Annotated in this window: 36 protein-coding genes, 1 tRNA gene and 1 pseudogene; 21 read left to right on the top strand and 17 right to left on the bottom strand. The window is 60.2% G+C overall.

The genetic code is table 11. The features are described from left to right. The first annotated feature begins 366 nt into the window (after positions 1–366). Together NMG70_RS28860 and NMG70_RS28865 are read left to right on the top strand one after the other, a co-directional pair. Complete coding sequence (locus NMG70_RS28860; protein ID WP_254027634.1) at positions 367–1518, top strand: nucleotidyltransferase family protein; 1152 nt, start codon at positions 367–369, stop codon at positions 1516–1518. Between the two features lie 143 nt (positions 1519–1661). Beyond that, a complete protein-coding gene (locus tag NMG70_RS28865; protein WP_254027635.1) occupies positions 1662–3308 on the top strand; it encodes an ABC transporter ATP-binding protein in 1647 nt (548 codons plus the stop codon). Between the two features lie 202 nt (positions 3309–3510). Here the strand turns inward: NMG70_RS28865 and NMG70_RS28870 are convergent, their stop codons facing one another. From NMG70_RS28870 to NMG70_RS28905, 9 genes are all read right to left on the bottom strand, one after another. Next, positions 3511–3789 carry a PqqD family protein gene (locus NMG70_RS28870; RefSeq protein WP_254027636.1) on the bottom strand — a complete coding sequence of 93 codons (279 nt, stop codon included), beginning with the start codon at positions 3787–3789 and terminating at the stop codon, positions 3511–3513. Continuing rightward, a complete protein-coding gene (locus NMG70_RS28875) occupies positions 3786–4649 on the bottom strand; it encodes a hypothetical protein (RefSeq protein WP_254027637.1) in 864 nt (287 codons plus the stop codon). The genes NMG70_RS28870 and NMG70_RS28875 overlap by 4 nt, the downstream gene beginning before the upstream one ends. Then, positions 4646–5776 (bottom strand): methyltransferase domain-containing protein, encoded by a 1131-nt coding sequence (locus tag NMG70_RS28880; protein WP_254027638.1) that lies wholly within the window; start codon positions 5774–5776, stop codon positions 4646–4648. Before NMG70_RS28880 ends, NMG70_RS28875 begins: the two co-directional genes overlap by 4 nt. 13 nt (positions 5777–5789) lie before the next feature. Next, on the bottom strand, positions 5790–6209 hold the full coding sequence (locus tag NMG70_RS28885) for a tail fiber domain-containing protein (protein ID WP_254027639.1): 420 nt from the start codon (positions 6207–6209) through the stop codon (positions 5790–5792). Positions 6210–6467: 258 nt separating this feature from the next. After that, the gene (asnB, locus tag NMG70_RS28890) at positions 6468–8348 is read right to left on the bottom strand and encodes an asparagine synthase (glutamine-hydrolyzing) (RefSeq protein ID WP_254027640.1); all 1881 of its coding nucleotides are present in this window, start codon (positions 8346–8348) and stop codon (positions 6468–6470) included. Between the two features lie 15 nt (positions 8349–8363). Next, on the bottom strand, positions 8364–8822 hold the full coding sequence (locus NMG70_RS28895; RefSeq protein WP_436798482.1) for a lasso peptide biosynthesis B2 protein: 459 nt from the start codon (positions 8820–8822) through the stop codon (positions 8364–8366). Between the two features lie 313 nt (positions 8823–9135). Next, a complete protein-coding gene (locus tag NMG70_RS28900) occupies positions 9136–10908 on the bottom strand; it encodes an SLC13 family permease (RefSeq protein ID WP_254027659.1) in 1773 nt (590 codons plus the stop codon). A gap of 165 nt (positions 10909–11073) precedes the next feature. After that, positions 11074–11244: a metallothionein gene (locus tag NMG70_RS33480; protein WP_495663992.1), complete on the bottom strand. Its 171-nt coding sequence runs from the start codon at positions 11242–11244 to the stop codon at positions 11074–11076. A gap of 179 nt (positions 11245–11423) precedes the next feature. Continuing rightward, a complete protein-coding gene (locus NMG70_RS28905) occupies positions 11424–12356 on the bottom strand; it encodes a complex I NDUFA9 subunit family protein (RefSeq protein WP_254027642.1) in 933 nt (310 codons plus the stop codon). 828 nt (positions 12357–13184) lie between these two features. Here NMG70_RS28905 and leuA point away from each other — a divergent pair. The 4 genes from leuA (at position 13185) to NMG70_RS28925 (ending at position 18681) form a co-directional block, all read left to right on the top strand. Beyond that, the gene (gene leuA, locus NMG70_RS28910; protein ID WP_254027643.1) at positions 13185–14921 is read left to right on the top strand and encodes a 2-isopropylmalate synthase; all 1737 of its coding nucleotides are present in this window, start codon (positions 13185–13187) and stop codon (positions 14919–14921) included. Between the two features lie 320 nt (positions 14922–15241). Beyond that, positions 15242–17020, top strand: coding sequence for a tetratricopeptide repeat protein (locus tag NMG70_RS28915; RefSeq protein WP_254027644.1), 1779 nt, complete (start codon positions 15242–15244; stop codon positions 17018–17020). 103 nt (positions 17021–17123) lie between these two features. Next, positions 17124–17927: an alpha/beta fold hydrolase gene (locus NMG70_RS28920; protein ID WP_254027645.1), complete on the top strand. Its 804-nt coding sequence runs from the start codon at positions 17124–17126 to the stop codon at positions 17925–17927. 130 nt (positions 17928–18057) lie between these two features. Then, positions 18058–18681, top strand: a complete 624-nt coding sequence (locus NMG70_RS28925; protein ID WP_254027646.1) for a hypothetical protein — start codon at positions 18058–18060, stop codon at positions 18679–18681. Here the strand turns inward: NMG70_RS28925 and NMG70_RS28930 are convergent. After that, entirely contained in the window at positions 18671–19585 is a 915-nt protein-coding gene (locus NMG70_RS28930) for a metallophosphoesterase family protein (RefSeq protein ID WP_254027660.1), read from the bottom strand. The genes NMG70_RS28925 and NMG70_RS28930 overlap by 11 nt on opposite strands. 53 nt (positions 19586–19638) lie before the next feature. Here NMG70_RS28930 and NMG70_RS28935 point away from each other — a divergent pair, with 53 nt between their 5' ends. Then, on the top strand, positions 19639–20139 hold the full coding sequence (locus tag NMG70_RS28935; RefSeq protein WP_254027647.1) for an NUDIX domain-containing protein: 501 nt from the start codon (positions 19639–19641) through the stop codon (positions 20137–20139). A 1-nt stretch (position 20140) separates the two neighbouring features. On the opposite strand, the gene NMG70_RS28940 is transcribed toward NMG70_RS28935, so the two are convergent. Then, a complete protein-coding gene (locus NMG70_RS28940; protein ID WP_254027648.1) occupies positions 20141–21130 on the bottom strand; it encodes a glutathione S-transferase family protein in 990 nt (329 codons plus the stop codon). A gap of 284 nt (positions 21131–21414) precedes the next feature. Between NMG70_RS28940 and NMG70_RS28945 the strand changes: the two genes are divergently transcribed. The 6 genes from NMG70_RS28945 (at position 21415) to NMG70_RS28970 (ending at position 26524) form a co-directional block, all read left to right on the top strand. Further along, positions 21415–21951, top strand: coding sequence for a GNAT family N-acetyltransferase (locus NMG70_RS28945; protein ID WP_254027649.1), 537 nt, complete (start codon positions 21415–21417; stop codon positions 21949–21951). 264 nt (positions 21952–22215) lie between these two features. Next, positions 22216–22977, top strand: coding sequence for a 3-hydroxyacyl-CoA dehydrogenase (locus NMG70_RS28950; RefSeq protein ID WP_254027650.1), 762 nt, complete (start codon positions 22216–22218; stop codon positions 22975–22977). A 6-nt stretch (positions 22978–22983) separates the two neighbouring features. After that, positions 22984–24174 (top strand): CaiB/BaiF CoA transferase family protein, encoded by a 1191-nt coding sequence (locus NMG70_RS28955; protein ID WP_254027651.1) that lies wholly within the window; start codon positions 22984–22986, stop codon positions 24172–24174. Between the two features lie 37 nt (positions 24175–24211). After that, positions 24212–24973, top strand: a complete 762-nt coding sequence (locus NMG70_RS28960; RefSeq protein ID WP_254027652.1) for a HugZ family pyridoxamine 5'-phosphate oxidase — start codon at positions 24212–24214, stop codon at positions 24971–24973. Positions 24974–25146: 173 nt separating this feature from the next. Further along, positions 25147–25485 (top strand): ArsR/SmtB family transcription factor, encoded by a 339-nt coding sequence (locus NMG70_RS28965; protein WP_254020034.1) that lies wholly within the window; start codon positions 25147–25149, stop codon positions 25483–25485. Between the two features lie 235 nt (positions 25486–25720). Beyond that, on the top strand, positions 25721–26524 hold the full coding sequence (locus tag NMG70_RS28970) for a TrmH family RNA methyltransferase (protein WP_254027653.1): 804 nt from the start codon (positions 25721–25723) through the stop codon (positions 26522–26524). A gap of 29 nt (positions 26525–26553) precedes the next feature. On the opposite strand, the gene NMG70_RS28975 is transcribed toward NMG70_RS28970, so the two are convergent. Both NMG70_RS28975 and NMG70_RS28980 read right to left on the bottom strand, forming a co-directional pair. Continuing rightward, the gene (locus NMG70_RS28975; RefSeq protein ID WP_254027654.1) at positions 26554–27720 is read right to left on the bottom strand and encodes a coiled-coil domain-containing protein; all 1167 of its coding nucleotides are present in this window, start codon (positions 27718–27720) and stop codon (positions 26554–26556) included. Positions 27721–27868: 148 nt separating this feature from the next. Continuing rightward, positions 27869–28450 (bottom strand): DUF1134 domain-containing protein, encoded by a 582-nt coding sequence (locus tag NMG70_RS28980; RefSeq protein ID WP_254027655.1) that lies wholly within the window; start codon positions 28448–28450, stop codon positions 27869–27871. Between the two features lie 354 nt (positions 28451–28804). Between NMG70_RS28980 and chpT the strand changes: the two genes are divergently transcribed. Beyond that, positions 28805–29434: a histidine phosphotransferase ChpT gene (chpT, locus tag NMG70_RS28985; protein WP_077380165.1), complete on the top strand. Its 630-nt coding sequence runs from the start codon at positions 28805–28807 to the stop codon at positions 29432–29434. A 241-nt stretch (positions 29435–29675) separates the two neighbouring features. Beyond that, a complete protein-coding gene (locus NMG70_RS28990) occupies positions 29676–30044 on the top strand; it encodes a response regulator (protein WP_254027656.1) in 369 nt (122 codons plus the stop codon). A 125-nt stretch (positions 30045–30169) separates the two neighbouring features. Here the strand turns inward: NMG70_RS28990 and ctrA are convergent, their stop codons facing one another. Then, a complete protein-coding gene (gene ctrA, locus NMG70_RS28995; protein ID WP_006203583.1) occupies positions 30170–30865 on the bottom strand; it encodes a response regulator transcription factor CtrA in 696 nt (231 codons plus the stop codon). A 450-nt stretch (positions 30866–31315) separates the two neighbouring features. On the opposite strand from ctrA, the gene NMG70_RS29000 reads away from it, so the two are divergent. Next, positions 31316–31693, top strand: a complete 378-nt coding sequence (locus tag NMG70_RS29000; RefSeq protein WP_029349790.1) for a flagellar export protein FliJ — start codon at positions 31316–31318, stop codon at positions 31691–31693. Positions 31694–32174: 481 nt separating this feature from the next. Here the strand turns inward: NMG70_RS29000 and sciP are convergent, their stop codons facing one another. Beyond that, positions 32175–32450: a CtrA inhibitor SciP gene (gene sciP / locus NMG70_RS29005; RefSeq protein ID WP_013529904.1), complete on the bottom strand. Its 276-nt coding sequence runs from the start codon at positions 32448–32450 to the stop codon at positions 32175–32177. Positions 32451–32548: 98 nt separating this feature from the next. Between sciP and NMG70_RS33400 the strand changes: the two genes are divergently transcribed. After that, positions 32549–32728 (top strand): hypothetical protein, encoded by a 180-nt coding sequence (locus NMG70_RS33400; RefSeq protein WP_436798483.1) that lies wholly within the window; start codon positions 32549–32551, stop codon positions 32726–32728. After that, positions 32725–33915 (top strand): tRNA 2-thiouridine(34) synthase MnmA, encoded by a 1191-nt coding sequence (mnmA, locus tag NMG70_RS29010; RefSeq protein ID WP_254020039.1) that lies wholly within the window; start codon positions 32725–32727, stop codon positions 33913–33915. The genes NMG70_RS33400 and mnmA overlap by 4 nt, the downstream gene beginning before the upstream one ends. 76 nt (positions 33916–33991) lie before the next feature. Here the strand turns inward: mnmA and NMG70_RS29015 are convergent, their stop codons facing one another. Beyond that, a complete protein-coding gene (locus NMG70_RS29015) occupies positions 33992–34957 on the bottom strand; it encodes a Gfo/Idh/MocA family protein (RefSeq protein WP_254027661.1) in 966 nt (321 codons plus the stop codon). Positions 34958–35280: 323 nt separating this feature from the next. Here NMG70_RS29015 and NMG70_RS29020 point away from each other — a divergent pair. The 3 genes from NMG70_RS29020 to NMG70_RS29030 all read left to right on the top strand — a co-directional run bounded on the left by NMG70_RS29020 (position 35281) and on the right by NMG70_RS29030 (position 38946). Then, positions 35281–35357, top strand: a tRNA-Met gene (locus NMG70_RS29020). A gap of 208 nt (positions 35358–35565) precedes the next feature. After that, positions 35566–36750, top strand: coding sequence for a tyrosine-type recombinase/integrase (locus tag NMG70_RS29025; protein ID WP_254027657.1), 1185 nt, complete (start codon positions 35566–35568; stop codon positions 36748–36750). A 156-nt stretch (positions 36751–36906) separates the two neighbouring features. Further along, the gene (locus NMG70_RS29030) at positions 36907–38946 is read left to right on the top strand and encodes an AAA family ATPase (RefSeq protein WP_254027658.1); all 2040 of its coding nucleotides are present in this window, start codon (positions 36907–36909) and stop codon (positions 38944–38946) included. Positions 38947–39638: 692 nt separating this feature from the next. On the opposite strand, the pseudogene NMG70_RS29035 reads toward NMG70_RS29030, so the two are convergent. Next, positions 39639–39833 (bottom strand): annotated as a pseudogene (locus tag NMG70_RS29035) (IS5/IS1182 family transposase); the annotation flags it as partial. Positions 39834–40786: the final 953 nt, after the last annotated feature.

Below are 40786 nucleotides of genomic sequence, written 5' to 3' on the forward strand. Positions count from 1 at the left end.
GCTCGTCCATAAGGTTGCACTCCTGCCAAGGCACCTTTGCTCTCCTCGCAAAGGCTGGAAGTGTAACCCATGTCTCCGGAATGAACTGTCACCCATCTCTCGGGAAGGGCACAGGTCCGTCCGGACACATGTGTAGCAGCCGTTTAGTAATGCGACAGTTGAGCACGTTAGTGATGCGACAGCGCTCTCGCGGCACGCTACGCCGCTGCCAACTTGACAGCCTCGTTCCCAATGCCCATCAGACGATGTCAAAGCTTGCGGTGAACGCAGCAGCGAACAGATGGCTAGGTCCGAACAAATGACAACAATCTGCCAGAGCGCCGGGTCCCAAGCGCGTGGTTGGATCTCTGCAACGGAATTCTAGTCATGCAGGGAATTGACGAACTGCTTTGCGCCACCTTACGTGGCGAAAATCCGCCATGGCCGGCATACGCCGACAATAATTTCGTCGCCCGCTTTATCGAGCGAAGTGCTTATCACGGGGTACAGGCGTTACTTCATCATTGTATTGCAGATCGCGAACGCGTTGACCTAGGTTTGCCGGAAGTTATCCTGGCTACTTGTCGTCAGCAGGCCACTGCTCAAGCATTGTGGGAGATGCGTCACCAGTACTTGCTGAATCAAGTACTGGAGCGGCTCGTGGCCATTGGCATCCATCCAGTTCTGTTCAAAGGCACGGCCTTAGCCTACGATGTCTATCCGGCGCCTTTCCTGCGTACAAGAGGTGACACGGACCTCCTTGTGCCGTCTGGCACGCGTGATCGGGTAGCCAAGGCGTTAGAGACCCTGGGGTTTCGTGAACTGGGAACAAGGGCGGATGTCATTAGAGGTCAGACGAGCTATAGCTGGACAGATCCCGCCTCCAATCAGGAACACACGCTCGATTTGCATTGGCGGATCGCCAATTCCACACTCCTGTCAAATCTGTTCTCGTATGAAGAATTGCATTCCGAGGCCCGGCCACTGCCGAACTTAAGCGCGAATGCCCTCGCAGCTGATCCAGTGCACGCGCTCGTGCTCGCCTGCATGCATCGAGCGGTCCACAAGCACGCTTTGTATTACGTCGATGACGTGGCCCATTATGGCGGCGATCGACTGATCTGGTTCTACGACATTCAGCTTCTGTTCTCGATGCTATCGCCGTCGCAACGCAATGAATTTGTAGAGCTTGCCGAGCGTAAAGGATTGCGGGCGACCTGCCTGGACGGCATCGAGGCGACCCGAGCCCGTTTTCATACCACTATACCCGAAGCCGTATCTGGCGCGCTTTCTTGTCCTGGACCGACAGAAACCGCGTCGAGCTATCTCAGCGGATCCAGGTCGTACCGAGTATGGATGGACTTCCAAGCCGCGAGAGGCGTCCGAAACAGGTACGGTTTTCTGGCCGAACTCGTCTTCCCGCCGGCAAACCATATGCGGCAAAAGTATCGCCAGGCAAACCTATCGTGGCTACCTTGGCTCTACCTACGCCGGGCTCTAGCCGGGTCTTTGAAGTATTTACGCAGCCGGGATAGTTGAGTCTCTCTGCGGGCGCGTGATTGCGAAACGTAAGAATTCTACCGCGGTTGAGGATGCAGCCTGCCCCTTGGTGCTCACTCCAGCAGATCACGTCGATCTCTTGTGGAACTATGAACAGATTGTCGAAAATTAGTGAGACAAACATGCTGCTGACATTAGCGGCACCTTATCGCCTGGCGTTGGCCGTCGGCCTTATATTGATGCTGGGCGAAAGCGCTGCTTTGTTGGTCATGCCTTGGCTTGGTGGCAGGCTTGCTGAAACGTTTCTCCAGGAACGAGCAGGCAGCAGCACGGTCAACATCCAGGTACTTTTTCTAGGTGCATTGGCGCTGTTCGCGGTTCAGGCTGTTTTAAAATTCAGCAATATATACCTGCTTGGCGGGACGACCACACGAATACTGGCGGACTTGAAAATCCGAGTTTACGACCATCTTCAGGCCTTACCGCTTGCTTTCTCCCACCGGCGGCGCCACGGCGATACGCTCGCGTTACTTACTCATGATGTGTATGTCGTGAGCGATTACATCAGCGGCACCGCACTTGCTGCCTTGCCGCTCCTCTTCACCGTCAGCGGGGCATTGGCTTTGATGTTCCGAATCGATTCTCTTCTCGCCATGTCCGCTGCGATCATTATTCCATTGCTCTATTTACTGCTTAAAGTTTTCGGACGACGCATGCGGCCATTGGCCCGCCAACTTCAGGAGGAGCACGCCATTGCCATCGCCATTGCTGAAGAAAACCTCAGCATGCTTCCCGCCATCAAGACCTTCACGCGCGAACAGCAAGAATCGCAGCGTTATCGGAACCAGATCGAGCGCGTCGTCAGCCTGAGCGCCAAGGAGCGCGCCATCCATGCCGCATTGGGGCCGGGGGTTCAGCTTGTGGCGGCGACCGGGGTCGTTCTTATGCTTTGGTTGGCCCAAGGGCAAATTGGGGATGGGGCTCTCACCGTGCCTCAATTGGTGAGTTTTCTCCTCTACGCCCAGGTAATGGCTCGACCTATGGCCGGGCTCGCAGACGTCTATGGACAGACCCAGCACGCGCGCGGAGCGCTGAGCCGGCTCGCAACAGCCTTGGCCGAGGAGCCTGAGCCGAGTTGGCATGCGGGCAAGCAGATGGGGAAAATAAACGGCAACATCGAATTCCGCGGTGTCATGTTCAGTTACCCGGGGCGTGAGCCTGCATTGAAATGCCTCGATTTATCCGTCGCCGCGGGCGAGACAATAGCAATCATAGGTCCCAACGGCGCAGGAAAGAGCACGGTGGCGCATCTGCTTATGCGATTGCATGAGCCTTCCAAGGGAAGCATCTTCATCGACGGCGTAAATATTTCCACGGTTTCCTTGCATAGCCTGCGCAGCCAGATAGGGGTTGTGCCTCAGCACGTGTTGCTGTTCAACGCCAGCGTCCGCGACAACATCGCATACGGGCGGCCTGAGCCCACCCAGGATGAGATCGAGGCAGCAGCGCGATCGGCCCGCGCGCATGATTTCATTATCCAATTGCCGCAGGGTTACCAGACGCCGATCGGCGATCGGGGCGTGCGGCTGTCCGGAGGGCAACAGCAGCGATTGGCGTTGGCCCGTGCGCTGTTGAAAGATCCGCCGATCTTAATACTAGATGAAGCTACCGCTATGTTCGATCCAGAGGGGGAGCGCGAGTTCTTGCAATCATGCGTGGATGTGCTGCGACAGAGGACGGTGCTTTTGATAACCCATCGACCGGCGAGCCTGGCGCTGGCTGATCGGGTGTTCAAACTGGACGAGGGCATTATGACGAGCGCCGAGTAAGTCCGGCCGCACCACCACCCAGGCTGGCTCAACTGCACTCGGTGACTTCGGATCAGACTATCGCGAGCGTCGCCTGGCCGAGGCGCCCCGATCTATGCGTCGCAGCGCGCGTGAACGGTAGCGATCATAGACGCGCGGGAATGAGCACGCTGGCTTAAATTCAATACGAGCGAAACAAAAGTTCAAACGTTGCTGGATGCACTCATGCCTCTTCAATTTTGACCAGCCCCTGGCGTTCGAGCGTTTGCAACAAGCTGAATACGTCTTTCTCCAAGGGCGCAGGCTCGACCTCGTACTCATCGAGCATGGTTCGGCAGATTTCGCCAACGGTTTTTCCTTCGGACAGCAGCGTCCAGATACGTGCCCCGACCGTGTCCAGCCCAAAATAAGTTCCGCTGGCGAGATCCAGGATGACCGTCTCCTTGCCCACCTGTCGCGCCATCACCTGCGCCGGAATCGCCACTCTGTCAGTCAAATTCATGCTGCTTCACCTAACGCGTGTTTCACAATGGCCTGCCTGACCCGCGACAGGTCTTCAAAGCGTCGGGGATAATCCAGGCGGTAAAAAATTGGTTGCCCAGCCAGGCAGGACAGTTCATCGAAATGGGCGGCAAGCAGTTCGTGTGCCTCAATTTCGAGTAAGAAAGAATGCTTCATGAGTTCCATCAGAGCTTCGCGCCCAGTCATACCCTCGAACACCGCTTCCTGCTGGACACCCGCGCCAAGAAAATACACCCGGCGCAAGCGCCGGGGTTGCCCGCAGAAGACGATCTCATCGCCCGCAAGAAAACGCGCCTTCGACGTGAACTGCACCGGGGGCGCTTTCCGTACACCATCCTTGCCGACCAAGGCTTCCTCACTGTCTTCCCATAAGCGGATCGAAGGATGGCTTGGCATAATCTGAAACCCACCGTCGCAAGGCTCTACCAGCAGCCCGTCATCCGTCAGGAAGCGGAACCCGTCGGTTGCAAAGCTTGCCGCCAGCGTCGACTTGCCTCGGCCTGACTCGCCGATAAATGCGATGCCCTCGCCGCTGATTTCGACCGCGCTGCCGTGCAAAACCAGTTTCCCCTGTCTGCTGAGCGCCAGGGGCAAAACCTGATTCAGATAAAGATGCTGAATGGTGGCGCCGGAGACTCCCTGCACCGGCCATGCTTGGATCTGTCCGCCATCTTGACTCAGCTGGAAATCCGCCAGTTCGGGAAAACGCAGCAGGTAGGCTCCCCCGATGCGGTAGAAATCCGTCCACAAAGTTCCGTCTGGGAAAACCCACTGGTGAAACAAGGTGGCGTCAAGTGGCAGCTGCGGGCGGGCGTCCGCCACCTGAAAGTCCACCGTCATTCCGTGTCCTTGCCCAGCACCTGGGCGACAAATCGCGCTGTTTCTTCCACGGAAGGGAACAAGCCGGGGTGTTCGCGCAGCACGGCTTCTTCAACCTGCCTGACCGTCCTTTGACCATCGCAAAGTCCTAGCACGATCATTCTTGCCTGCCCCTGGCAATTGGGTCGGGGCACATGCGCGGGATTCCGTGTGATGATCTCGGCCGGCGTCCGCAACTCGCCCTGCCAGGTCGAATGGCTGAATTTCCGCCCTCCGGACGCGATTTCGACTTCCCACGCGATAACCGAATCCGTCGGGCGCGCCATCACCCTTGCCCTCACCACATCGCCGGATTTTACCTCGACGGCTTCGCCGATGGGCAGGAAAGCCTGAGAGCGTTTGATTGGACGATCGGCAAGCGGCGAGTTCGTCAACCACACCCCTTCGGCCAACTCACAATCGAACCAGCCGCCGAGTCCGTGCATGACGCCATCGCGCTCTATGCGCAACTCCGCATCCCAGGAGAAAAAGTCCGGATTGTCTTCACGAAGATCGATGCCGCCCAGTTCAGCGGGGGCGCCAAGCAATTCTTCCCGCTGAAGATTGACCGCATACTTGGTGTTGACGGCGTATTGGCCCACCCAATGGAATTCGCTGGGTACGCCCTCTCGCCGCCACCCGTCGGCCAAGCCGTAACTGGTTTCCGATTCCACTGCGGCGAGTTGAAGCCTGAGCCTGGCGGGGATCAATGCCCCCCCTGGCTTCAGGAAACGCCGCCTGGCGTCCGCCAGATATTCGATGATACCGGCATCAAAGCCGAAGTAGCCGACTTGATCGCAGATCACCACATCAACCCGTTCGGGCAGGTTGGCCCGCGGAGAGTAGTCCCCCATGAAAATCGCCTGGCCACCCCATCCCGCGCGAACGAAGGATTCCCGCGCGACCTCGATCATGGCGGTTGAGTCGATGGCGTACACACGGGACGCGCCCGCCTGCAAGCATAACAGCCCCAGAATCCCGGTTCCACAACCGAGATCCGTGATGTAATCCCCATGTTTGACGACTTGGGCGACAGCGGACTTGAACTGTTCAAGCCTTACCGAATCGCCGACATACCCCAAGTGTTCCTGCAGCACGGAACTCGACATGCCCCCGCAAGGCTCAGTGAATAGAGGGGTGCCGTATCCTCAGCATGCCATAGTCCACCCTCTTGTAACCGTCAGGATGAACGCTTACGGCTTCCGGCATGACCGTCTCGACCTCGTCGGCCATTACACCAAACTGCCTGCCAAGGCCCCACTGCTCGCGGTATTCAGGCTTGTAGTCGAACAGATAGAGGCCGATTCCAAGCGAATGGGTGCCAATACGGACGACGTTCTCTTTGGCGCGCGGGTCGGACACCATACTCATACCGGCCATGCCCCCATCTAGCCCGCTTCCGTTACCGCCTCTAGTTATCGCGCTTACGGAACCGTAGATTTGCAATGCGGGAGTCGAATAGCGCGCCTTGTTTGGCTCGGCAGCTGTGCTTTCAACGGAGAGGTGGGATGGCGTCGGCTGGTCGTTCAGATTGCTTTTCATTAACTCGGCCCTTTACGCTGGCTTGGTAATCTCTCAGGAAACCGTCAGATGAACTATCTGGATGTTCTCGGTGGCTTTTGAACAAGTTTTGCACCTTGGCACCAAGTGAGAACGGGCGCAACCCTGACGTCCAGCATTCATCGAACATTGAACCGACGTGACGATCAAGACACGTAACGGTACGTTACATGCCTTCAACGGTACATGGCATCCATTAACAGTACGTTATATGATCCATTAACAGTACCTTATATGGCATTAGCGATACGTTACATGACATCCATAAATACTCCACAAAATCCATTTCGGCATGCCGGCCTGCGGATTGTCTCGATAAGCCCGGAATAGCCGGGCCATCCCGTCCCGATCAACCCAGGTGCTACGCTCATCGGGAATGGTCTCGGTCAATATGGCTTGCATCCGGTCCAGATGCTCACGGAGCACGATTGAAAATTCTGCCTTGCTTTTCCGTTCGAGGATCGTCTCCGGCACGACATTCTTCAAAGCCTGGACATGGATATATTTGGTTCTATCCCCACGCAGCCGCAGCCTTTCCGGTAGCGAAAACGCATACTGGACGAGTCTGGGGTCGTGGAGCGGGTATCGCATTTCGATCCCGCAATGGGCGCTCATGCACTCAGCATCCTCCATCGCCTGGGCATCATAAGCATCGTATAGAGTCGCAAGTAGCGCCCTTTGGCCGACGCTGCGCACTCGCCGATAGTGTGATGGGGGAATAAGCTCGCGACGCATCCGGATCACTTCCCCCATCAGCGGCGAGAGCCAGTAGCAGGCTTTGCTGGTCCCGCTCCCGCGCACCCTGCGAACCAGGCGGCGGAGACCCACCTGGAGAGCGATTGGCAGAAGCGGGAAAAACCCCTGCCGTATGAGCCAGCTCACCGCCTGCCGCGTGCCGAATGCCATCGCGTCGGTTTTGAGGCAGTCATAGAGCGTACGCAAATGCAGTTGCGCCAGTGCCTCTGCGTAATACGCCCGGGAGCCTTCCAGCCATTGATCTCCTCCGTCACCGCCTAGCGTCACGCGGCTCCCGTGCGCAACGGTTTGCTGCCTTAGGCCAGCATGCATTGACAGGTTCGGAAACCCCGGAAACTGCCGGCCGGACCGGGCGCGTTCCGCAAACCATGAAAGAGGCATCCTGGAAGGGGGAGTCTCATGAATCCGGAGCCCTAAATACCCGCCCACGGCCCGTGCGTAGGGGAGTTCGCTGGCATCGCCTTCCTCCTCCGTGAAGCCAAGCGTGTAGCCATTTATGCCGTGTGTGAGCAGCCTGTTCGAGCGGCGCAGGTGTTCCGCCACGCAAAACACCGCCGAGGAGTCGAGTCCGCCGCTCACCTCAATGGCGACCGGCCGATGCGACCGGGATGAACGCCTGACGCATTCGAACAGTAATTCGCGATAATGCTCAATGTATTCTTCGTCCTTGCGAAACGGCAACGTCGCCCAAAGATTCGGTTCCCAGTATTGTTCGAGTCGCGGCCCCTGGTTCCCGGCTACCATTCGATGTCCTGCGATCAACCGCATGATACCGTTCCATAGCGTTTCGTCCCTGGAGTACCATTCCGCCGCCAGCATTTCGGCCAACATGCCTTCATTGGGTTCCTGCTTCACCCAAGGCAGCGCAAGGATCGCTGGCAGCTCTGAGGCGAAGGTCAGTGTTTTGCCGTCCCAATGGTAATTGAAAGGCCTGTTGCCCATGCGATCACGGGCGCAAAAGGCCTCTTGTCGCCGCGCATCCCAGATTACCAGTGCGAAATCGCCGTCGATATGCGGCAAACATTCCCGCCCCCAAATCTGGTAGGCTCTCAGCACCAGTTCAGCATCCGAGCGATCTCGAAGTACGGCGCCGCGCCCCAGCAGTTCCCCCCGCAGTTCCTCCCAGTTGTCCACCCGCCCGTCCATGACCAGGACAAGGCTTGCATCCTCATTCGTCAGCGGCTGGGTTTCTTCCAGCGACTCTGGCGTGGTGCGAAGCATGCATTGACCGAGCCCGATGGAGCCGTTCACCCAATGGTGGATGCCATCCGGGCCCCGGTGCGCCATGGCCGTGGTCATTTTTTCCACTAACCCGGGCTCCACCGGCTCACCGCCAAAATGAATTATTCCGGCGATGCCGCTCACATCATCCCCATGGCATCAACCAAAATTGCGCTCGAATGCGGCAAATCGTTCGCCAACATCGACCGTGTCGTTAAGAACCTTGCCCCGGTATTCGACCCAGGCATGGGCTTCAAATTTGCCCTCAGCCTTGCGCGTGCCGATGCGCAGTTCTCCTTCGATGCCTTGCCGGCGCAGCAAAAACCAAAGCGTCATGGAGCGCTTCAGGCAGTTGCCGGAATAGGAACCACGATACGCGGCAATGGATACCAAACGAGCGGTCTCTTGTGCCTGTCCATAGAAATCGGTCTCGCCCCCCAACGTGACTGACGGGTTTGCACCCCCCCTCACGCTTCGAAGATCGCAAATCCAGATCAGTATAATTCTTGCACGCCGGAAACCAAACACCTGCAATAGCATTGCAGTGAATGGCAACAGCAACATTGCGGCGATCACTGTCCTGCGTTGTGCGGCCGTCAGGGCCAGAAATTTTTTCAATCGATTGGTCACTAGCGCCTGCGTTCGGTTGATAACTGATCTGATCGCTAATTGTAACCGCTTGCGCGCGGGTGACTACCCTGTATCGAGATATGGTCATCACGCCATTTGATCGGTCAAGCACGCCTGTGGCAGTGTTGTGCTTCCGGTGTGATTAACAATCCGTCGCCGGCGATCGGGAATTTCAAAGCATGGCCGTCATATACGCGAGGTCCATGTTCGCTGTGTGATGCGCCAGCCTTCTCGTATCGGCAGCGAGGGGTTGTTTTTCGCTGGCCGGCGAAAGTTCGAGCCGGATTGATCTCCATCGATATCAGCTCATTGGCCATACGATCATAAGCATCGGCACGGCAACAATGACGACGAGGAACGATAGCGGCAGTCCCAGACGTGGATAGTCGCTGAAACGGTAGCCGCCCGGTCCCATGACGAGCGTGTTGCACTGGTGGCCTATCGGGGTGAGGAAATCGCAGCCGGCGCCAATGGCGACTGCCATCAGGAATGCTTCCGGCCTGTAGCCGAGATCGCCAGCGAACTCGGCGGCGATAGGCGCCATGACCAGAACAGTGGCGGCATTGTTGAGGAATGGCGTCACGGCCATCGCGGCGACAAGGATGAGCATCAGTGCGCCGGTCGCCGGAAGAATGGTCCCCAGTTTGGCAAGCTCGCCGGCAATGACCCCTGTCGCCCCTGTACTGCGTAGCGAATCGCTCACTGGAATGAGAACGGCGAGCATGACGAGGATTGGCCCATCCAGCGATTGGTAGACGTCTCGGACCGGGATGACCTTGAAAAGCACCATCCCGACCGCGGCCGTAAAGAAAGCGACGGAGACCGGGAGCAACCCGAACGCAGTCGCCAGCATGGCGAGAGCAAGGATCGTTACCGGCACAACACCTTTACGGACGCTACCAAGCAGGATAGCCCTTTCTGCCAGCGGCAGGCAGCCGAGTTCACGCAGTATCTCGGGTATCGTCGCTGCATTGCCCTGAAGCACAATGACATCGCCCAGCCTTAGTTGGATTTCGGCCAGCCTGCGGTCGGGGCGCTCGCCGTGACGGCTGACAGCCAGGAGGTTGACGTTGAAGCGGTGATAGAGGGCAAGGCGCTGGGCTGTCCAGCCGATCAACGGGGAGTTTTCACCGATGACGGCTTCGATAGCGACCAGCTCGCCGGTCGTGTCATCCCCGCTGGCCCTGTTGCCCGTAACGCTGAGCTTGCCCTGGGAGACAAGGCGATCCAGCGCCCCCGGGTCGCCCTCGAGCAGCAGAATGTCGTTCATCTTGAGGACAACGTCGGGCAGTGGCGTCATCCGCATGGTGCGGTTGCGCAGGATCGACGTCACGATAGCATCGCCGCCGGAAAGCTTCATGAGGTCTGCGACGGTTTTCCCGAGCACAGTGGAATCGCGGACAATCCGGGCCTCTGTCAGATAATTCTTGATATCGATGGCTTCATTCACCGACCCGCCCAGCTTTTCGCGCACCGGCAGCAGCCAATAGAAAAACACCAGGAAGATCGTTCCGGCGGCGGCCAGGGCGGCTCCAACAGGTGTGAAGTCGAACATTGTGAAGGCGGCGCCGGTCAGTTCCTCCCGCACACGGGACACAACGACATTGGGAGATGTCCCCACCTGCGTCATGAGTCCACCGAGCAGTGACCCGAACGCCATAGGCATCAGGAATATCGACGGTGAAACGCTCGACCGGCGCGCGAACTGGAAGGCTATCGGGATCATGATCGCGAGCGCGCCGATATTCTTTACAAAGGCAGACAGGATCGTGACCACGATCACCAGCAGCGCCAGTTGCGAGCGAACGCCCGACAGGTTCGGAGCGAAACGCCTGATGGTGACTTCCATGATGCCCGAGCGTGCTATGCCTGCGCTCACCAGCAGGGCACTGCCGACAATGATCACGATGTCGTCGCTGAATCCGCTGAAGGCTTCGTCAAACGGCACGATGCCGATCGCGAGTGCTAGCAACAGTGCCGCGGCTGCAACCAGATCATATCGATACCGACCCCACACGAGCGCCGCCATCATTATGAAGATAACGGCGAACGACAGAATTTGCGGCGTAGTCATGTCTTCGGATGCCCCGCCGCTTATGCGGCTGATCAGAACGGCCAAACCGCCCTTTTGTTGCTTTCGCTGGTCACGGCTTTGCCAGCACGGTTCCGCGCTTGCCAATAAGCCCGTGTCGAGCAATGTTCCTGGCTCATGGGGCGCCATGATCCTGATAGCGTTGCATCAGGGTGCGCGATCGGTCAGTGCGCTTGCACCTTCCTCTGCGGCGCAATGTGCGCAGCAGTAGATGATGTCATCTTGTTCGACACCATGTCCGATGATCCGGCACCCGCAATGCGGGCAGATCGGAGCAAGTTTCTGGATCGCGCATTCGAAGCTGTCGAACGTATAGATTTCCTCTCGAGCTTCACTTCGAAAGCCTTGTCGTAGTCATTCCCGCATTGATCGCACCTGGCCATAGTCCTTTTCCTTCTTCTTCATTGGCTCAAGCTCGACCAACCCGCTGCATGGCGATAGGTTCCCGTCAGCATCGTAGAGCCTTTTGCTAAGCAGGAGACGCGCCCGAGCCGGCGTCACGCGCGCCGTTCGATCAAACGGATCACCTCCTCGACGCCCCGCGGCTCGATGTCGAGTTCCTTCAGGCCCGGCGCGCCGATTGCTGCCACATTGTCGTGCCGCATAAGATCGACCTGGTTGCGCGTTATGGGCGCTCCCGGAAGGAATTCCGCGACGCCGGCCAAGGCGTCCCACGCCGCAAACGGCATCGGCATCAGCCTGATGTTGGTATCGAGCTGTCGGGCGATCTCCCGCAGCAATTCCTTATAGGTGTAGATGCGCGGGCCGCCGAATTCGAATATCGATGAGCCCTTGTGGTTTCGCCCGCCGATCAGCCGGCTGACTGCGTCTGCGACGTCTTCCACATGGACCGGCTGAAGCCGTGTGCCGCCATCGCCGAACAGCGGATAAACCGGCAGGAGACGTAGCAGCCTGACAATCGTCGTGAGGAAAACGTCGTCAGGTCCCGTCATGACGGCGGGACGCACAATGATGGTGCCGGGAAATGCGCTCGCCACCGCCTCTTCTCCGCGCCCACGTGCCCTAATGTAGTTCGAATCCGATTGAGGATCGGAACCGATCCCCGAAATGTGGACGAACCGGTCGACCTCGCAAGCGCGCGACGCGGCGGCAAGTTCAGCTGCGGCTTCCACATGCACCCGTTCAAACGTCTGGGCGCCCTGCTCGACGTAGAGACTGACGGCATTCACGATCGCCTGTGATCCGGCAATGGCCGAGCCGAATGAGGACGCGTCCAATATGTCCGCCTCGACGGCTTCGGGCAGCCTTGCCGTCGAGGAAAAAAACTGGCCCACCCGAGTCGGGTGGCGGGATGCGGCGCGGACCGTGAAACCCCTTTCCAGGAGCCGCTTCACGATCCGGCGCCCGAGAAAACCTGTCCCGCCGAACACAGTGACGATCCGTTCTGTGTTGAGATCGTCAGGATCCATTTGCCTCGCCATCCCTTGGCTTTGCGTGCCCGCCGAGCGCCTGCCGCAAGGATTGCCTCTGGCCGGCGTATAAACCAGCCCCTTCGAACATCGGGACGGTTGGAGAACAACGCAGGAACGCTTTTTGTTCCAGCCGGCGCCGGGTTCGATCGAGAGACGGCCGATGTCGCTGTGGACGGCGAGTGTTCGACGCTGGGTTGCTTTTATCCGTGCTGCCAAAAAACCGGTCGAGGCCCGGCTAGGTCGAAATTGACAGATCACTACTTGCAAATCGGTCGCGGCTGTCTTTTGCTCGCGCGCTCCGACATGCCCAGCAACTCGCCTGCCTCCATCATCGAAAGATCGCCGCCTTCCCAGCGGCGCAAGACGCCTTACAAACTTCTGCATTCTCCGGTCCTGTAGCCATGCTGTCCGTTTCATCCCCAGCCTCAATGCGCTGGCAATAAACCGGACAACTCACGTGCTACCTAATCCGGACAACTCATCTGCTTGCGACACTGTCGTTCGGCCCCACTTGCCTCGCTTTGGCTGCTCCTGTATGAAAACCGCCATGACCAACCGCGCCACCTCCGTCGTTTCCCGTCAGACCGGCTTTGCCGGCGAGACCGTGCGCGCGCTTGCTTCCGCTCTGCTGCTTCTCGGCCTTATCGGCGATCGCCGGGTTCGCTGAAGGAGCGCCCGGCGGTCGAACCGCCGCTCACGCGCATGCTCCTTGGCCAGTCTCAAATTGGCAAGTCACATCAAGCGAAAATGAACATCTGGTAAAGGCGCCGCTCGGCACCAAATCTGCCTGAAGGCGGATCCCGCGAGCCGCCGGGAGAGACGACAATGAACGCACGAGATGAGATCCGCGCAGACAGCGGGGAGATGGGCAAGGCAGCCCGGGGCATGCCGGAGGCAGCCCGCAAATACCAACCGTACCCGACGGTCGGTCTCACCGACCGCGTGTGGCCTTCGAAAGTCATCGACAAGGCTCCGATCTGGTGCTCGGTCGACCTGCGCGACGGCAACCAGGCGCTGATCGATCCGATGGGCCACGAGCGCAAGGCGCGCATGTTCGCCCTGCTCCTCGACATGGGCTTCAAGGAGATCGAGATCGGCTTCCCGTCGGCCTCGCAGACCGATTTCGATTTCGCTCGCTGGTGCATCGAAGAGGGTAATGTCTCAGACGATGTTTCGCTGCAGGTGCTGGTGCAGTGCCGGCCGGAACTGATCACCCGCACTTTCGAGGCGCTGCAGGGCGCCACCAACCCGATCGTGCATTTCTACAATTCGACCAGCGAATTGCAGCGCCGCATCGTCTTCGAGAAGGACGTCGCCGGCATCAGGCGGATCGCCACCGACGCGGCCAAGATGATCACCGACATGGCAGCGAAGGCCGGCGGCTTCTACCGTTTCGAATATTCGCCGGAGAGCTTTACCGGCACCGAGCTCGAAGTGGCGCTGGAAATCTGCAACGCCGTCAACGAAATCGTCAAGCCGACGCCGGAAAACAAGCTGATCATCAACCTGCCGTCCACGGTCGAGATGTCGACACCCAACATCTATGCCGATCGCATCGAATGGATGTGCCGTAATCTCGACAACCGCGAGAACCTGCTCATCTCGCTGCATCCGCACAACGACCGCGGCACCGGGATCGCCACCACCGAACTCGGCCTGATGGCGGGCGCGGACCGCGTCGAAGGCACGCTGTTCGGCAATGGCGAGCGCACCGGCAATGTCGACATCGTCACGCTGGCGCTCAACATGTACACGCAAGGCGTCGATCCCGAGCTCGATTGCTCCGACATCAACCGGATGAAGGACGTCTACGAATATTCGAACCAGTTGAAGATCCCCGAGCGCCATCCCTATGTCGGCGAGCTCGTCTACACGGCCTTTTCCGGCTCGCACCAGGATGCCATCAACAAGGGCATGAAGGCGTTGCGCAAGGCCAACACGCCGTACTGGGAAGTGCCCTATCTGCCGATCGACCCGGCCGATGTCGGGCGCAACTACGAGGCGATCATCCGCATCAACTCGCAGTCCGGCAAGGGCGGCATCGCCTATGTGCTGCATGCGGACTACGGCCTCAATCTGCCGCGCAACCTACAGATCGAGTTCAGTCAAGCGATCCAGGCGATCACCGACGCCGAAGGCAAGGAGGTGCCGGCCAAGCGCATCTACGAGCGCTTTCTCGAAACCTACGTCGATCAGCCCGGCGCGCGGCTGAAGTTCCTCGACCACCACACTTATCCCGACATCGAGATCAAGGGGCGGCGCGTGGTGGAGGCGATCATCCTCGACAGGGGCAAGGAGGTGACGATATCAGGCTCCGGAACCGGCCCGATCGACGGCTTTGTCGACGCGCTGTCGCGCCATGTCGGCGTGCCGATGTCGGTGCTCGACTATTCGGAGCACTCCATGCAGCGCGGCTCGAATGCCTCGGCCATCTCCTATGTCGAGATGGAGCATCCCGGCGGCAAGCTGTTCGGCGCCGGCATCAACACCAACATCGTCGCCGCTTCGCTGGAAGCCGTGGTTTCCGCCGCCAACCGCATCGTCGGCCGAAAGGTCGACTAATGCATTTCGCGCAAAAGCATGCCCTCGGGCCTGACCCGAGGGTGCGTAGCGGTTTTCCGTCCGGAATTGCGTAAAACAAATCCTAGAGCGGTTCGGCGGTTCTATCAAAAAGCTGAACCGCTCTAGACAAGCTGTCGAAAGCTGAGGGCTGGAGCAAGATGAGACCGGATGATGTCATCTTGCTCTGGTCTTTCGCATCATTAACCACCGGAAAATTATCCGGTGGGGTACGCGATCGCATAACGGATGCATGCTTGTATGGCAGTGCAGGCGCTATATGATTGCGTCTTAACCTGTGCCGACTTCGAGAGGATCGACACTTGCAGCATGCCACGCCTGCCGCCCCCGCAGTGCGCGAGACGCTGGAGCGATTGCTAGCCAGCGAAACGTTCGGGAGATCCGAACGAGCGCGTAAGCTGCTTCGCTATCTGGTCGAGCGCGAGCAGGCAGGCGAAGCCGACAAGCTCAAGGGCTTTTCCATCGCGATGGATGTTTTCGGCAAGGACGGCGATTTCGATCCGTCGACCGACGCCGTGGTGCGGGTGCAGGCGGGCAGGCTGCGCGAGCTTCTGCAGCATTACTTCGCCAATGAGGGCGTTGCCGAGCCGATCCGCATTGCCATTCCGCGTGGCGGCTATGTACCATCCTATGAACTCAACGCGATCCGCCTGCCGGTCGAGCCGGCGTCGGAGGAACACACTGAGGCGGCGGCCACCTTGCCGGGATCGCTCGAGAAAGCCGGCATGGCGGCAGGCGCCGCATCGGTGATATCCCCTGTCGTTCGCGAGCCGGCACCCTCGCTGCTGCGCCATCTCCAGTTCTTCTGGCTGGCGATCGCTCTGGTCATCGCCATGCTGGGCGTGCTGATCCTTCGTCAGGGAAGCAGCGCATTGCTGGCGGGCAGCGATACCGTGCCGACGATCGAAAACGCGGTGGCAACCGGCAGCATTGCGCCATGGGCTCCGATTGAAAGCCTTCCGCTGGTCTACATTGCGGTGAAAACCAACAGTGCCGAGGCTGCCCGCGTCGCGGCATCGCTGCGCGCCGGCCTCAGCGGGTTCGATACGATCACCTTCATCGGTCGCGATGCCGACGGCCCGCCCGATCCGGTCACCGATGCGATCAGCTTCGTATTCGATGTCTTGCCGGGACCAACGGCAGGCGATGTCACTCTGGAGCTTCAAAGCGTGGCGACCGGACGGGTCCTGCTGTCGCGCAACTTGACTGCCGCCGACAGCACCCCCTCCACCGTCGAGGACAGTGTCGCCGGCATTTTGAGTTCGGCCGTTCCCGCCTCGGGCGCGATCTACAACTATATCGAACAGAGCGGCCTTCAGACCGGCCTGACGGAATGCCTGCTGCTCAACAACAAATACTATCTCGACCAGGGCGCCAAAACGCATGAGGCTGCCTATCGCTGCCTCGAAATCCTTGTCGAACGGGATGCGAAATCGTCGCTCGTCTATTCGGAGCTGGCGACCCTGCATCTCGAGGCGGCCACAGATCACTACGCTTATCCAGCCGGCGCAACGATCGAACAGGCGATGTCGCTGGCCCGTCGCGCCGTGCAGGTGGGGCCGACCAGCCCCTATGCCCACCGTGCCTATGGCTATCTCAATTTCCGCCTCGGCAATTCGGAGGAATCGATCCGCTGGATGCGCAAGGCCTGCGAACTCAACCCTTACGACCTCAGCATGGCGGCAGCTTACGCCTACGGGCTGATTTTCGCCGGCAGGTACAGGGAGGGAACGCCGATCCTTGCTCACGCCGCCGAAACCTCCAGCGCCCATCCGACCTGGTGGGATTACGGGCTTTTCGTCGGGCAGTTCATGGCTGGCGATATGAACAAGGCCGCGCTTGCCAGCGATGCGTTGCAAGCGACGCCGGCGAAATCGCACTATCTGGCTGCGCGGCTGATCACTGCCAAGGCTGCCGGCCGCGATCAACTGGCGCACGAACTTTTGGACGAGTTGGCTGTCAAATTCCCGAAATTCGCTGCCGATCCGCGCGCCACCTTTGTCAAGCGCAGATACCCCGCCGATCTGACCGACCGGCTGGTCGAGGCTTTGCGGGCCGCCGGGCTCGGCAATGCCAGCTAGTCCTTCCGACCAGCACGGCCGATCGCGAAAACTTACTGGCCATCGAACTTGGTACAAGACGCAATCCAGCCACATCCGAATTCGCATAAAACAATAGTGTTTCATGATTTCATCCCTTTACGCTGCCGAACGGGGCGCCGGCCCGAAGACGGTTGTCTTCCTGCATGGCTTCGGCGGCTGCCACGAAGACTGGCACGAGGTGATCTCGACACTGGCACCTGGTTCAAGGACGCTGGCCTATGATCTTCCGGGCCATGGGCTATCCCTCGATTTCCCGGATGGCGGCCCGGCCAAGGCGGCCGCTCGGGCCGTTCTTGCCGACCTCGCCGCACGCGGAATTCGGAGGGTGCATCTCGTCGGCCATTCGATGGGCGGGGCGGCGGCAGTGCTGATGGCATTGGCCGAGCCCGAAACGATAGCCTCGCTGACGCTTCTGGCGCCGGGCGGGTTTGGCACTGAGATCAATGGCCCGCTGTTGCGCCGTTACGCCGCCGCAGCCGACAAAAGTGAAATTCGCGCCTGCCTCGCCGCCATGTCCGGACCGCAAAGCCCGCCCTCGGAACGCATCGTGGACGTGCTTGGCGAAATGCGTGCGCGTCCCGGCCAGCTGCACAAACTTGTCGAGATCGCGGCCGCCATGACCAGGGGTGATCGGCAGGGCGTCATCCCGCGCGAACGGCTCGAAACGCTTGATATGCAGGTGATGGTGGTTTGGGGGACAGATGACGCGGTGCTGCCCTTCAGTCAGGCCGATGGTCTGCCGGTGCATTTCCACCTGCACAATGTGTTGCAGGCCGGCCATATGCTGGTCGAGGAAGCGCCCGGCCTGATCGCCGAGATCGTCGGCCGCAACATGAAACGCCGCAGCAGGGCGCTTCGTCCTAACTCCGCTCCCGCGGCGGACTGATCCGTCCCTATCAAACCGCGGCTTCGGGCCGGATTTTGCAAGCCGCCTATCGATCTCGCAAGTGCATTTTGCTGCATTTTGCCAACGACTGTGTTAATTCGGTGTTAACCAAACCCGCGAGGCAACGCCGATGAAGGATGCAGCCGAGAACATAAGCCAGGCCGATCAGTCGCGAAAATTGTCCGACGCCATCCGCGACGTGAAAAACGCCTTCGCCGACCGCGACGACGTCGTGGTCGACATGCGCGAGGCGCATCGCATGCGGCTCGATTTGCTTGCCGCCGAACTCGCGCCCATCTTCGCCGATGTGCCCGCCGACATGGACAATTTCGACTTCGCCGTCTCGTCCGGGCTGCAGCCGCGCCTCTGGATTGACGCCGTCAGTCATGTCGCCATGGGGCGCGACCGCCGCACCTATCGCTTCCTCAAGGACACGCGCATCGGCCGGGTAGTACTCGCCGAATCGACCGAGATGAAACCGGTTGCCGATCAGGTGATGCGCTACGTCGCGGAGCGCGTCGTCGAACGCCAGAGAATGCTGGAAGGCGGGGTCGAGCAGGCTGTCGCCGGCCTGAAACGTGCCTTGGTCCCGGAAGCCGAGCCGCCGCTGCGATCCGTCACGCGCCGCAAGCGTTGGTCAACCTTTCTCTCCGGTCTCGGCCTGATCGCCGCCGGCGCCCTGGTCGGGCTGGCTGTATCGATCGTGTTGTTCTGGGACCGCCTCGTTGCGATGGGACTGAGTTTCAGGCCATAGCGTTCGCGCCAAGCTCGACAACTTCCAGATCGGCAGGCGGGATGGCCGGCCCGGTCAGGCCACGTCGCGTCAGCCTGATCCGCCAGTTGCCTAATGCACCATCGATCTCCAGCAGATTATATTGCGCCGCTGGACGCCTGCCGCCTGGCGCCTGCCCTGCGGCAGCGACGCCGACCACTGGAATTTTGGCGCCGCGCCCATTGATCGAGAACAGCGTCGGCTCGTGCGAGTGGCCGTGCAGCACAAGCTCGGCCCCGTGCCGCTGAACGACCTTTTGGAAGCGGGCAATGCCGAACAGCCGCTTGGGCTGCGAAACGGCGCCGCGCACTGGCGGATGGTGGATCATGATCACCCGGAACAGCCCGCGTTTGGCCGTAGCATCGAGCACGTCGCGCAGCCTTTCCGCCTGGTCTTCCAGAAAAAAGCCGTTGGCCATGAACGGAGCCGTAGCCCGCGCCGTCGTGACACCGATCAGCGCGACGTTGCCACGCACGCGCAGATAGGGAAAGGCTTCGCGGTCGACCGGCGTATTGACGCCGTCGCCGGTCATCCACGCCGTCCACGACCGGCAGGACTTGTCGAAAGCGCCAGGCACATAGGCGTCGTGGTTTCCCGGAACGACCGACACATCATCGGGAGAGCCCAGCGTCTCCAGCCAGTGCTTGCCCATCTCGATCTCGCCATCGAGCGCCAGATTGACCAGATCGCCGGTGACGGCAAGGTGATCGGGTGCGCTCGCCTTGATATCGGCGACGATCGTGTCGATGACGGCGTCGCGCATGTGGCGGCGGCGATTGCGCTGCCAGTTGACGTAACCGACCACCCGCTTGGAGGCGAGATCGCGATAGGTTACACCGGGAAGCGGTCCTAGATGGATATCGGAAATATGCGCGAGCCTGAACATCCCCTCTTCATAAGCGACGCGCGCGCTGCTTTCCACCCACGGTTTCGTGGGTGATGATGCGGCCCGATCCGGAGCAAGCCTTCCGCCAGACCGGCTGGCCGGGTCTCAGGGCAAGGCTGTTTCATCTGTATTTCGTGCTGCGGCGGCCGATGACGCTCGGGGTGCGCGGCTTGATCCACGACCGCACGTCCAATTCCGTCTTCCTCATTCGCCACACCTATGTCCCGGGCTGGCAGCTTCCCGGCGGTGGCGTCGAGCTGGGCGAGACGATGATCGAGGCGCTGGTGCGCGAGCTCTCCGAGGAGGGCAATATTGCATTGACCGCGCCGCCGGTGCTGAAATCGATGCATTTCAACCGTCGGGCCAGCCGCCGCGACCATGTCGGCCTCTATTTGGTCGAGCAGTTCAACCAGACGGCGCCGAAGCTCCCGGACCGCGAGATCGCCGCAGCCGATTTCTTTCCGCTCGACCGCCTGCCGGCAGGAACGACGCCGGCCACCTTGCGGCGGATTGCCGAGATTTTTAGCGGCGCGGCGGCATCGCCCTACTGGTAGATCACGCTGCCTTCCTGAACCGCGCCCGATCATGCGGCGCCGCGTAGTCCAGTTCCGGCCCGACCGGCACGATGCGCGTCGGGTTGATCGTTTCGTGGCTGCCGTAGTAGTGCGCCTTGATGTGGTGCAGGCTCACCGTGCCGGCGACGCCCGGAACCTGATAGAGGTCGCGCAGATAGTTCGACAGGTTTGGATAGTCGGCGATGCGGCACAGGTTGCACTTGAAATGGCCGACATAGACCGGGTCGAAGCGGACCAGAGTGGTGAACAGCCGCCAATCGGCCTCTGTGATGCGCTCGCCGACGAGATAGCGCTGGCGAGATAGGCGATCCTCGATCTGGTCGAGCGCCGAGAACAGTTCGCCGAACGCTTTCTCATAGGCCGCTTGCGTGGTGGCGAAGCCGGCGCGATAGACGCCGTTGTTGACTGATGGATAGACCAGAGCATTGACCGCGTCGATTTCGCCGCGCAGTGCTTTCGGATAGAAATCGAGGCCGGCATCGCCCCATTTGTCGAACGCTGAATTGAGCATCCGAATGATCTCGGAGGACTCATTACAGACGATTGTCTGTTCTCGCCGGTCCCACAGAACCGGCACCGTCACGCGGCCGGAATAGGCGGGATCGGCCTTGGTGTAGATCTGATGCAGGAAATCGAGGCCGTAGAGCGTATCGCCGGTGGCGCCGTCCTCGGCCAGGAAGGTCCAGCCGTTGGCGCCCATGAAATGATGGACGACCGAGACGGAAATCACGTCCTCGAGCTTTTTTAGTGCCCGAAAGATCAGCGTCCGGTGCGCCCAGGGACAGGCAAGCGAGACATAGAGATGGTAGCGCCCCCGCTCGGCCTTGAAGCCGCGCGTGCGGCCTTCGCCCGGCGTACCGTCAACCGTGACCCAGTCGCGCCATTGCGACTGCGCCCGCACGAATTCGCCGTCGCTCGCCTTGGTGTCGTACCCGCTGTCCTGCCATTTGCCATCGACCAGCAATCCCATGTGATGTCCTTTCCTCTTCGTAGGGATGTAGGCACAAACCGACGATGCGGAAATCGCCAGGCGTTGAACAGTTCGTCAATCGCCAGGGCAGCAAACGAACGGCGCCAGGCGAAACGGCCGATTGCAGTGGCTGAAGATTGGTGCTAGCGGAAAATTCGCATGTTCGACTTTGCTTTGATCCGGTTCGACCGACGACGAAAGGGCGCCCGCGCTTGATGAAGCGCTGACTGGCGAACGCTGCCGTTTGCAGCAAACCTTTCCCCGTCTACCGGAACGCAAAGACCATGAGCCTTGCCGACGTGAAATACCTGCCGGAAAATCCGGCGCATGACCCCGAAATCGAAGCCATCAACGACGAAGCCTTCGGGCCTGGCCGTTTCGTGCTGGGCGCCTACAAGATCCGTGAGGGCGGCCCGCATGAACGCGCTTTGTCCTTCGTGGCCGTCGATGGCGAAATTGTTGTCGCCTCGGTGCGCATGACGCGCATCGCGGCCGGCGCGGGTCGCGCGCTGATGCTCGGGCCGCTTGCCGTGCGGCCGGCCTACAAGAATCTCGGCATCGGCCGCCGGCTGGTGACGATCGCGCTGGAAGCCGCCGCCAAGGCCGGCATGCCGGCCGTAATGCTTGTCGGCGACGAGCCCTATTACGGCCCGCTAGGCTTCAAGAGAATCCCGCGTGGGCAAATCTCCATGCCGCGCCCGGTCGATCCTGACAGGCTGTTGTCGCATGAGATCGTGCCGGGCGCGATGGCACGGCTGGTGGGGGAGGTTTGCCACGCCGATCAGGCAAGGATTGCCGCGCAAATCGCTGCGATGGCGTGACCATCCGGGTGCTGTTGCGCCATCCTGTCAGTCTTCGTAGCATGTGGCCCAGCGCATGGCCCCGAAAATCGGAATCGATTTTCGGAAAGGATCATGCGCAAAATCAAAGTGCTACAGCGTCCTTTGCGCGTCCGAAGGGACGCGCGGCGCTGTAGTACATGTCACCCAAAAGTGCGCAGTGGTTTTGGGATAACGACATGCATAAAAACACAGATTCAAAGCGCGTCGATTGAATCCGACGCCCTTTAGATGGAGGACGCCGACATGAACCCGAACGGCCAGATTGCGATCGTCACCGGCGGCGGTTCCGGCCTCGGCGAGGCGACGGCACGTGCACTGGCCGCGAAGGGCGCCGGCGTTGCGATCCTCGACCTCGGCATCGAGCGCGCGGCGAAGATTGCGGCCGATATCGGCGGCCTCGCCATCCAATGCGACGTAAGCAGCGCCGACGGCGGTGCTGCTTCAGTGGCAGAAGTCGTAAAAAAGTTCGGCGAACCCCGTATCCTGGTCAATTGCGCCGGCATCGCCATCGGCATGAAGACGATCGGCAAGGACGGTCCGCACCCGCTCGACCAATACCGCAAGGTGATCGAGGTCAATTTGATCGGCACCTTCAACATGATCCGCCTCGTCGCCGACCGGGCCGCGAAGCTTGAGCCGCTGGCGGGCGGCGAGCGCGGCGTCATCGTCAACACGGCATCGGTCGCCGCCTATGACGGTCAAATCGGCCAGGCGGCCTACTCGGCCTCCAAAGGCGGCGTCGTCGGCATGACGCTGCCGGTGGCGCGCGATCTTGCCCGGTCGGGCATTCGCGTCTGCACCATCGCCCCCGGCATCTTCAAGACGCCGATGATGGCCGGTATGCCGCAAGAGGTGCAGGATTCGCTGGGCGCCGCGGTCCCCTTCCCGTCCCGTCTCGGCGAGCCTTCCGAATATGCGGCCCTTGTGCTGCACATTATCGAAAACCAGATGCTCAACGGCGAGACCATCCGCCTCGACGGCGCCATCCGCATGGCGCCGAAGTAGCCGACCATGAGTGCCGAAGTGGCCCTTCAGGCGAAGACCGGCCCGCTCGCCGGCCTGACGGTGATTGAGATCGCCGGGCTTGGACCGGTGCCGCTGGCCGGCCTGATTTTGTCGGAAATGGGAGCCGAGGTGCTGCGCATCGAGCGGGCTGGGTCGAGCAAACCGTTTCTGGCGCTACCGGACGAATACGACATCGACTGTCACGGCCGCTCCGTCCTGCGGATTGACCTGAAGCGCCGGGAAGGCGCCGAACTGGTGCTGCGCCTTGCCGAAAAGGCCGACATGCTGGTCGAAGGGTTTCGTCCTGATGTCATGGAGCGGCTTGGTCTCGGGCCGGATGCGGTACTGGCGCGCAATCCGGCCCTGATCTACGGCCGCATGACGGGGTTCGGCCAGGACGGTCCGCTATCGGGGCGTGCCGGCCACGACATCACCTACCTCGCCTATTCGGGTGTGCTGCATGCCATCGGCCAGCAAGGAGGCCGGCCAGTCCCACCGCTCAACCTTGTTGCCGACTACGGCGGCGGCGCCATGGTGCTGGTCGCCGGCGCACTGGCCGCCCTGTTTGAGCGCTCGCGCTCCGGCAAGGGTCAGGTGATCGACGCCGCGATGACCGAGGGCGCTTCAATGCTGGCGACACCTGTGCACGCCCTGATGGCGGCGGGCCTGTGGAGTGACACGCGCGGCGCGAACCTGCTCGATTCCGGCGCGCCCTTTTACGACACCTATGAGACCGCGGACGCACGGCACGTCGCCGTCGGCTGCCTTGAGCCCCGCTTCTTCGCCGAATTCGCAAGACTGCTGCCGCTCGACCAAATTTTTGTACGCGGCCAATACGACAGGAATTTGTGGCCGCAGATGCGGGCCGCCATTGTCGATCGGGTCGGGCAGAAGTCACGAGACGACTGGGACCGTCTCTTTGCTGCGACCGATGCTTGCGTCGCCCCGGTCTTGTCGCTGCGGGAAGCCAGGGATCATCCGCACAATCGCGCTCGCAACGCCTTCTTGAAGTCGGGTGCGCTTGAGCGCCCCGCCCCAGCGCCGCGCTTTTCGCGCTCCCGGCCGACGCTTGCCGCCATGCCGGCCGATCACGATTGTCAGGCGGTGACGGTGCTGGCACGCTTTGGCCTTTCGGAAAGCGAGACTGAGGCCCTTGTCAAATCCGGGGCCCTTGTCAAATCCGGTGTGATAGGTTGATAACTGGAGGCAAAAATCAGCTTAATACGGTGTGGATTTGAACGATCGAAAGAAGGACGTGATCCGCGAGACCGACGCCGAAGCGATCAGGCTGGCGAAGACGCTGATCCGCAGTGCCCGTTTCGGCGCGCTGGCGGTGATCGAGCCCGGGACCGGTTCGCCGCTGGCCAGCAGGGTTGGTGTTGCCACCGATATCGACGGCACGCCGCTGATCCTTGTGTCGATGCTGTCCGCCCATACCGGCGCGATCCTTGCCGACCCGCGCTGTTCGCTGCTTGTCGGCGAGCCCGGCAAGGGCGACCCGCTGGCGCACCCGCGGTTGACGCTCGTCTGTCGGGCGGCACGGCTTGAGCGTGGATCCGACGAGCACGCCCGCGCCGAACGGCGCTATCTCAACCGCAATCCCAAGGCGATGCTCTATGCCGGTCTTGGCGACTTCTCGATCTTCCGGCTCGAGCTGGAGCGCGCCAGTCTCAACGGCGGCTTTGGCAAGGCCTACCTGCTCGAACGCGCCGATCTGGTCACGACCGCGCCGATCGTCGAAGAGCTTGCCGCTGGCGAACAATCAGCCCTCGACCATATGAATGCCGACCATAGCGACGCAATTGCCGTCTACGCGCACCACTTCGCCAAGGCAGCGGGCGACGGCTGGGTCGTCACCGGCTTTGACGCCGACGGCATGGACCTGGCATTGGGCGACGATGTCTGCCGGGTGTTCTTTCCCGAGCCATTGAGGACGGCGCGCGAGCTCAGGCATGTTCTGGTCGACATGGCAAAAACCGGCCGAGTGGCGGATTAAACACAGTCCGACAGTTAATCGCGTTGGGTCGAAAGCAAGTCTTGAGGTTTGAGCGAGATGTTCTACCCTTTCCCGGTCGCGTTGAATCGGCAGCGCACATTCGCGAGTGAGCCTATGGAATCAGACGCTATTGCCCCCATAGCGCCGGATGAACAGGAAGGTATGGGGGATCGATGGTCTCGAAAAAGCTAATCGCCAATACCGAATCAGCGGCTTCGTTTCTGACGCTGATGGGCAACGAGAAACGACTGTTGATCATGATCTACCTGGCCGACGGTGAAATGTCGGTCGGCGCTATCGCCGAAAAGGTTCTGCTCAGCCAATCCGCCCTGTCACAGCATCTAGCCAAACTGCGGGCGCTCGATCTCGTCGAGACAAGGCGCGACCGGCAGATGATCTACTATTCCTGCAAATCCGATGCCGTGCGCGAACTTCTCAACACGCTGGACGGGATTTTCGGCGAGGGTGAGCTATCGCAGATGGCATACCGCCCGCGTCGCTCCGGGACTTGACCGGCCAATGTATGTCGCCCAAAGCCTGCCCTTGGGCTTGACCCGAGCGTGCGAAGCGGTTTTGGGATAACGACATGCATAAAAGCAAGAACTGGCCCAAGCACCCCCTACCTCGATGACGGTTCTTAGAGCGACTTGCGTCCACTTGGATGCAGAAAGTACTTTGGATCCACGCACCGAACTGTCCGAAAGCGCACTACGATTTTCGGAGCGATGCGTGTCCGCCGAGGCAAGCATGCGCCCGATTCGTATCGAAGACCCGCAAGACCCGCGCGTCGCCGCCTATCTCGACATTCGCGAGCGCGATCTTGCCGGCCGGCAGGGCCGTTTCATTGCCGAAGGCAAGGGGGTGCTCGAAGCGCTGCTCGCGGCCAAACGCTTTACCGCCGAATCGGTGCTGGTACTCGAAAACCGGCTGGCAGGCCTCGACGCAACCCTGCGCAAGGCGCCCGCGGACCTTCCGGTCTACGTGGCGGCCAGCGAGGTCATGGACAGGATTGCCGGCTTTCACATGCATCGCGGCATACTGGCGATCGGCCGCAAGGGCGAGGCGCAGCCTGCTGAGGCCTTGCTGGATACCCTGCCCGCCCGCGCGTTGATCGTCGTGCTGGTCGGCATCGCCAACCATGACAATATGGGCTCGATCTTTCGCAACGCCGCCGCCTTCGGCGCCGATGCGGTGTTTCAGGACGCGACCTGCTGCGATCCTCTGTACCGCAAGGCAATCCGCGTTTCGGTCGGCGCCGCGCTGAAAATTCCTTTTGCCTGCTTCACTGAGACCGTCGGCTTCACGGCGGCGCTCGACCGGCTGGGCTTCGGCCAATTCGCGTTGTCGCCGCGCGGGCAAACCGACATCCGCGACGCGAAAAGGACCGAACGGCTGGCACTCTATCTCGGCACTGAAGGCGAAGGCCTGCCCGAGATACTGCTCGCCCGGCTCCGGACGGTGCGGATCGATATGGCAGAAGGCTTCGACAGCCTGAACGTCGCCGCCGCGTCAGCCATCGCATTACATCATTTCTCGGCACGCAGGACCTGAGCCGCACAAGTCAGCATCGCTGCCTGGGCTCAATGCACCGATTCGGCCTTCTGCAGCGCCCGCACGCGATCGGCAAGGCTGCGTTCACCGCTTCCCGGTGGGTTGGGTGCGGCAAGCGCCTTTGCGATCGGCGATTCCGGGCCGTCGAGCTTCGCCGTCAGGGCGACGACCTGCGCCGCCAGGTCGCTCATCTGCTCGCGCAATGCAGCGCTGGCGCGGCGCGCATCGTCGCCGCCTTCGGATTTGGATGCCTCGAAGGCGGCAAGATCCGTTTTCAGTTTCTTGTTCTCGCGGGCCAGTTCCGTCAGCCTCGCCTCCAACCGCTCGCGGTCGCTGTAGAGCTTGGCGATGGCTTTTTGGGTGTCGTCGTCCTTGACGGCCGGATCGGCCCGACTGACTTGCGCTCCGACGAGACGCACCGCCGACGGGTTTTCCACGCTTTCGCTTTTCAGCTTTTCGCGAAGCCGCACGATTTCCTTTTCGCGGCGTTCAAGCTTGTCCTCGCGATCGGCAAGCGTGGCGAGTAGGCGCTCGATCTTCCTGTCCAGTTCGCCGGTCCTTTTCTTCTCGGCCTTCAACGCGTCCCGCGCGGCCTTGCTCTCGGCCGCGATCTCCTGTTGGCGTCTGTCCGCCTCCTTGCGCTGGCCGCGCAGCACGGAAATGTCATCGGCCAGTTTTTGCAGTTGGGATTCGCGCGCCACAAGTTCGATCTGACGGCTGCTGGAGGAAAAGCTGGCGTCGTCATACATGTGCTCCAGTTTTTTCAGCTCGAGCACACGCTTTTCCAGGGCATGCTCGGTTTGAGCAAGCCGATCCGACAAAAGTTGCAACTGGTCTTTGCGCTGCCGAAGGTCTTCGCCCTTGACCTCGAGTTCCGAAAGCGCCTGTTGCTTGTCCTTCCTCTCGAGCGCCAGCTCCTTCAGCGCCTCGCGGCCACGGCCGATCTCGACAAGCTGTTCGGCCGATTTCTCGCGCAACGACTTGACGCTCATCTCAAGCCGACGCGTCGACATGGCGAACTCGGCGCGGATGCGGTCCTTTTCCGCCTGGATCTCGGCCAGCGTCAGCGGCATCGAGCCCTCGACGCGTTTACGCGTCAGCATCACGGCCCGCCGCCAGATGGCCGGGGCAATCATCAGCGCCAGAAAGCCGGCGCAGAGAAAGCCGAGGACAAAGAACAGGACCGACTGAATCAAGGTGACTATCCGTTATGAACGGCAAACAACTGTAAAGGAATGTGCCACGTTCGCATGACGGAATTCCAGTGCCGCGGCAAGGGTCTGCCGCAGCAATGTTCAGACCGTCGATCCTGGAACCAATCGCGGTGACGGGGCAACCGCTTGCTCAGAATGGATTCCAGGTGGCGCGCTGGGTAAGCTTGAGATAGCCGAGATTGACGCCAAGCCGGGCGCCGACGCCGGTACGGATCGGCACCAGCAGCACATTGTTGTTCTTCATCACGTTGAAGCCGACGCCAGCCACGAGGTAGGCGGAGCCGGCAAGGCCGCCGAAACGATTGTAGAGGCTGTTCACATCGTCGAGATTATAGACCAGCATCATCACCCGCGAGCCCTCGCCGCCAAAATCCCAGCCGAGCGACGGGCCCTGCCAGAACACTTTGTGATCGCCGGCATTCTTGGTGTAGAGTGTGCCTTCGCCATAGGTCAGGCCACCGATCAGGGCGCCCGAGCCCTCCTCGCCAAGCAAATAGCCATTGGGCAGGCCGTAGGAGGCGAAAATCTTCTCCACGACGGTGGCGAGCCCGCCCGACGTCGCACCGAAGAATTTATGACCGGAATCGACGACCTCCTGAGCGGTGTATTCCTGGGCCCGCGAAGGCGAGGTTGAAAAGACGACAAGGCCCATGAGAGCGATCGCCATTGAGATGACACGGAAAACACTCCGGTCGTAGTATCGGGAAAACATGCTTCCAATCTCCGTCAGGGAGCACTTTCGCCGACGCCTCGCATCCGTGCGGCTCTTTGGCGGCCGTTAAGAATGACTGTTACGGACAAACTATGCCGTAATCCTTTTTCAACCATTAAGCTTTCAAACGAAAATGGCGGTTAGAAGGCTGGTTTCGAGCTGGTTTCGCGTCGGCCCGCAATATCCGCACCCTGCTTGAACACACCATTTTCGCTAACGACAATTCCGGATCTGTTGCTGCACGCTCAGGCGCTGTGTATTCAGTAGGCCTTGGGAGAGAGTGTGATTCGTGTGGACAGGGTGATCATTGATCACCCGGCCATTTCCAGTGAAATTTTGCAGGGACTTTCGCCGATGGCCGAGCTTTTCACCCTTTCCGCACCCGATCTCGCCGCGCTTTTGTGCAGTCGGGTCTGCCACGACATCATTTCGCCGGTCGGCGCCATAAACAACGGGCTTGAGCTGCTCGACGAAGGCGGCGCCGACGAAGACGCCATGAAATTGATTCGCCAGAGCGCCAGAAACGCTTCGGCCCGCCTGCAATTCGCCCGCATCGCCTTCGGCGCAGCCGGTTCTGCCGGCATGATGATCGACACTGGGGATGCCGAGGCCGTTGCGATCGCCTTCTTGAAGAACGAGAAGCCGGAACTGATCTGGAATGGAACCCGTGCGCTGCTGCCGAAGAACAAGGTAAAGCTGCTGCTCAATCTCATTCTCGTCGCCAACGCTGCCATTCCGCGTGGCGGTAAGCTTACGGTCACGCTTGAAAACCTCGACACAGAACCACGCTTTGCGCTCGCGGCGAGCGGTCCGATGCTGCGCGTGCCGCCCAAATTCCTAGAGCTCCATTCCGGCAACAAGCCTGAAGAACCGATCGACGCGCATTCGGTGCAGCCCTACTACACGCTGCTTTTGGCGCGCGAGGCGAACATGACGATATCAATCCACGCGACCGCAGAAGAAATCGTCCTCTCGGCTGCTTGAATTGCCAAGCTGATTGAAAAGAACAGACAAGCGTTGTTCAGACAATATTTACGCGCCATTACGGCCGAATGAAATGGACCTCCCAGGCTAGTCGGCCGAAGCATCGGTAAAGAAGTTTCCGTAAAAGCTGTTCTGGCAAGAATTTTATCTATTGGCTTTTCAGCTTCTTTACCGGATTGACCCTACGGTGCCTCCCAGACCGCGACGCTGCCGGGTTGCCGCATGGCAAAGAGGGCCGGAAATGAAACGCTGCATGCTCATCGACGATTCGAGCGTCATCAGGAGGGTTGCAAAGCGCATCCTGGGTGGTTCCGACATGCTGGTCATCGAAGCAGCTACCGGGCTTGATGCGGTTGAGATGTGCACTGCCGACATGCCGGATATCATCATTGTCGACGGCGCCTTGCCGGACATGCAGGCCGAGGACGTCATCCGCCGCGTACGCGCCATGGAAAGTCCGATACAACCCCAGATCCTGATTTCGCTGGTTGAGGTCGACGTCGCATCGATCATGCGCGCAAAGCGCGCCGGCGCCCAAGGCTATCTGCTGAAGCCGTTCACTCGGCCACAACTTCTCGAACGCTTCCGCACCTTGAGATTTGCAGCCTGATTCGCCGCCGCTGGCGCATGGCCGCGGCAATCGGCGCTCCAATATCCGCGACAATAACATAAAACGCAAAATCCGGCCGAAGCCGGATTTTTGTCGGAAAAATCGATCGAATCGGCGTCGTCAGTTCAGGCGCTGACGCGGATGTCTTCCGGCTCGCGCAGCACGTAGCCGCGACCCCAAACCGTCTCGATGTAGTTCTGGCCGCCGGAAGCAGCGTCGAGCTTCTTGCGCAGCTTGCAGATGAAGACGTCGATGATCTTCAGTTCCGGTTCGTCCATGCCGCCGTAAAGGTGGTTGAGGAACATTTCCTTCGTGAGCGTAGTGCCCTTGCGCAGCGAGAGCAGCTCCAGCATCTGGTATTCCTTGCCGGTCAGATGCACGCGCTGGCCACCGACCTCAACGGTCTTGGCATCAAGGTTGACCACCAGGTCGCCGGTGGTGATGACCGACTGGGCATGGCCCTTAGAACGGCGCACGATGGCGTGGATGCGGGCGACCAGTTCGTCCTTGTGGAACGGCTTGGTCATATAGTCGTCAGCGCCGAAGCCGAGGCCACGTACCTTGTCCTCGATGCCGGCCATGCCGGAGAGGATCAGGATCGGCGTCTTCACTTTGGAAAGGCGAAGTGTTCTCAACACCTCATATCCCGACATGTCGGGGAGATTGAGATCGAGCAGGATGATGTCGTAGTCGTAGAGCTTACCTAGATCGACACCTTCTTCGCCAAGATCCGTCGTATAGACATTGAAACTTTCCGATTTCAGCATCAGCTCGATGCTTTGTGCGGTCGCACTGTCATCTTCTATCAGCAGAACACGCATTTCATTCCCCTTTTCTGCTGCCGGACCTTTTCACGACCCGTCCAGGACCGGAGCAGTGATTGCCTGAGCAGAGGCTGCCATCGAATGGTTAACAAAACCTAATTCCGTGCCGTTGACGGTATCAGATTTTTTAACCCCTTTCTACACCTTGTTGAATCTAATAGTGAATCACAGAACCAACCGCTAATGCAAAACATTAATAAGCCAGACTAAGTGACTCCAGGGACTCGCTGGCCGTGCTTCCGCTTCGAGCGCCTGAATTTTTACCCGGCCTTAAGTCCTGAGCCGTATGATTAACAATGCCCGTAAACGAATGGTTACCGCCGGCAAAAAACTTTAGGATTTTGTTTCCCATAGTTCCGGTAAAGTCGGTGGAAGCGGATCGAAGCCTGCGTTTGCCAGGCGGATTGGACGATATGTGCAGGTGTGCGTTTCCAGGAGTACCGAATCATGAAGTCACGTGAAAACCTCGTTCGGCTGAAGCAGTTTCAGGTGAACGAGAAGCGGCGGCAGTTGCTGCAACTCGACATGATGATCGCCGAATTCGAGCGCATGGCTGTCGAACTGGAACTCCAGATCACTGCCGAAGAAAAGAAAGCCGGCATCACCGACATCAACCATTTTGCCTATCCGACCTTCGCTAAGGCAGCGCGCCTGCGCCGCGACAATCTCAGGAATTCGCAAAGCGACCTCGCCCAGCAGCGTAGCGTTGCCGAATCACTGCTCGGCGAAGCCGAAGCGGAGCTATCCAAGGCAGAAATGCTGGAATCGCGCGACACCAAGATCCGCGACGCCGAGACCGGCGGCCGCAGCGCCATGATCGGCTGAAAACAAGGCTTTAAGGCCAGTCAACGCCCAGCGATCAGGGCGTTGCTCATCTGGAACGTCGCCGCTCATTGGTCGAGCTGCCGCCCCGTTCAGGGCCTACGCTACCGAATCCCGTTTATGTTCCGCGACCTTATCTGATTGAGCAGCGGTTCTGAACCATCTTGCAAGCGTCGCGCCGCCCCTCATCTGGCTGCAGCCATCTTCTCCCGTGAACGGGGAGAAGGACGCCGTCCTCAAAGATTTCGCCAATCTCCAGCGTCGCAGAAAGAGCGCCAAGGCTGCGGCCAGCTTCTTTCTCCCCGTAAACGGGGAGAAATGCCCGGCAGGGCAATGAGGGGCGGCGCCGGACGATCGAAATAAGTCGCAACACTCGACGACGCCTCCACCCCGGCCATTCGGTGCTTGCGCACCACGCGCCATGCTGGCGGCACTCGCAAAAATGGCGCGGATTGTCGCGCCTTTTGAGTTCGTCGAACCAGCCTTAATGCCGATATTGCTGGATGCGCGTGGTGCGCAGCCCGGCAAGGCCATATTCGTCGATCGACGCCTGCCAGGACAGGAATTCCTCGGTGGTCAGCTTGTAGCGCTGGCATGCCTCGTCGAGGCTCAAAAGCCCACCGCGCACCGCCGCTACCACTTCGGCCTTGCGCCGGATAACCCAGCGACGTGTGTTCGTCGGCGGCAGATCGGCAATCGTAAGTGGGCTGCCGTCAGGCCCGATAACATATTTGACGCGCGGTCTAACAAGATCGGTCATCGTACTCTCTACTAAAAACTCAAAGACCCAATCCCCACCACATTACCGCCACAGCTTTAAAAATTGCCTAAGCGAACGCTAATAGCTAGGTAAGGATCATGAACGCCGCGTTAGTCTTTTCGTCGGCATTTGAGATATCTGCCCGCAAGCGCCAAATCCATTCTAAAAAAATCGGCCGGTTCGCGAAGCTGGCGCACCCGGAAAGCTTGACCTATATTCCGGCCATGGGCATTCAAGCGCCGTCATTCAGAGCGCCTTGCAGAACGAAAGAACCATGAACAGCCTCGACCTTCCCGGACGCCCCGAAGATACCCGCATCGTTGTTGCCATGTCGGGCGGCGTCGATTCGTCGGTCGTTGCCGGCCTTTTGAAGCATGAAGGCTATGATGTCGTCGGGGTCACGCTGCAGCTCTACGACCATGGCGCGGCAACCCACCGGGCCGGCTCGTGCTGCGCCGGCCAGGACATCGACGATGCCCGCCGCGTCTCCGAGACGCTCGGCATTCCGCATTATGTGCTCAACTACGAGGAGCGCTTCCGCAAGGCGGTGATCGACCCCTTCGCCGAGAGCTATGTGGCCGGCGAAACGCCGATCCCTTGCGTTTCCTGCAACCAGACGGTGAAATTCGCCGACCTCCTGGCGACCGCCAAGGAACTCGGCGCCGAGGCGCTGGCCACCGGCCATTACATCCGCTCCGGCGCCAACGGCGCCCATCGCGCATTATACCGGCCGGTCGACGCGGACCGCGACCAGAGCTATTTCCTGTTCGCCACCACACAGGCGCAGATCGACTATTTGCGCTTTCCGCTTGGCGGCCTGTCGAAGCCGCAGGTTCGCGCCATCGCCGAGGAAATGGGGCTGACGGTCGCCGCCAAGCAGGACAGCCAGGACATCTGCTTCGTGCCGCAGGGTAAGTACTCCGATATCATCGCCAAGCTGAAGCCGACTGCTGCCAATCCGGGCGACATCGTCCATATCGACGGCCGCGTGCTCGGCCGCCATGAAGGCATTTTGCGCTACACGATCGGTCAGCGCCGCGGCATCGGCATTGCCTCGGGCGAGCCGCTCTACGTCGTCCATCTCGACGCCGACCGGGCCCGCGTCGTCGTTGGCCCGCGCGAGGCGCTGGAAACGCACAAGATCTATTTGCGCGACATGAACTGGCTGGGCGACGCTGCGCTGTCAGATTTCCCGGCCGCCGGGCTGGAGCTTTTCGCCAAGGTCCGCTCGACACGCCCGCCACGCCCGGCCGTGCTGCATCACAACGCCGGCATCACTTCGGTGGAACTGGTCGACGGCGAGTCCGGTATCGCGCCCGGCCAGGCCTGCGTGCTCTATTCCGACGACGGCAACGAGGCCCGCGTTTTCGGCGGCGGCTTCATCGAGCGTTCCGAACGCGGCGCCGAGGCCGAGGCGATGCTGACGCGGCTGGCGGCCCGGCCGGCGCAGATTCCCGCCGAATAGACGATAATCCCGATTCTATCGGGATGGATCAGGTTCTGATACAGCCGCACTTTCTCCCAGGAAGACGATCCGGCTCTCAGGAAGACGATCCGGTGTGGGCAATCGTGCCAGCGGTCAGGATACGCAGCACCCTGATGGCTTCCTCGCCGCTAGTACGCGGTTCTGCCCGCGTCTCGATGCACTGGATGAAATGCTCAAGCTCTCGCGTCAGCGGCATGCCCTCGCCCACTGCCACATAGGATGGCTCGTTGGTGGTAAAGGCCCATTGGCCGCTGTCTTGCCATACCGCGTGGCGGTAGACGGCGAGCTTGCGCTCCCACGGCTCGACATCATCGAACACCGCCATCGCCTTGGTGCCGACCACGGTCAGCCGGCGTTCGCGGTAAGGATTGAGCCGCGACGCGAAGAGATGGCTGCGCAGACCGTTGGGAAAGCGCATGTGCAGATGCGCAAAATCGCTGAGATTGTCGAGGAGTGCTGCCCCTTCGCCACGCACCTCGATCGGTTCCGTGCCGGTGATGGCCAGGATCATCGACAGATCGTGCGGCGCCAGATCCCACAGCGCGTCGTTCTCGGTGTGGAATTTGCCGAGCCCGAGCCGGTGCGAATGGATATAGCGGACCTCGCCGAGCTCGCCATTGTCGATCAACGCCTTCAACGTCTCGAAGGCGGGATGGAAGCGCAGCACATGTCCGACCATGAAGACGCGGCCATTGTCGGCCGCCGCCTTCACCGATCGCTCGGCATCGGCCACCGTCAGCGCGATCGGCTTCTCCACCAGCACGTCCTTGCCGCCCTGGACAGCGCGCACCGCCATATCGGCGTGGAACTGCGGCGGCAGCGCCATCACGATGGCGTCGATGTCACTGCGCACAAACAGCGCCTCCGGCTCGATCGCCAGGCAATCCTGCTCACTGGCGAAACCTTCGGCGCGGGCAGGGTTGACGTCCGAGACCGCGTGCAGCGCGCCGAGCGCCTTGAGGGTGCGGATGTGGTTGCTGCCCCAGTATCCGCATCCGAGGACTGCAATGCGCGGTTTCATCATTCCAACTCGAGAATTTCGTGGCCGAGACATAGCGGCGCGCCCCGCCGAACTCAACCCGGCATTTCTGTACCCAATTATCTGCCCGGCAAAGCTTTTCGGCCATCAGAGCGACGTGCGTCCGCCTGGACACACAAAGTACGTCGCAAGACCGTGAAGCTTGGCGATGCGACAGGATGCGACGGCGCCAGACCGGCTGCATCGACTCCGGCCTGCATCGATGCTTGACAGGCTTGGCGTCTCAACCTTATATCCGCCCGACCTTGGCGAACGCTTCGACATGCCTGCTGATTTAAGGCGGATTTCGGGCCTTTCGCCGCCCTGGCGGGGTAGCTCAGTTGGTTAGAGCACGGGAATCATAATCCTGGGGTCGGGGGTTCAAGTCCCTCTCCCGCTACCAATCCTCTCACAAACGCGAATAGAGCCCATTTGGGTCGTTTCGCTTGTCTGAAAAACAACAATAATTTCACATATTTAGTGAACATAGGCCATTTTCGACCTGTCTAGTCCGGTCAAGTGGGATCGGGGCCACTTGCTTGTGTTGGTATCGATTGTTGGTAGTGTCGAAAAACTCGATACCAACAATCCGGACGCAAGGGACTCACATCATGCCATTGACCGATTCAGCGTGCCGGGCCGCCAAAGCTGAAGGCAGGGCCAAGAAACTGTCGGACGGTGGCGGGCTCTATCTGTACGTCCCGCCAACCGGCTCCAAGGCGTGGCGCATGAACTACCGCTTCGCCGGCAAGCAAAAAACCCTTTCATTCGGTCCCTACCCTCGCGTGACACTGGCTGACGCGCGGGCGCTGCGCGAGAATGCTAAACGCGCCTTGGCCGATGGCGTCGACCCAGCAGCTATCAAAGGTAAGACCGCCACGGGCGCACACGACAGCTTCGAAGCCATTGCCCGCGAGTGGCACGGGGCACAGGAGTCATCGTGGGTATCAGCCCATGCCGAGCGCGTGTTAAGCCGCTTCGTTCGGGACGTGTTTCCCGATCTTGGCGCCCGCCCTGTGCCGACCATCACCGCGCCGGAAATCCTCGAAGTGTTGCGCAAGGTCGAGGCGCGCGGTGCGTTAGACGTGACCAAGCGGCTGCGCCAGTCTATCGGGGCAGTCTTCCGCTATGCCATCGCCACGAGCCGCGCTGTGCGCGATCCAGTCGCTGATCTTCGCGGCGCACTCAAAGCAACGCCGAAGCCTGTTCATATGGCCTCGCTGAAGGCGAATGAGATCAGCGACTTTCTCGGCAGGCTCAGCGCATATGACGGCGAGCGGCAAACCGCCCTGGCGATCGAATTTATCATGCATACCGCAGTCCGGACCAATGAATTGCGGTTCGGGCGATGGTCCGAGATCGACGGCGACCTGTGGCGCATTCCAGCCGAACGGATGAAGGCCGGCCGCGACCATCTCGTGCCGCTGACAAAGCAGAGCAAGCGGCTACTGTCAGAACTGAAAAAGATTGCCGGTGACTCCGAATGGATTGTGCCGGGAGCGCGCGGCGGTAAGCCCTTAAGTGCGAATACCATGATTTTTGCCTGCTATCGAATGGGCATGCATGGACGACTCACGATTCATGGGTTGCGCTCATCCTTCAGCACGATCGCCAACGAAGCAGGCCTCTGGACCGGAGACGCGATTGAATGGGCGCTCGCGCATTCGAGCGGCAACAAGGTCAGAAGCTCTTACAATCACGCCGCGTACCTGGACGAACGGCGCCGGCTTATGACTTGGTGGTCCGATTATCTCACCGCCAAGCATCCGAACGACCTTTCAGCCTTGCTTGATTGACATTCAACAAAATAGTGAAAGTCATTTTGATTCAATGGGTTATAGGAATCGCACCTCGACTTGCTGCGCTAGCACATGGTATGAAGCGGTCAGTATAGAAACGCGAAACCCGCCACGGCTACGAACCGGGCGGGCAAAAATCCAAAGGATCAAGTTTTGCACCCCTCTGATACCAATTCGCCCGACGCGGCACAAGTCCCGAACTCAAATTCTGATTGCATTTCGCAAGCAGATGATGACATCTCCGATCTGCTCGGCTACGAAACCGTCCCGCATATCGCGACTAATTTAGCCGTTGCGCTGGACTTGGCGAAGCGCGGATTCGCCGTTTTCCCATGCAGGGAATACGGCCCGAAGGGGGTCATCAAAAGCCCATACACCGAACATGGCAAAGACGACGCCTCGACCGATCTCGACTTTATACGGCGCTGGTGGCTTCATCATCCGAAGGCGATTGTAGGGCTGCCCTGCCGACGCAACGGCTTGGCCGTACTCGACCTCGACCGGCACCGCGCGGACCAAGACGGCATCGAAGCGTTGCGCGGCCTTGGATATGATCCCGACACCACGTCGCCATTCACGGTCGATACGGCAGCGGATGGGCGGCACCTTTATTTTCAGCCCCGCGATGGGTTGAGCGATTCCAGCGAGCATCTACCCGATGGAATCGACATCAAGTATAACGGCTATGTCATTGCAGCCGGCAGCACTATGGCCGATGGGCGGCGATACCATACCGGCGCCGGCCCGCTTGCGCTTGAGCGGCTTCCCGCATGGCCGGCCGCGCTGCTGCCACCGAAACGCAATGACTTCGACCTGACCCGCCTGCTTGGGCCTGACCCGATGCCGGTGGATTGGTCGGAAGTCAAACGAGCCCTAGTATACGTCGACCCGGATTGCTCTCGAGATGAGTGGATGCGCATCGGCATGGCGATTCACGCCGGCAGCGATGGCAGTCAAGAGGCATTTGAGCTTTGGGACGGCTGGTCTTCCAAGGCGACGGAACCGGGCAAGTACAATCGTCGGGAGATGGTGGGCCAGTGGCGCAGCTTCGGTCGTCGCGACGGGATCAACATCGACACCCTGTTTTATATTGCAACCGAATGCGGCTGGACGCGCGGGCTGGATATCAGCGCTGATGATTTTGACGACCTAGGCGAGCAGAAATTAAAGCCTGACGCAACGCCCTCGCGCCTCACATTCCTGTCCCCTTCCGATTGCGAGGCAGCGCCCTCGCGCGGCTATCTGATCAAAGGGCTTTTCGCGCCCGGCGACGTGGCATGCATCTTCGGCGCCCCTGGTGCTGGCAAATCACTTCTGGCGCCCCGCCTTGGCTATGCCGTTGCACAAGGCACCGAGACCTTTGGGATGCGCTCCAAGCAGGGCAGCGTCTTCTATGTCGCGGCTGAAGACCCTCAGGGAATGCCTGGTCGCGTGAAGGCGTTGCGCAAGGCGCACGGCGAGGCAGAAGACTTCCAATTGGTGGAAGGCGTATCGAACTTACTTGCCGACAAATCGCCCGATCTGGTCGCACTGGTCGCGGTAGTGAAAGAACGCAGACCGGCGCTGATATTCATCGACACGTTGGCGATGGCCTTCCCCGGCCTCGAAGAAAACGACGCCAAGAGCATGGGGCGCGTTGTGGCGGTAGCTCGACTCCTCGCGTCGTGGGGCGCTGCCGTTGTGCTCATCCACCACGACACGAAAGCAGAAGGTGCAACGCCTCGCGGGCATAGCTTGCTGAACGGCGCTCTTGATGTGGCATTGCATGTGAAGCGCGACGAAAACGGCGTCATTCGAGGGAAACTCACGAAGAACCGCAACGGCACATGCGAGCGAGACATCGCCTTTAAGATCGCAGTCGAAGACGGCGGCACGGACGAAGACGGCGACACGGTAACGCTGCCACGCTGTTTCGAGTTGATGGGCGCAGCGAAGAAGACGGATGAGCGGCTATCGGCCTCAGTCAAAGCCGCTCTCGACATTCTGGACACGTTAGGAGGCGGGACGACCGAAAAGGCCTGGCGCGAGGCTTGCGCTGAAGGGCGCACTGTATCCGCTGCCGAGGATAGGGAGTCGCGCGTGAGAGCGTTCAAACGGGCGGCCGAAAGGTTGATCCGCAGCCACCATGTCGAGTTCGCAAATGGGCGGTATCGCATCCCCTGTGGTTTTGACGACTGTGAGGATGAGACATGAAAACCGGACAAACCGGACAGACAACCGGACAAACCGGACAACAGACCGGCAAAGTGGGGTAGCAAAACCGGACAGACACGGACACACCCCTTAGAGGGTGTCCGGTGTCCGGTCTGCCTCATGCCCGGACAAGTGGGAAGGGAAGCAACCCACAAGCCAAATCGATCCTATCGCACTCGATCCTATCGCATTCCCCCTCGGGTCCCGCCCATGGCAGCCGGGTGCGGGGAACACAGGTATATTTTCCTCTCAAACTGTTTTACTGCCTACATTTTCAAATTTCGCGCGATTCGCGCTCAGTGCCTCCCTCCCGGCATCAGCGCCGCCAAGAAGGACCCAGAGCCACTACATCCTGTAATAGCCATAGTCGAATTCGGCTCGAAGTCAGTTGAACCTGACGCCGGAGGCGACCAGTACCTGGGGATAGCCTGCTTTGCGCCCAGGAGCAGTCCTTCGATTTTGTCATTTAACGGCTGCTTAGCCGAATTTGAGACAGCGAAATTACCTCAAACGCAGAGTTGGAATCCCGCTCTCTCCGCCATTTTCACCATAATACTAATAAATATCAATAGGATATGGATTAAGCAGGTAGCGACCCGCCTTTAAGCCCGCCATTAGAGAAGGCGCGCCTTCGACCTCGCCTAAGGTCGTCGTCCCGGGCGATTCAGCGCCGCGATGAGCAGCCCCAAAAGCTACCCGAACCAGTTGAGCAGCAGCGAGAAGTTGTAGCCGGTTGCGGCTAGGATGGCGTTGACGGCATCGCCTTGCTCGCATGCGAGATGATTGCGGCCCATTCGGTAATCGGCCTTGATGTGGCCGATCACCGGCTCGATCGCCGAGCGGCGGCTCATCTGGCGCTTGATGGCCGGTGTGACGCGGCGCTTTTGCGAAACCAATAGAGGCAGCGCAGGCAGCAGATAGTGCGGCTGCTTGCCGGATATGGCACTGAATACCAGGCAATTCCCCCATGCACCAGACGGCCAGAAACTGAAGCGTTCGGAAATCCCGCTGACTTACATCGTTCCGGTCGCGAAGACGTGCCCAAGGTCGTGCGGCCCATAGACGGGAGAGAGCCCCCATGGCAGCAGCACCACCGGCAGCAGAAGCAGATAGAATAGAACGGACGCACATGAACACCGCGGGCTGATCCTGAAACGCGGCCGGCGGACTGCTCCCACACCAGGCCGTAGGCGAAGTCGCTGCCGGTGCTGTAGAGCGTCCTCTCTTTCCTCATGTGGCCGCATCAACTTCTTCACGATGGCTGCGAGTGCTGATGTCAACGGCTCCTTCGGCGTCATGATGATGATCATTGCCGTGCCGACGGATTGGCGAATGTGGGGCGGCTTTGGACCGAGAGCCGACCTTCGTCTTTATACCTCGACCGCGTAGGGCCCGACGGGACGGCGTTCCGGCTGAGAGGTTATTCGATTTCAGTTGCAACGCGGACCGGCGCAGGTGCCGAAGTCCAGTTTAAACTCTGATGGATCGATTAGCGATGTGGGCCGAGCCGTAGAGGCTTATCGGCAGCTAGGCCAACGGCACCAAAGCGTAGGTCTTGTCGCCGTTGTTGTGCACGTGACCGACACGCAATCCTTGTCAGATTGCACCAATTGGCCGGATCATCGGCTTCGCGGCTTCGACGGTGATGCGGCAGGAGAAAATCTGCAGGTGAGTTGGTCGGACCTGGAAAGCCGGACCCGGATCATCCTCACGAGCTGACTGCCCGGAGCCCTGCTCTGCGACAACAATGTCGCGCCATCTGCCGATGTTCCCGAGGTCTCTCCAAAGCCGACATTCGCTGTACATTTGCCTCGCATGAGGCTGGCAAGCTGTATGCGGA

This window comes from Mesorhizobium ventifaucium, assembly GCF_935822925.1.
Classification (GTDB): domain Bacteria; phylum Pseudomonadota; class Alphaproteobacteria; order Rhizobiales; family Rhizobiaceae; genus Mesorhizobium; species Mesorhizobium ventifaucium.

Coding starts and splice junctions, on each gene's coding strand:
- NMG70_RS28860 (WP_254027634.1), top strand. CDS start 367: ATGCAGGGAATTGACGAACTGCTTTGCGCCACCTTACGTGGCGAAAAT.
- NMG70_RS28865 (WP_254027635.1), top strand. CDS start 1,662: ATGCTGCTGACATTAGCGGCACCTTATCGCCTGGCGTTGGCCGTCGGC.
- NMG70_RS28870 (WP_254027636.1), bottom strand. CDS start 3,789: ATGAATTTGACTGACAGAGTGGCGATTCCGGCGCAGGTGATGGCGCGA.
- NMG70_RS28875 (WP_254027637.1), bottom strand. CDS start 4,649: ATGACGGTGGACTTTCAGGTGGCGGACGCCCGCCCGCAGCTGCCACTT.
- NMG70_RS28880 (WP_254027638.1), bottom strand. CDS start 5,776: ATGTCGAGTTCCGTGCTGCAGGAACACTTGGGGTATGTCGGCGATTCG.
- NMG70_RS28885 (WP_254027639.1), bottom strand. CDS start 6,209: ATGAAAAGCAATCTGAACGACCAGCCGACGCCATCCCACCTCTCCGTT.
- NMG70_RS28900 (WP_254027659.1), bottom strand. CDS start 10,908: ATGACTACGCCGCAAATTCTGTCGTTCGCCGTTATCTTCATAATGATG.
- NMG70_RS28905 (WP_254027642.1), bottom strand. CDS start 12,356: ATGGATCCTGACGATCTCAACACAGAACGGATCGTCACTGTGTTCGGC.
- leuA (WP_254027643.1), top strand. CDS start 13,185: ATGAACGCACGAGATGAGATCCGCGCAGACAGCGGGGAGATGGGCAAG.
- NMG70_RS28920 (WP_254027645.1), top strand. CDS start 17,124: ATGATTTCATCCCTTTACGCTGCCGAACGGGGCGCCGGCCCGAAGACG.
- NMG70_RS28925 (WP_254027646.1), top strand. CDS start 18,058: ATGAAGGATGCAGCCGAGAACATAAGCCAGGCCGATCAGTCGCGAAAA.
- NMG70_RS28930 (WP_254027660.1), bottom strand. CDS start 19,585: ATGTTCAGGCTCGCGCATATTTCCGATATCCATCTAGGACCGCTTCCC.
- NMG70_RS28935 (WP_254027647.1), top strand. CDS start 19,639: ATGATGCGGCCCGATCCGGAGCAAGCCTTCCGCCAGACCGGCTGGCCG.
- NMG70_RS28940 (WP_254027648.1), bottom strand. CDS start 21,130: ATGGGATTGCTGGTCGATGGCAAATGGCAGGACAGCGGGTACGACACC.
- NMG70_RS28945 (WP_254027649.1), top strand. CDS start 21,415: ATGAGCCTTGCCGACGTGAAATACCTGCCGGAAAATCCGGCGCATGAC.
- NMG70_RS28950 (WP_254027650.1), top strand. CDS start 22,216: ATGAACCCGAACGGCCAGATTGCGATCGTCACCGGCGGCGGTTCCGGC.
- NMG70_RS28955 (WP_254027651.1), top strand. CDS start 22,984: ATGAGTGCCGAAGTGGCCCTTCAGGCGAAGACCGGCCCGCTCGCCGGC.
- NMG70_RS28965 (WP_254020034.1), top strand. CDS start 25,147: ATGGTCTCGAAAAAGCTAATCGCCAATACCGAATCAGCGGCTTCGTTT.
- NMG70_RS28970 (WP_254027653.1), top strand. CDS start 25,721: ATGCGCCCGATTCGTATCGAAGACCCGCAAGACCCGCGCGTCGCCGCC.
- NMG70_RS28980 (WP_254027655.1), bottom strand. CDS start 28,450: ATGTTTTCCCGATACTACGACCGGAGTGTTTTCCGTGTCATCTCAATG.
- chpT (WP_077380165.1), top strand. CDS start 28,805: ATGGCCGAGCTTTTCACCCTTTCCGCACCCGATCTCGCCGCGCTTTTG.
- NMG70_RS28990 (WP_254027656.1), top strand. CDS start 29,676: ATGAAACGCTGCATGCTCATCGACGATTCGAGCGTCATCAGGAGGGTT.
- ctrA (WP_006203583.1), bottom strand. CDS start 30,865: ATGCGTGTTCTGCTGATAGAAGATGACAGTGCGACCGCACAAAGCATC.
- NMG70_RS29000 (WP_029349790.1), top strand. CDS start 31,316: ATGAAGTCACGTGAAAACCTCGTTCGGCTGAAGCAGTTTCAGGTGAAC.
- sciP (WP_013529904.1), bottom strand. CDS start 32,450: ATGACCGATCTTGTTAGACCGCGCGTCAAATATGTTATCGGGCCTGAC.
- NMG70_RS33400 (WP_436798483.1), top strand. CDS start 32,549: ATGAACGCCGCGTTAGTCTTTTCGTCGGCATTTGAGATATCTGCCCGC.
- mnmA (WP_254020039.1), top strand. CDS start 32,725: ATGAACAGCCTCGACCTTCCCGGACGCCCCGAAGATACCCGCATCGTT.
- NMG70_RS29015 (WP_254027661.1), bottom strand. CDS start 34,957: ATGAAACCGCGCATTGCAGTCCTCGGATGCGGATACTGGGGCAGCAAC.
- NMG70_RS29025 (WP_254027657.1), top strand. CDS start 35,566: ATGCCATTGACCGATTCAGCGTGCCGGGCCGCCAAAGCTGAAGGCAGG.